Origin of the sequence: Cupriavidus necator, from assembly GCF_040578825.1 — a bacterium.
Classification (GTDB): Bacteria; Pseudomonadota; Gammaproteobacteria; order Burkholderiales; family Burkholderiaceae; genus Cupriavidus; species Cupriavidus necator_E.
Genome location: NZ_JBEFLI010000046.1, coordinates 1 through 56,099, shown reverse-complemented (window position 1 = coordinate 56,099; position 56,099 = coordinate 1). Strand labels below are relative to the sequence as shown.

General features: G+C 66.0%; 51 protein-coding genes and 1 pseudogene (1 of these 52 running past the window's edge). 23 read left to right on the top strand and 29 right to left on the bottom strand.

Going from position 1 to position 56,099, the window contains the following annotated elements; genetic code table 11:
- The 11 genes from AB1I47_RS21615 to AB1I47_RS21565 form a co-directional block, all read right to left on the bottom strand.
- Nucleotides 1–598, bottom strand: partial view of an LON peptidase substrate-binding domain-containing protein gene (locus tag AB1I47_RS21615; protein WP_354685768.1) — the 5' portion only. Its footprint begins 71 nt before the window's first position; only the first 598 of its 669 coding nucleotides appear in the window; the start codon lies at nt 596–598; its stop codon lies beyond the left edge, outside the window.
- 90 nt (nt 599–688) lie between these two features.
- Entirely contained in the window at nt 689–1,573 is an 885-nt protein-coding gene (gene rapZ / locus AB1I47_RS21610; protein ID WP_354685767.1) for an RNase adapter RapZ, read from the bottom strand.
- 119 nt (nt 1,574–1,692) lie between these two features.
- Entirely contained in the window at nt 1,693–2,019 is a 327-nt protein-coding gene (locus AB1I47_RS21605) for a PsiF family protein (protein WP_354685766.1), read from the bottom strand.
- 188 nt (nt 2,020–2,207) lie between these two features.
- Nucleotides 2,208–3,179, bottom strand: a complete 972-nt coding sequence (hprK, locus tag AB1I47_RS21600; protein WP_010814384.1) for an HPr(Ser) kinase/phosphatase — start codon at nt 3,177–3,179, stop codon at nt 2,208–2,210.
- Nucleotides 3,180–3,255: 76 nt separating this feature from the next.
- Nucleotides 3,256–3,711, bottom strand: coding sequence for a PTS IIA-like nitrogen regulatory protein PtsN (gene ptsN / locus AB1I47_RS21595; protein WP_354685765.1), 456 nt, complete (start codon nt 3,709–3,711; stop codon nt 3,256–3,258).
- 484 nt (nt 3,712–4,195) lie between these two features.
- Nucleotides 4,196–4,546 (bottom strand): ribosome hibernation-promoting factor, HPF/YfiA family, encoded by a 351-nt coding sequence (hpf, locus tag AB1I47_RS21590; protein ID WP_354685764.1) that lies wholly within the window; start codon nt 4,544–4,546, stop codon nt 4,196–4,198.
- Between the two features lie 49 nt (nt 4,547–4,595).
- The gene (locus AB1I47_RS21585) at nt 4,596–6,074 is read right to left on the bottom strand and encodes an RNA polymerase factor sigma-54 (protein WP_354685763.1); all 1,479 of its coding nucleotides are present in this window, start codon (nt 6,072–6,074) and stop codon (nt 4,596–4,598) included.
- A 160-nt stretch (nt 6,075–6,234) separates the two neighbouring features.
- Entirely contained in the window at nt 6,235–7,047 is an 813-nt protein-coding gene (gene lptB, locus AB1I47_RS21580; protein ID WP_354685762.1) for an LPS export ABC transporter ATP-binding protein, read from the bottom strand.
- A gap of 47 nt (nt 7,048–7,094) precedes the next feature.
- Nucleotides 7,095–7,742, bottom strand: coding sequence for a lipopolysaccharide transport periplasmic protein LptA (gene lptA, locus AB1I47_RS21575; protein WP_354685761.1), 648 nt, complete (start codon nt 7,740–7,742; stop codon nt 7,095–7,097).
- Between the two features lie 83 nt (nt 7,743–7,825).
- Nucleotides 7,826–8,443 carry an LPS export ABC transporter periplasmic protein LptC gene (gene lptC / locus AB1I47_RS21570; RefSeq protein ID WP_354685760.1) on the bottom strand — a complete coding sequence of 206 codons (618 nt, stop codon included), beginning with the start codon at nt 8,441–8,443 and terminating at the stop codon, nt 7,826–7,828.
- 46 nt (nt 8,444–8,489) lie between these two features.
- Nucleotides 8,490–9,473: a KpsF/GutQ family sugar-phosphate isomerase gene (locus AB1I47_RS21565; RefSeq protein WP_354685759.1), complete on the bottom strand. Its 984-nt coding sequence runs from the start codon at nt 9,471–9,473 to the stop codon at nt 8,490–8,492.
- Between the two features lie 204 nt (nt 9,474–9,677).
- Between AB1I47_RS21565 and AB1I47_RS21560 the strand changes: the two genes are divergently transcribed.
- Complete coding sequence (locus AB1I47_RS21560) at nt 9,678–11,657, top strand: monovalent cation:proton antiporter family protein (RefSeq protein ID WP_354685758.1); 1,980 nt, start codon at nt 9,678–9,680, stop codon at nt 11,655–11,657.
- A gap of 12 nt (nt 11,658–11,669) precedes the next feature.
- On the opposite strand, the gene AB1I47_RS21555 is transcribed toward AB1I47_RS21560, so the two are convergent.
- The gene (locus AB1I47_RS21555; RefSeq protein WP_354685757.1) at nt 11,670–12,044 is read right to left on the bottom strand and encodes a ribbon-helix-helix domain-containing protein; all 375 of its coding nucleotides are present in this window, start codon (nt 12,042–12,044) and stop codon (nt 11,670–11,672) included.
- A 102-nt stretch (nt 12,045–12,146) separates the two neighbouring features.
- A complete protein-coding gene (locus AB1I47_RS21550) occupies nt 12,147–12,725 on the bottom strand; it encodes a DJ-1/PfpI family protein (RefSeq protein ID WP_354685756.1) in 579 nt (192 codons plus the stop codon).
- 191 nt (nt 12,726–12,916) lie between these two features.
- On the opposite strand from AB1I47_RS21550, the gene AB1I47_RS21545 reads away from it, so the two are divergent.
- The 3 genes from AB1I47_RS21545 (at nt 12,917) to AB1I47_RS21535 (ending at nt 15,988) form a co-directional block, all read left to right on the top strand.
- Entirely contained in the window at nt 12,917–13,489 is a 573-nt protein-coding gene (locus tag AB1I47_RS21545) for an adenine phosphoribosyltransferase (RefSeq protein WP_354685755.1), read from the top strand.
- Nucleotides 13,490–13,548: 59 nt separating this feature from the next.
- Nucleotides 13,549–14,160, top strand: coding sequence for a LysE family translocator (locus AB1I47_RS21540; protein ID WP_354685754.1), 612 nt, complete (start codon nt 13,549–13,551; stop codon nt 14,158–14,160).
- A 148-nt stretch (nt 14,161–14,308) separates the two neighbouring features.
- Nucleotides 14,309–15,988, top strand: a complete 1,680-nt coding sequence (locus tag AB1I47_RS21535) for a Na/Pi cotransporter family protein (protein ID WP_354685753.1) — start codon at nt 14,309–14,311, stop codon at nt 15,986–15,988.
- Between the two features lie 9 nt (nt 15,989–15,997).
- Here the strand turns inward: AB1I47_RS21535 and AB1I47_RS21530 are convergent, their stop codons facing one another.
- The 3 genes from AB1I47_RS21530 to uvrA all read right to left on the bottom strand — a co-directional run bounded on the left by AB1I47_RS21530 (nt 15,998) and on the right by uvrA (nt 20,413).
- Complete coding sequence (locus tag AB1I47_RS21530) at nt 15,998–16,483, bottom strand: adenosine-specific kinase (RefSeq protein ID WP_354685752.1); 486 nt, start codon at nt 16,481–16,483, stop codon at nt 15,998–16,000.
- A 498-nt stretch (nt 16,484–16,981) separates the two neighbouring features.
- Nucleotides 16,982–17,362 (bottom strand): hypothetical protein, encoded by a 381-nt coding sequence (locus AB1I47_RS21525; protein WP_354685751.1) that lies wholly within the window; start codon nt 17,360–17,362, stop codon nt 16,982–16,984.
- A gap of 189 nt (nt 17,363–17,551) precedes the next feature.
- A complete protein-coding gene (uvrA, locus tag AB1I47_RS21520) occupies nt 17,552–20,413 on the bottom strand; it encodes an excinuclease ABC subunit UvrA (protein ID WP_354685750.1) in 2,862 nt (953 codons plus the stop codon).
- 293 nt (nt 20,414–20,706) lie between these two features.
- Between uvrA and AB1I47_RS21515 the strand changes: the two genes are divergently transcribed.
- Nucleotides 20,707–21,957 carry an MFS transporter gene (locus tag AB1I47_RS21515; RefSeq protein ID WP_354685749.1) on the top strand — a complete coding sequence of 417 codons (1,251 nt, stop codon included), beginning with the start codon at nt 20,707–20,709 and terminating at the stop codon, nt 21,955–21,957.
- Between the two features lie 291 nt (nt 21,958–22,248).
- Complete coding sequence (locus AB1I47_RS21510; RefSeq protein ID WP_354685748.1) at nt 22,249–22,791, top strand: single-stranded DNA-binding protein; 543 nt, start codon at nt 22,249–22,251, stop codon at nt 22,789–22,791.
- Nucleotides 22,792–22,969: 178 nt separating this feature from the next.
- Here the strand turns inward: AB1I47_RS21510 and AB1I47_RS21505 are convergent, their stop codons facing one another.
- Nucleotides 22,970–23,689, bottom strand: a complete 720-nt coding sequence (locus AB1I47_RS21505; protein WP_354685747.1) for a GntR family transcriptional regulator — start codon at nt 23,687–23,689, stop codon at nt 22,970–22,972.
- Between the two features lie 179 nt (nt 23,690–23,868).
- On the opposite strand from AB1I47_RS21505, the gene AB1I47_RS21500 reads away from it, so the two are divergent.
- From AB1I47_RS21500 to AB1I47_RS21475, 6 genes are all read left to right on the top strand, one after another.
- Nucleotides 23,869–25,089, top strand: coding sequence for a pyridoxal-phosphate-dependent aminotransferase family protein (locus AB1I47_RS21500; protein WP_354685746.1), 1,221 nt, complete (start codon nt 23,869–23,871; stop codon nt 25,087–25,089).
- A 160-nt stretch (nt 25,090–25,249) separates the two neighbouring features.
- A complete protein-coding gene (locus AB1I47_RS21495) occupies nt 25,250–26,554 on the top strand; it encodes an MFS transporter (protein WP_354685745.1) in 1,305 nt (434 codons plus the stop codon).
- Nucleotides 26,555–26,639: 85 nt separating this feature from the next.
- The gene (locus tag AB1I47_RS21490) at nt 26,640–28,241 is read left to right on the top strand and encodes an amidase family protein (protein WP_354685744.1); all 1,602 of its coding nucleotides are present in this window, start codon (nt 26,640–26,642) and stop codon (nt 28,239–28,241) included.
- A gap of 26 nt (nt 28,242–28,267) precedes the next feature.
- Complete coding sequence (locus tag AB1I47_RS21485; protein ID WP_354685743.1) at nt 28,268–29,713, top strand: MFS transporter; 1,446 nt, start codon at nt 28,268–28,270, stop codon at nt 29,711–29,713.
- Nucleotides 29,714–29,726: 13 nt separating this feature from the next.
- Nucleotides 29,727–30,440: an aspartate/glutamate racemase family protein gene (locus tag AB1I47_RS21480; protein ID WP_354685770.1), complete on the top strand. Its 714-nt coding sequence runs from the start codon at nt 29,727–29,729 to the stop codon at nt 30,438–30,440.
- Nucleotides 30,437–31,201 (top strand): fumarylacetoacetate hydrolase family protein, encoded by a 765-nt coding sequence (locus AB1I47_RS21475; RefSeq protein ID WP_354685742.1) that lies wholly within the window; start codon nt 30,437–30,439, stop codon nt 31,199–31,201. The genes AB1I47_RS21480 and AB1I47_RS21475 overlap by 4 nt, the downstream gene beginning before the upstream one ends.
- Nucleotides 31,202–31,280: 79 nt before the next feature.
- Here AB1I47_RS21475 and copD read toward each other — a convergent pair whose 3' ends face one another.
- From copD to AB1I47_RS21455, 4 genes are read right to left on the bottom strand one after another with little or no spacing between them, the layout of a single operon-like run.
- Complete coding sequence (gene copD, locus AB1I47_RS21470) at nt 31,281–32,198, bottom strand: copper homeostasis membrane protein CopD (RefSeq protein ID WP_354685741.1); 918 nt, start codon at nt 32,196–32,198, stop codon at nt 31,281–31,283.
- Nucleotides 32,199–32,205: 7 nt separating this feature from the next.
- Nucleotides 32,206–32,592: a copper homeostasis periplasmic binding protein CopC gene (copC, locus tag AB1I47_RS21465; RefSeq protein ID WP_354685740.1), complete on the bottom strand. Its 387-nt coding sequence runs from the start codon at nt 32,590–32,592 to the stop codon at nt 32,206–32,208.
- A gap of 35 nt (nt 32,593–32,627) precedes the next feature.
- On the bottom strand, nt 32,628–33,677 hold the full coding sequence (locus AB1I47_RS21460) for a copper resistance protein B (RefSeq protein ID WP_354685739.1): 1,050 nt from the start codon (nt 33,675–33,677) through the stop codon (nt 32,628–32,630).
- 24 nt (nt 33,678–33,701) lie between these two features.
- On the bottom strand, nt 33,702–35,630 hold the full coding sequence (locus AB1I47_RS21455) for a copper resistance system multicopper oxidase (RefSeq protein ID WP_354685738.1): 1,929 nt from the start codon (nt 35,628–35,630) through the stop codon (nt 33,702–33,704).
- A 198-nt stretch (nt 35,631–35,828) separates the two neighbouring features.
- Here AB1I47_RS21455 and AB1I47_RS21450 point away from each other — a divergent pair, with 198 nt between their 5' ends.
- Together AB1I47_RS21450 and AB1I47_RS21445 are read left to right on the top strand one after the other, a co-directional pair.
- A complete protein-coding gene (locus tag AB1I47_RS21450) occupies nt 35,829–36,515 on the top strand; it encodes a heavy metal response regulator transcription factor (protein WP_354685737.1) in 687 nt (228 codons plus the stop codon).
- Nucleotides 36,512–37,888: a heavy metal sensor histidine kinase gene (locus AB1I47_RS21445; RefSeq protein ID WP_354685736.1), complete on the top strand. Its 1,377-nt coding sequence runs from the start codon at nt 36,512–36,514 to the stop codon at nt 37,886–37,888. The genes AB1I47_RS21450 and AB1I47_RS21445 overlap by 4 nt, the downstream gene beginning before the upstream one ends.
- 108 nt (nt 37,889–37,996) lie before the next feature.
- Here AB1I47_RS21445 and AB1I47_RS21440 read toward each other — a convergent pair whose 3' ends face one another.
- Complete coding sequence (locus AB1I47_RS21440) at nt 37,997–40,135, bottom strand: TonB-dependent siderophore receptor (RefSeq protein WP_354685735.1); 2,139 nt, start codon at nt 40,133–40,135, stop codon at nt 37,997–37,999.
- A 584-nt stretch (nt 40,136–40,719) separates the two neighbouring features.
- Here AB1I47_RS21440 and AB1I47_RS21435 point away from each other — a divergent pair.
- Nucleotides 40,720–40,956 (top strand): annotated as a pseudogene (locus tag AB1I47_RS21435) (RcnB family protein); the annotation flags it as partial.
- Between the two features lie 99 nt (nt 40,957–41,055).
- Here AB1I47_RS21435 and AB1I47_RS21430 read toward each other — a convergent pair.
- The gene (locus tag AB1I47_RS21430; protein WP_354685734.1) at nt 41,056–41,307 is read right to left on the bottom strand and encodes a hypothetical protein; all 252 of its coding nucleotides are present in this window, start codon (nt 41,305–41,307) and stop codon (nt 41,056–41,058) included.
- 456 nt (nt 41,308–41,763) lie between these two features.
- Here AB1I47_RS21430 and AB1I47_RS21425 point away from each other — a divergent pair, with 456 nt between their 5' ends.
- Complete coding sequence (locus AB1I47_RS21425) at nt 41,764–42,321, top strand: two pore domain potassium channel family protein (protein WP_354685733.1); 558 nt, start codon at nt 41,764–41,766, stop codon at nt 42,319–42,321.
- Nucleotides 42,322–42,369: 48 nt separating this feature from the next.
- Nucleotides 42,370–42,720 carry a hypothetical protein gene (locus AB1I47_RS21420; RefSeq protein ID WP_354685732.1) on the top strand — a complete coding sequence of 117 codons (351 nt, stop codon included), beginning with the start codon at nt 42,370–42,372 and terminating at the stop codon, nt 42,718–42,720.
- Nucleotides 42,721–42,824: 104 nt separating this feature from the next.
- Here the strand turns inward: AB1I47_RS21420 and AB1I47_RS21415 are convergent, their stop codons facing one another.
- Entirely contained in the window at nt 42,825–43,742 is a 918-nt protein-coding gene (locus AB1I47_RS21415; RefSeq protein ID WP_354685731.1) for a MurR/RpiR family transcriptional regulator, read from the bottom strand.
- 271 nt (nt 43,743–44,013) lie between these two features.
- Here AB1I47_RS21415 and AB1I47_RS21410 point away from each other — a divergent pair, with 271 nt between their 5' ends.
- The 6 genes from AB1I47_RS21410 to AB1I47_RS21385 are packed head-to-tail and all read left to right on the top strand — an operon-like array spanning nt 44,014 to nt 50,610.
- A complete protein-coding gene (locus tag AB1I47_RS21410) occupies nt 44,014–44,562 on the top strand; it encodes a type IV pilin protein (RefSeq protein WP_354685730.1) in 549 nt (182 codons plus the stop codon).
- 20 nt (nt 44,563–44,582) lie between these two features.
- Nucleotides 44,583–45,056 carry a GspH/FimT family pseudopilin gene (locus tag AB1I47_RS21405; RefSeq protein ID WP_407935878.1) on the top strand — a complete coding sequence of 158 codons (474 nt, stop codon included), beginning with the start codon at nt 44,583–44,585 and terminating at the stop codon, nt 45,054–45,056.
- The gene (gene pilV / locus AB1I47_RS21400; RefSeq protein WP_354685728.1) at nt 45,053–45,673 is read left to right on the top strand and encodes a type IV pilus modification protein PilV; all 621 of its coding nucleotides are present in this window, start codon (nt 45,053–45,055) and stop codon (nt 45,671–45,673) included. The genes AB1I47_RS21405 and pilV overlap by 4 nt, the downstream gene beginning before the upstream one ends.
- Nucleotides 45,670–46,716 (top strand): PilW family protein, encoded by a 1,047-nt coding sequence (locus AB1I47_RS21395; protein ID WP_354685727.1) that lies wholly within the window; start codon nt 45,670–45,672, stop codon nt 46,714–46,716. The genes pilV and AB1I47_RS21395 overlap by 4 nt, the downstream gene beginning before the upstream one ends.
- Nucleotides 46,717–46,739: 23 nt before the next feature.
- Nucleotides 46,740–47,297: a pilus assembly PilX family protein gene (locus AB1I47_RS21390; protein WP_354685726.1), complete on the top strand. Its 558-nt coding sequence runs from the start codon at nt 46,740–46,742 to the stop codon at nt 47,295–47,297.
- 49 nt (nt 47,298–47,346) lie between these two features.
- A complete protein-coding gene (locus AB1I47_RS21385) occupies nt 47,347–50,610 on the top strand; it encodes a pilus assembly protein (protein ID WP_354685725.1) in 3,264 nt (1,087 codons plus the stop codon).
- 105 nt (nt 50,611–50,715) lie between these two features.
- Here the strand turns inward: AB1I47_RS21385 and AB1I47_RS21380 are convergent, their stop codons facing one another.
- From AB1I47_RS21380 to AB1I47_RS21360, 5 genes are all read right to left on the bottom strand, one after another.
- Nucleotides 50,716–52,287 (bottom strand): efflux transporter outer membrane subunit, encoded by a 1,572-nt coding sequence (locus tag AB1I47_RS21380; RefSeq protein WP_354685724.1) that lies wholly within the window; start codon nt 52,285–52,287, stop codon nt 50,716–50,718.
- An 11-nt stretch (nt 52,288–52,298) separates the two neighbouring features.
- On the bottom strand, nt 52,299–53,462 hold the full coding sequence (locus AB1I47_RS21375) for an ABC transporter permease (RefSeq protein ID WP_354685723.1): 1,164 nt from the start codon (nt 53,460–53,462) through the stop codon (nt 52,299–52,301).
- Nucleotides 53,459–54,439 carry an ABC transporter ATP-binding protein gene (locus AB1I47_RS21370; protein WP_354685722.1) on the bottom strand — a complete coding sequence of 327 codons (981 nt, stop codon included), beginning with the start codon at nt 54,437–54,439 and terminating at the stop codon, nt 53,459–53,461. Before AB1I47_RS21370 ends, AB1I47_RS21375 begins: the two co-directional genes overlap by 4 nt.
- Entirely contained in the window at nt 54,436–55,422 is a 987-nt protein-coding gene (locus AB1I47_RS21365) for an HlyD family secretion protein (RefSeq protein ID WP_354685721.1), read from the bottom strand. Before AB1I47_RS21365 ends, AB1I47_RS21370 begins: the two co-directional genes overlap by 4 nt.
- The coding region (locus AB1I47_RS21360; protein WP_354685720.1) for a TetR/AcrR family transcriptional regulator at nt 55,419–56,099 on the bottom strand (681 nt) is incomplete at its 5' end. The genes AB1I47_RS21365 and AB1I47_RS21360, both read right to left, overlap by 4 nt.

Genomic DNA, 56,099 nt, shown 5'->3' with positions numbered 1-56,099 from the left:
TCAGCATCTGCTTGGCCTTGAGCGGTACCGGCAGCAGCTCGCACAGCCGGTTGGCGACCCAGCTCGGGTCGTCCCAGAGATAGGGCTCGTCAAAGGGCAGGCGATCGGGCTGTTCGGCATGCAGCCGCGTGACGATGCGCCGCAGTGCGTCGAGGCACTCGCCCAGCAGTTCCAGCTTGCAGTCGATGATGTCGGGGGGCAGCACTTCGGCGCGGGCCACCAGCAGGCCGTCATCGCGCGTCTCGTGGCTGATGATGCGGAAGCGTTGGAGCCCGCGCGCGCGGATCAGCAGCACGCCCAGTTGCTCCATATTGCAGTCGACGATCTCGGCCAGGCAGCCGATCAGCTCGGGCACGGTGGGCTGGTCGGAGCGCGCCACTTCCTCGCCGCTCTCAATCAGGCAGACGCCGAAGGGCGTGCTGTCGCGCAGGCAGTTGCGCACCATGTCGACATAGCGCGCTTCGAATACGCGCAACGGCAGTCGGCCACCAGGGAACAGCACGGTGTTCAGCGGGAACAGCGGCAGATTTTCGAGCGTCTGCGGCGGTTCGTCGGACCCTGCGGACGCGGTATGACGGTACAGGTCGGTCGAGGACATGCGGTGCCAGCTTAGGGAAAGCTGTTCATGCAGCAGTGGCGCGCCGCCTGTCCAACGCCGCGCCGATGCCCGGGGGCACGCGCGCCTGCGTCAGCCCGCCGGCGCGAGCTCTCGGTGTCTCACCAGCACATTACCATGCGCCCGGAAATAGTTGGCGAGCCTTTCCGCAATATAGACCGAGCGATGCTGGCCGCCGGTGCAGCCGATGGCCACGGTCAGGTAGCTGCGGTTGTCGGCAATGAAACTCGGCAGCCACTTTTCGACGTAGGCGCGGATATCCTCTGCCATGGCCAGCACCATCGGCTGCCCCTGCAGGAAATCGATCACCGGCTTGTCGCGCCCGGTCAGCGGGCGCAGCGCCAGGTCGTAGTAGGGGTTGGGCAGCGAGCGCACGTCGAACACCATGTCGGCGTCGCTGGGCACGCCGTGCTTGAAGCCGAACGATTCGAACAGCAGCGTCAGGCGTTCGCTGTCGTCGCGGATCAGCTCCTTGATCCAGCTGCGCAGCGTATTGGTGCGCACATTGCTGGTGTCGATGCGGTGCGCGGCCTCGGCCAGCGGGCTCAGCAGCTCGCGCTCCATTTCGATCGCTTCCATCAACGCGGTGTCGTTGAGGGCCTGCTCTCCGCCAGGGCCGGGCACGCCTTCCGTGCGTACCGACAGCGGATGGCGGCGGCGCGTCTCGGAGTAGCGCTGCACCAGCGCGTCGGTGCTGGCGGTCAGGAACAGCACCTCGACCTGGTGCTCGGGCGCCAGCGCCCGCACCGTGTCGGGTAGCTGGTCAAGCGACTCGCGGCTGCGGATGTCAGTGGCGACGCCCAGGTGCGTATAGCCCTGGCTGGCGAGATATCGGGCAAGTTCCGGGATGAACTGGGCGGGCAGGTTGTCGACACAGTAATACCCTGCGTCTTCGAGGACGTTCAGTGCGACGGACTTGCCGGAACCGGAAATGCCGGTGATGAGAATAATGCGCATAGCAACTGAAGGATAGCATCACGTGATGGCCGCGTCATGACAGCCCGCGTAGCAAACAAAAATGGCGAACCTCGCGGTTCGCCATGCTTTGTCGGTCAGCTGGTGCGCTGCCTGGCCACTCAGGCCGGCTTCGCCAGGCATTCCTTCATATGCGCCTTGTATTCGTCGCCCTTCTTGCCCTTGCCTTCCTTGCTGCAGGCCGCCATCTTCTGTTGCTGGGTCTTCGGTGCGTCCGACTTGGCTGACAGGCATTCCTTCATAAACGCCTTGCGCTCATCGCCCTTCTTGTCCGCGGCCTGGGCGTTGCAGGATTTCATCTTTTCCTGCTGCGCGGTCGGGGCCTTGGGTTCCTTGGCGGCCGCGGCAGGCGCCGATGCCGTTTGGGCGAATGCCACGGACGCCATCATCGGGGCGACCAGCGCGCACATCGCGATCAGTTTTTTCATGCTTGCTCTCCTGGCTGTGGAAAACATCAGGGCCGCGGTGGAGGGGCTTTGGTGCCTCTGGGGTTTCGGAGCGGCCTCGGAATGGGCTCGATGCCCATTACAGCACAAAACGGAGGGCGTCCCAAGCACGTTGACCGCCTTGGGTGACGCCGTTGTAAGCAATTGAAAACGCGGCAGCGTGGCTTGGCTCAGAGCAGCCGGCCCTGGCCGCGCGACACCGCATCGGCCTGCATCGCGGCGCGCTGGCGGTCCATGAAGTCGCGCAGCGTGTCGATGCCGCGCAGGCGCAGGATGGTGTTGCGCACTGCGGCTTCGACCAGCACCGCAAGGTTGCGGCCCGCCGCCACCTGGATCTTGACCATATGGATCGGCAGGCCCAGTACGTCGAGGTATTGCGAATCGAGCGGCAGCCGCTCGAACTCGCCGTCGTTGCGCCGCACCAGTTGCACCACCAGCTTGATCTTCATCTTCCGCCGCACCGCGGTCTCGCCGAAGATGGTCTTGATATCGAGCAGGCCCAGGCCGCGCACTTCCAGCAGGTTCTGCAGCAGCGGCGGGCAGCGGCCCTCGATGAAATCCGGCCCAAGGCGCACGAAGTCCACCGCATCGTCGGCCACCAGTCCGTGGCCGCGCGAGATCAGTTCGAGGCCAAGCTCGCTCTTGCCCAGGCCCGATTCGCCCATGATCAGCACGCCCATGCCGAGGATGTCGAGAAACACCCCATGCATGGTCACGCGCGGCGCGGAAATGCGCGACAGGTACAGGCGCAGGTGGTCGATCACCGCGGCCGACGACACCGGCGTGGTGAACAGCGGCGTGGACGAGCGCGTGCAGCGCAGTTCCAGGTCGGGCGGCGGCTCCATGCCGTCGGCGATCACCAGGAACGGCGGCTCGAGCAGGATCAGCTCGCCCATCTGGCGCTTGCGGGTCTCGTCGTCCAGGCGCTGGTAGTAGGTGATCTCGGGTTTGCCGAGCACCTGGATGCGGTTCGGGTGGATCAGGTTCAAATGGCCCACCAGGTCCGCGGCGGAGGTGGCCTCGCGGGCGAATTCCACGTCGAAGGCGCGATCGGCCCCTTCCAGGCCGGCCACCCACGAGAGTTTGATGTCGGCTGCGTTGTCGTCGAAGATCGACTGGGAGGTGACGCCGGTGAGTTCCATTCGGGTATGACTTGTGGGGCGGCTTGGTCAGGCCTTGCGGCTTGGTCTGGTGCCGGACCGCTTGGGGATCAGGGGATCACGGATGCCATGCAATCAGCAACTGATGCACGGCATCGGGGGTGGGCAGGGTGGCAAGCCCTTCGCGCATGTCGCGGTCGGACAGCAGTTGCGCGATTTCAGACAGGATTTCCAGGTGTTGCTGCGTGGCCTGCTCGGGTACCAGCAGGAAGATCAGCAGCGACACCGGCTTGCCGTCGGGCGATTCGAACGGGATCGGCTCGGCCAGCCGCATAAAGGCCGCCAGCGGCTGCTTCAGGCCTTTGATGCGGCCATGCGGGATAGCCACTCCGGCGCCCAGGCCGGTCGAGCCCAGCGATTCGCGCGCGAACAGGTTGTCCGTCACGGTGGCGCGCGCCACGCCATGGTTGTTCTCGAAGAGGAGCCCGGCCTGCTCGAACACACGCTTCTTGCTGGTGACGCTGACGTCGAGGGTGATGTTGCCGGGTGGCAGCAATTTGGCCAAACGATTCATGGGCGATGCGCAGGATTTCAGTTAGCTGGCGGATCAGCCGGTCCGCCGGGCAGTGGGGTGGCTTCGGGATGGCTGCGAAGTACTCGGTCCTCCTGGCCGTCGGCCGCCCCGCGGACGTGCGGCCATTATAGAGTAGCGGCTACGCACGGATTGTGCAGCGCAACGCCGCAAACCGGTGCAGGCTGCAACGAACTGAAACATCGACGCCATCTTGCCGGGAGCCGTTGCACCGGATTGGATGCAAATTTGGCCCCGTCTGCCATGTATGGCGCAGCATACACCTTGCCGCTGCGGTTGCGAACACCCTGCCCCGAACGGGTGGCCCGGGTTTGCGCCGGCGCCACAGCCTGCGCGCTTTGCACGCAATGCCGGCGCGATTTCGCTTGATATGGTTCTGCAGGGCGCAAAAAAGCCGCGCTTCGTGGCGCGGCTTGCCTGTTCAGTCTCGGATGCGACGGCCCTCTGCGGGGCCGCCGGGCAGGAATCATTGCTGCATTTGCGCTGCGGCCATCTGGTATTTGACCGCCTCGCGGTCGTGGCTCTGCACGCGGTCCTTGTAGCGGATCACCTGACGGTCCAGCTTGTCGACGAGTGCGTCGATCGCTGCATACAGGTCTTCATGATGCGCCTCGACGAAGATGTCCTTGCCCCTGAGATGTAGATTGATTTCCGCGTACTGGCGCCGGTCCTTTTCCTTGTGATTGTCGACAGAGAGCAGCACGCTAACGCCAATGACCTGATCGAAATGCCTGACGATTCGCTCCAGCTTCGTTTCCACGTACTCACGCAACGGCGGCGTGATGTCAAGGTGGTGTCCACTGATCTTGAAGTTCATAGCGCTTCTCCTTCTGAAAGAGCCACACCAGGCAGGCGATGCGGCTCGGCTACAAAGACTTGCGGAGATTGACTGCGGGGATTTTCAAAGCTTCGCGGTACTTGGCAACGGTGCGACGTGCGACAACGAAGCCTTGCTCACCCAGCAGTTCGGCAATGCGACTGTCGGAAAGGGGATTCCTCGGGTCCTCGGCTCCTATCAGTTGCTTGATCAAGGCGCGGATGGCCGTTGATGAAGCCGCGCCACCGGTTTCGGTGGACACGTGGCTGCCGAAGAAGTACTTCAGTTCGAAAGTACCCATCGGCGTAGCCATATATTTATTGGTCGTCACCCGGGAGATGGTTGACTCGTGTAAACCCAGTGTATCGGCAATCTCCCTCAAAACCAAGGGGCGCATGGCGATTTCGCCGTGGGTGAAAAAGTTCTTTTGACGCTCGACAATGGCCTGCGAGACACGCAGGATCGTGTCGAAGCGCTGCTGGATGTTCTTGATGAGCCACCGCGCTTCCTGCAGCTTCTGCTGCAGGCCCGCCGTACCGGACTCGCCCTTTGCGCCGCGCAGGATCTGCGCATACATGTCATTGATGCGCAGCCGCGGCATCACATCGGGATTGAGCTGGGCGATCCAGCCGCCGCCGCTCTTGCGCACGAAGACATCGGGCACCACGAAATCGGCTTCGGGGCGGCTGTAGGCGTGACCGGGGTAGGGCGCCAGCGAGCGGATCAGTTCGTGCGCCGACTTCAGTGCGGCTTCGTCGACCTGCAGCGCCTTCTTCAGCCGCGTGTAGTCGCGCACGGCAAGCAATTCCAGATGGTTGGTGACGATCACCAGCGCCAGCTCGCGCTGCGGGTGCGTCAGGCGCCGCAATTGCAGTGCGAGGCACTCGGCGGCATTGCGCGCGCCCACGCCGGGCGGGTCGAAGCTCTGCAGCAGCGTCAGGATCGCGTGGACTTCATCGATCTCGAACTCGAGCTCTTCGGGCAGCTCGGTGCAGATTTCTTCCAGCGACGCGCTCAGGTAGCCGTCATCATCCAGCGATTCGATCAGGAAGATCGCCAGGCCCTTGTCGCGCGCCGAGATCTTCAGCGGCGTGAGCTGCTCCATCAGGTATTCGCGCAGCGTCGGCTCGGCATCGCGCAACTGCATCGGCGTCTTTTCGTCTTCGTCGCCTTGCGGGCGGCGCGCGAAGTCGTCGAGGCTCCAGTCGCCGCCGTAGTCGTCGCCGCTGTTGTTGTCGCTGTAGTTGTCATCATCCGCGCCGCTGTCGGCGCGCGCGTCGCCGTTGCCTTGCGGCTCGGACGGCGCCGGCGCTGGCGCGCTCTGCAGGTTGACCGAGCCATCGGCGGCCACGCGCAGCGGGCTTTCGATCCAGTCGTTTTCACGTTCGAGCAGGGGGTTTTCCGTCAGCGCCTGTTCGACTTCCTGCTGCAGTTCCAGCGTCGAAAGCTGCAATAGCCGGATCGACTGCTGCAGTTGCGGGGTCAGTGCCAGATGCTGGGAAAGGCGGAGCTGTAGCGACGGTTTCATGCGACCTATTTTATGCGCATCTTTCCGTTGTTGGAACGGAAATTGCTATCGCTGATGCGCTCTGATCGCCGCCGGCTGCGGGATTGCCCACAGGTTGCGCAATGAAGCCCGCCGTTTACGGTAGCGTCTTGCCAGAAAACGCTACAGGCGGGCCGCGGCATCACATCCGGAAATTCTCGCCCAGGTAGACGCGCCGCACCGATTCGTTGGCGATGATGTCTTCAGGCTGGCCGGCGGCCAGCACCGTGCCTTCGCTGATGATGTAGGCGTGGTCGCAGATGCCGAGCGTCTCGCGCACGTTATGGTCGGTGATCAGCACGCCGATATTGCGCGCCTTCAGGAAGCTGACGATGCGCTGGATCTCGCCCACCGCGATCGGGTCGACGCCGGCGAACGGCTCGTCCAGCAGGATGAAGCGCGGCGACGACGCCAGCGCGCGCGCGATTTCCACGCGGCGGCGCTCGCCACCCGACAGCGACAGCGCCGGGTTGTTGCGCAGGTGCGCGATCTGCAGGTCGTCCAGCAGCGCGTCCAGGCGCCGGTCGATCTCGGCCTTGCCGAGCGGCTTGCCGTTTTCCGCCTGCAGCTCCAGCACGGCGCGGATGTTCTCCTCGACGTTGAGCTTGCGGAACACCGACGCTTCCTGCGGCAGGTAGGACAGCCCCATGCGCGCGCGCTCGTGGATTGGCAGGCCGCTGATATGGTCGCCGTCGAGCACGATATCGCCTTCGTCCAGCGCCACCAGGCCCACGATCATGTAGAACGAGGTGGTCTTGCCGGCACCGTTGGGGCCGAGCAGCCCGACCACCTCGCCGCTCTTGACGTCCAGCGACACATCCTTGACCACCGTACGCGTGCCATAGCGTTTTCTCAGGTGGCGCACGACCAGCGTGCTGCCGCCGGCGACGGCGGTGGTAGCGGCTGCCGCCGTGGTGGCGGCGGGTGCGGGGGCGATCGTTGCGGTATCGGTCATGGGCTCAGGCATTCATTGCGGCGTCGGACAGCGGCGCGGCGTCGACGTCAGGGTTTGTTGGCCGGCGCAGGCGCGGGCTTCAGGTTCAGCGGCGAGCCGCCGCCGGACGCGGCCGGGGCGCCCTGGTCCTGGCGTGGCGACAGCACCGCGCGCACGCGGCCGGAAGGGTTGGCGGGCGAGCCTTCACCGCCGCCGCCGGCAGCGGTGTAGAACTCCTTGCGGCTGTCGTAGGTCAGCACCGCGCCGCGGATCTCGTCGACCATCTTGGCGCCTTGCAGGCGCGCCATGCGGGCATTGCCGATCAGCTTGGACAGCTCTTGCTTGCCGTCGTATTCGATGCGGTCGCCCCAGCCGTCGATGTACTCGTCGACACCCTCGCGCTTCTGCCGGATATAGGCCTGCCTGCCGCCCTTGGAGGTGGCCACGGCGAACTGGTAGCCCTGCGGGTCGGTGCGCAGCTCGGCCGCGTCCGACTTCAGGATCATGGTGCCCTTGGTCAGCACCACGTTGCCGGTGAGCGTATAGATCTGCTTGACGTCGTCGTAGCTGGCGTTGTCAGCCTCCAGCACCATCGGCTTGTCACGGTCCGCACGCTCGGCAAGGGCGGGCTGGGCCAGCAGCAGGCCGAACGCCATGGCCGAGGCCAGCAGGGCCGGGGCGGCGCGTCGACGGGACGATGTCAGGGAAGCAGTCATGTTGGCTGGGGTCGCTGGAGGGCGTCTTGGTACGTGTTGGTGGGGCTGGGCGCGGCCAGGCGCGCGGCCCCGTTCCGGGGGTGTTACCGGGCCGGGGACGGCCCGGTGATGATGGTGCCGCGTACATTGCCGAGCAATTGTACTTCGCGGGTGACGTTGTTGAAGATCAGCCCGTTGGCAGTCATCACCGAAGGCCCGCGCGTCAGCTTGACAGCCTTGTCGGTCTTGACGATATCGTCGTTGACCAGTAGCTGGAAATAGCTCGACGCCGCGGTCATCTGCGGATCCTTGGACGCGTCGGCGCCCTGCTGGCGCAGGATGTAGCCGTTGCCGTACAGGTCGATCACCGAGCCTTCGGCATTCATGCGGCCGATGTCGGCGCGCGCGGTCACCGGCGGGCGGCCGGGCTGGTAGGCACGCATCGCGGGACGGGTCACTTCGTAGGTCTGGTCGTCCTCGAAATGCACCATGCGGTCTCCGGTGAAGCGGATCTTGGTGCTGCCGTCGGGTGCCAGCTCGGTGGCCGAGAAGCGGTCGATGTAGTAATCCGGCTCGTGCTTCCTGGTGGCCTGCGCGGCCTGGTCTTCCTTGGGCGAGTTGATCTGGACCAGCCAGAACGTGCTGCCCGCCACGATGGCCATCAGCAGCAGCGGCAGCAGCCGCATCACGATGCCGCTCAGAGAGGCGAGTAGTGCCTGCATGGTGTCCTTCGCTTGGGTGTCTGGCTTCGGTGGCCTGGCGCCGGGCTCAGATGACCTTGGCGCGGGTCAGGTCGTGGATATGCAACGCGCCGGTCAGGCGGCCATCGTCGTCGACCACCAGCAACTGGTTGATGCGGTTGGCTTCCATCACCTGCACCGCTTCCACGGCGAGCTGGTTCTCGTTGACCACGTGCGGGTTGTGGTGCATGACCTCGCCGATCGGCACGGTCTTCCAGTCGCGCGGCGTTTCCAGCAGCCGGCGCAGGTCGCCGTCGGTGAACACGCCGATGGCGCGCCCGTCCGGGTCGACCACCGCGGTCATGGCCATGCCCTTGCGCGTGATTTCCATCAGCGCCTGGGCCAGCGGGGTGCTTTCGCGCACCTCAGGCACGGCATTGCCGGTGCGCATCACGTCGCGCACATGGGTCAGCAGCTTGCGCCCGAGCGCGCCGCCGGGATGCGAGCGGGCGAAGTCTTCCTCGCCGAAGCCGCGCGCGTCCAGGACCGCCACGGCCAGCGCGTCACCCAGCGCCAGCGCGGCGGTGGTGCTTGCCGTTGGCGCCAGGTTCAGCGGGCAGGCTTCCTTTTCCACCGCGGCGTCCAGGTGGACGTCGGCCAGCTTGGCCAGGTTGGATTCGGGATTGCCGGTGACCGAGATCAGCCGGGCGCCGATGCGCTTGACGATCGGGATGATCGACAGCAGCTCGCCGGTCTCGCCGGAATTGGAAAACGCGATCAGCACGTCGTCGCGCGTGACCATGCCCAGGTCGCCATGGCTGGCCTCGGCCGGATGAACGAAGAACGCCGGGGTGCCGGTGGAAGCCAGCGTGGCCGCCACCTTGCGCCCGATATGGCCGGACTTGCCGATGCCCGAGACCACCACACGGCCGGTACATAGCAGGATGAGCTGCACGGCGTCGGCAAAGTCGCTGGTCAGTCGGCCCGAAAGTGCGGAAACCGCATCGGCTTCGGTCTGGAGAGTGTCGCGGGCGAGCCTGAGTGCTCGATCCGCATCGAAATTGGCTATCATGGCGACGAAGTATACCAACGAATGCGGCGACGCCCCGGCCGTCCCTGGCTACGCCGGGACGCCCGCCGCGCTTGCCGCGCATGCCGTTTCTTGCCCGGCAGGATGCCGTGCCGGGGAGGACGCGTGCCTGGCTGGTCATTCCGGCTTGCCTCGCTTCGCTTTGCTTGCCGCCTGACCGCCCGATCTGCCTGACTCTCGCCCTGAATGCATTCACCGCTGGAACTGACCCTGGTGCTGCTGGCCGCTGCCGTATTTGGCGTGGTCGCTTTCCGCATGCTGCAGCTGCCGCCCATGCTCGGCTACCTGGCTGTCGGCATCCTGATCGGCCCGCATGCGCTGGGGCTCGCCAGCGATACCGCGCAGACCAAGTACCTGGCCGAATTCGGCGTGGTCTTCCTGATGTTCTCGATCGGGCTGGAGTTCAACCTGACCAAGCTGCGCGCGATGAAGCGCCTGGTGTTCGGGCTGGGCGGCTCGCAGGTGGTGCTGTCGATGCTGGCGGTGATCCCGGCGAGCTGGGCCTTCAGCTGGCTGTTCCCGCTGTCGTGGCAGGCGTCGGTGGCGCTGGGCGGGGCGCTGGCGATGTCGTCCACCGCGATCGTCTCCAAGATGCTGTCCGAGCGCATGGAGCTGGAGAGCGAGCACGGCCGCAACATCATCAGCATCCTGCTGTTCCAGGATCTGGCGGTGGTGCCGCTGCTGATCGTGATCCCGGCGCTGTCGCAGGATCCCGGCGATCTGATGAAGGCGCTGGGGCTGGCCACGGTCAAGATCGTGGTCGCGCTGGGCGTGATCTTCTTCCTCGGCCAGCGCCTGATGAGCCGGTGGTTCCATGTGGTGGCGGCGCGCCGCTCGCAGGAACTGTTCATGCTGAACCTGCTGCTGGTGACGCTGGGCATGGCGGCACTGACGGAGCGGCTCGGGCTGTCGATGGCGCTGGGCGCGTTCATGGCCGGCATGCTGATTTCCGAGACGCCGTACCGCCACCAGGTGGAAGAAGACATCAAGCCGTTCCGCGACGTGCTGCTGGGGCTGTTCTTCGTCACTATCGGCATGCTGCTCAATATCCGCGTGGTGCTTGACCACCTGTGGCTGGTGCTGGCACTGCTGGTGATACCGGTGCTGTTCAAGCTGGTGCTGATCACGGTGCTGGCGCGGCTCTTTGGCTCGCGCCAGGGCGTGGCGATCCGCACCGGACTGGGGCTCGCCCAGGCGGGCGAGTTCGGCTTCGTGCTGCTGAACCAGATCGATGGCCTGAACCTGGTGGACCCGGTGCTGACACAGGTGATCCTGGCTTCGATGCTGCTGTCGATGCTGGCCGCGCCCTTCCTGATCCAGTACAGCGACGCCATCGTGCTGCGCTTTGCCGCCAACGAATGGCTGATGCAGTCGCTGAACATGACCCGCATCGCGGCGCAGAGCCTGCAGACCGAGAAGCACGCGATCATCTGCGGCTTTGGCCGCAGCGGGCAGAACCTGGCGCATATGCTGGAGCGCGAGGGCATCAACTATGTCGCGCTCGACCTCGATCCCGACCGCGTGCGTGAGGCCGCCGCCGCCGGCGATACCGTGGTCTACGGCGACGCCGGCCGGCGCGAGGCGCTGATCGCCGCCGGCATACACCGCGCGGCCGCGCTGATCGTCACCTACGCCAATACGCCGTCGGCGGTCAAGGTGCTGCACCACGTGCAGGAACTGGCGCCGGCGCTGCCGGTGATCGTGCGCACCGTCGACGATTCCGAACTCGATACGCTGCAGAAGGCCGGCGCCACCGAGGTGGTGCCCGAGATCATCGAAGGCAGCCTGATGCTGGCCTCGCACGCGCTGGTGCTGCTGGGCGTGCCGATGCGCCGCGTGGTGCGCGGCGTGCAGGAGGCGCGCGACGCGCGCTACAGCCTGCTGCGCGGCTACTTCCACGGCCGCGACGATGACGAGGACATGGTGGAGCGCGATTCGGTGCGGCTGCATTCGGTGTCGCTGGGGCCGCAGTCCACCGCCGTGGGCCGGCGCCTGGGCGTGCTCGGGCTGGACCGGATCGGCGTGGAAGTGACCGCGGTGCGCCGGCGCGGCATCCGCGCCTTCGACCCGGAGCCGGAGACCGTGCTCGAGCCGGGCGATATCGTCGTGCTGCGCGGGCAGCCCGAGGCGCTGGAGGCGGCCGAGATGCGTATCTTGAACGGCTGAGCGCCGCCCCGCTCAGTGCGGGCGCCTCTCTACCCAGGAGTCCGGCAGGCTGTCGAGCACCGCGCGCGCGTCCAGCGAGCGGATCGGCACTGTGGGATCGGCCGGAATGCGCCCCTCGGACTGCAACATCAGGTAGCGCAGGCAGCACACCCGCAGGAAAGACGAGAAATTCCCCGCCACCGCCTCGCTGCCGCGATGGGCGCTCAGTTCGTCATGCAGGCGGGTGATGAGCTGGTTGACGGTCATGCCGTCCCGGCGCGCCAGCTCTTCCAGAACTTCCCAGAACAGGCTTTCCAGCCGGATGCTGGTAGCCACGCCATGCAGGCGCAGCGAGCGCGCCTGGCTCTGGTACGAAGCCGGATTGGCGCGGATAAAGATCTCACACATGGAAGCTCCCGTGGAGGCGGCGCGTCCGGCATCGGGTGCACGGCCCGCCGCATGGGCGTGCCACTGACCTGATGTGCCAGGCGGCGCCGCGTTCGGAAGGCTCTAATGTACGATCCGCGTGCCCAGCACCGCAAGGAACTGCGCCAGCCATGCCGGATGCGCGGGCCAGGCTGGTGCGGTGACAAGGTTGCCGTCGGTATGGGCCTGGTCGACCGGGATCTCGGCATAGGTGCCGCCCGCCAGCTTCACTTCCGGCGCGCAGGCGGGATAGGCCGAGCAGGTCTTCCCTTCCAGCACGCCGGCTGCGGCCAGCAGCTGGGCGCCGTGGCAGACCGCGGCGATCGGCTTGTCCGCCTGGGCGAAGTGGCGCACGATGTCCAGCACCCGCGCGTTCAGCCGCAGGTATTCCGGCGCGCGGCCGCCGGGGATCACCAGCGCGTCGTACGCGGCCGGGTCGATCTCGGCGAAGGTCGCGTTCAGCGTGAAGTTGTGGCCCCGCTTCTCGCTGTAGGTCTGGTCGCCCTCGAAGTCGTGGATGGCGGTGGCGCAGGCGTCGCCCGCCTTCTTGTCGGGGCACACGGCATCGACGGTATGGCCGACCATCTGCAGCGCCTGGAACGGCACCATGGTTTCATAGTCTTCGGCGTAGTCGCCGACCAGCATCAGAATCTTCTTTGCCATCGCGGTCTCCTGTATGGTTACGGTTGTCCGGCGGGTGCCGGACGCGGCAGCCCGGCCAGGCGGCCGGCAGGGCCATTGTGCTGGCCGCCCCGGCGGCGCGGGTGGTATCCCGTTACCGCATCGGCCGCCGCGACAGGATTGCCATCGGCGCGCATGGCGCGCTTTCGTTTTGCCTACCCCCTCGTTTGCCCATGCCAGATTCCCTGATCCAGTCCCCCGACCTCGGCGACGCCACCGGCTATCTGCGCGACCGCATCCGGACCGTACCGGACTGGCCCGCGCCGGGCGTGATGTTCCGCGACATCACGCCGCTGCTGCAGAACCCCAGGACGCTGCGCGTGCTGATCGATGTCTTTGTGCACCGCTACATGGATGCGCAGCTCGACCTGGTCGCCGGCATTGACGCGCGCGGCTTTATCCTGGGCGCGATCGTCGCGTATGAGCTGAACCTGGGCTTCGTGCCGATCCGCAAGAAGGGCAAGCTGCCGTTCCAGACCGTGGCCGAGGAGTACGAGCTGGAATACGGCAGCGCCACCGTCGAAATCCACGCCGATGCCTGCAAGGCCGGCGACCGCGTGCTGCTGATCGACGACCTGATTGCCACCGGCGGCACCATGATGGCCGGGCGCAAGCTGCTGGAGCGCCTCGGCGCGACGGTGGTGGAGGGCGCCGCTATCGTCGACCTGCCAGAGCTGGGCGGCTCCAGGCTGCTGCAGGCTGGCGGGCTGCCGCTGTTCACGGTGTGCCGCTTCGAAGGCCATTGAATTTCGCGTATTTCGGACACGTATTCACCGACACCAGGATTTCCGCCGAAGGAGACCCCATGCCTGACCTGCTGCTGTTCCTGCTGACTTCCATCGCCGTGACCGTGGCCCCCGGCCCCGACAACCTGCAGGTGCTGGCGCGCGGCATGGCGCAGGGGCGGCGCGCCGGACTGGTGGCGGCGCTGGGCTTCTCCGTCGGCTGCCTGTTCCATACCGTGATCGCCGCGGTGGGGCTGGCGGCGGTGCTGCGCTCGTCGCCGCTGGCCTTCCAGCTCATCAAGTACGCGGGCGCCGCTTACCTGATCTGGATCGGCATCCAGGCGCTGCGCGCCAAAGGAGGGCTGGCGCAGGGCGGCGATGTTGATGCGGTGCCGCTGGGCCGCGTGTTCCGCCAGAGCGTGCTCGGCAACATGATGAACCCCAAGGTGACGCTGTTCTTCCTGGTGTTCCTGCCGCAGTTCGTGCGCGCCGATGCGGCGCACCCTGGCCTGCAGTTCCTGCTGCTGGGCGTGGTCTTCATGCTGCAGACCGCCGTGGTGTTCTCGCTGTTCGGGCTGTGCGCGGGCTGGCTCGGTGGCTGGCTGCGCCGGCGTCCGGCCACGGGTCGCTGGCTGGATCGCGCGGCGGGGGCGATCTTCGTCGGACTCGGCATCAAGGTCGCGCTGCCCTGAGCAGAGCCTGTGTTGCCTGCGGCCCCCAGGGCCGCGCCACGTCGTTGCCGCTGCCCGGTGGCGGGCGCATAATGAGCCCTTGACAACGACACGATGACTGGGCGGAGCCTCCGGCGGTATTTCGGCACCGGTCACACAAAGGCGCACCATGGGCGTACTCCTTCACCTGTTATCAGGCGTGGCCCTCCTTGTCTGGGGCACGAACATCGTCAAGGTCGGCATCCTGCGCGTCTACGGCGCCAACCTGCGCCACGTGTTGTCGACCAGCGTCTCCAACCGCTTCACCGCCTTCCTCGCCGGGCTCGGCGTCACCGGGCTGGTCCAGAGCAGCAACGCCACCGCGGTCATCGTCAGTTCCTTCGTCGGCCAGGGCCTGATCGCCGTGGCGCCGGCGCTGGCCATCATGCTCGGCGCCAACGTCGGCACCGCGCTGATGGTGCAGGTGTTCTCGCTGGACCTGTCGTGGCTGTCGCCGCTGCTGATCTTCGTCGGCGTGATCTGCCATCTGTCATGGAAGGGCAGCAAGGCGGGCCACGTCGGGCGCGTGCTGATCGGGCTGGGCCTCATCACACTGGCGCTCGAACTGATTTCCATCGCCACGCGGCCGGTGGTGCAGGCCGCTGGCGTCAAGGTGCTGTTCGCCTCGCTGACCGGCGACTCGGGGCTCGACATGCTGGTCGGCGCCTTCCTGACCATCCTGTGCTATTCCAGCCTGGCCGTGGTGCTGTTCTGCGGCGCGCTGGCCTCGGCCGGCGTGGTGTCGATCCACGTGGCGCTGGCGCTGGTGCTGGGCGCCAACCTGGGCTCGGGCATCTCGGCGCTGCTGACCACCTCGGGCAACAATCAGCCGGGCAAGCGCGTGACGCTGGGCAACCTGCTGTCGCGGCTGCTGGGCTGCCTGGTCGCGCTGCCGCTGCTGGCGCAGGCCGAGGAGCTGCTGGCGCTGGTCGACCATGAGCCGCAACGGCTGATCGTCAATTTCCACTTGCTGTTCAACGTCGCGCTGGCGGTACTGCTGCTGGGCGCGACCGCGCCGCTGGCCCGGCTGTGCGAGAAAGTGCTGCCCGGTCGCAATACCGGCGACAGCCAGGTCACGCCGCGCCACCTCGACCCGGCCGCGCTGTCCACGCCCACGCTGGCGCTCTCCAACGCCGCGCGCGAGGTGCTGCGCATCGGCGACCGTGTCGAACAGATGCTCGACAACATGCTGCGCGTGATGCGCACCAATGACGCCAAGCTGGCCACCGCCACTTGCCGCATCGACAACGAGGTCGACGACCTCTACACCGCGATCAAGCTATACCTGACCCGCATCAGCCTCGAAGCATTGGACGAGCGCGATGGCCGGCGCTGGACCGAGATCATCTCGCTGACCATCAACCTGGAGCATGCCGGCGACATCATCGAGCGCATCCTGCTCGATACCAAGGACAAGAAGATCGCGCACAACCTGATGTTCTCCGAAGCGGGCATGGAGGAGATCGCCGAAATGCATGCGCGCCTGGTGGCCAACCTGCGGCTGGGCTTGTCGGTGTTCCTCAACGGCGACCTGAAGAGCGCGCAGGCGCTGATGGCGGAGAAGGCCAACTTCCGCGAGCTGGAGCGCAAGTACGCGCGCACCCACCTGCAGCGCGTGGCGGTGCAGACCGCGGAAAGCGTCGAGACCAGTTCGCTGCATCTCGATGTGATCAGCGAGCTGAAGCGGCTGAATTCGCTGTTCTGCGCGACCGCCTATCCGGTGCTGGAGCAGGCCGGCGTGCTGAACCGCAGCCGCATGAAGGAAGACGATGTGCCGCCGGTCACGCGCGTACAGGCGGCGCAGCACTGAGCGGCACGGCTACAGCTTGTAGCCGAACTTGCGCAACAGCGCTTTGCGCTCCGCCACATCCGCCTCGGTCTCGATTCCCAGCGGCGAGGCGCCGTCGATCACGCCCACCACGCCGCGGCCGGCATCGGTCTGCGCGACGATCACCTGCGTCGGGTTCGCGGTCGCGCAGTAGATCCGGCACACCTCGGGCACCGCGCGCACCGCGCCCAGCACGTTCACCGGAAAGAACCCGTCTCCCAGGAAGATCAGGAAGCTGTGCCCCGCGCCGATGGCGCGCGCGTTTTCGCAGGCCATGTCGATCAAGTGCTCGTCGGTGCCTGACCAGCGCACCAGCCGCTTGCCCGAGGCCTCGCAGAACGCCAGCCCGAAGCGGATGCCGGGCACCGTGCCCACCAGCGCCTCGTGCAGGTCTTCCACGGTCTTGATGAAGTGCGACTGGCCGAAGATGAAGTTGGTGGCTTCCGGCTTGGTGACCGGTACCGACAGGAGTTCCATGGCAGGCCTCCAGGTGTTGGCGGCGACGGCTATTGTGGCCGTCCTTGCCGTTCATGGTAGGACTTGCCGTATTGAATGCAAGGTGGTGTCGCTAGCAAAATTGTGGCGCATCGTTACCGAGGCATTGAAGGCTGTAAAACGGCTGAGCTAATCAACAACGAATGACCCTTCCCCGCGCGCGCATATGATTCCCACGCACGCCTCAATGTTGGTACCAACCACTGTCTGGAACGAGGGCGCGATGCAGCCGATAAAGTGCCAGACTTTATGTGAGCCCTCTTGGACCACGCCTTCCCATCTCCACGTGCATTCAAGTAAGGGTATGCTCGATACGACGCGCCCTCTGGGACCGCCTGTGAAGTTATGGAAGATGGCGTAGGAAGCGGGATAGAACATAGCGTCTCTCTTTACGGTGTAGTCGTTATTCGGGTAGACGCTTATGGTGGGAATTACCGCAGACGAATATGGAACCAGCGAGCTTTCCGGCTCAAGCGACTTTCATGGGAATTTCGGAGTGATGGAGGGAGCCTTCTCCATCTCGGCGTCGGGAGAGATGATGCGCAGGCTCTGATCCTTTGGTATGTACGCGCCAGAGAAGCCAGGCGTGGAAGGATCGAGAGATTGACAGACGATCCCGTCGAATGTCTTTGGGCCGAGCGTCACATCGCCTTCGTTTGTAATGTCCACCGCACCATGCATCTGGCACCACCGCGCGTGCCGCTCATTGGCCTCAGGCAGTTGTTGCGACCGCAGGATGGTGCGGGAGCCATCGGCATTGGGTATCGCATTGTCAGGCGCATTCTGCGCAAGGGCGGATGTCATGCTTGCCACAGCCCCGAGCGCGGTGATCTTGAGCGCAAGCTGGATTCGACTTCGCATTGGCGTCTCCTAGTTGCCCAGTAAAGAACGGACGTGATGGGACATGTCCATGTCTTCACGTTAGGAGATGGAGCGGGCGCCTAAGCCATCAATGTCACCACATCTTGATGCAAGGCAACTAACACAACCGCCGATGCGAGCAAGTCCCGAGGATTCTTGCCCCGCGCATCACCGAAAATTCCGAGGGCCCTATCGCGCCAACAACGGCTTCAGGTACTTCCCCGTAAAGCTCGCCTTGCTCCTGGCCACATCCTCCGGCGTGCCGCGCGCGATCACCTGACCGCCACCGGCGCCGCCTTCCGGCCCCATGTCGATCAGCCAGTCGGCGGTCTTGATGACATCGAGGTTGTGTTCGATGATCACCACCGTATTGCCCTGGTCGCGCAGCTTGTGGATGACCTTGAGCAGCAGCTCGATATCGTGGAAATGCAGGCCGGTGGTCGGCTCGTCCAGGATATAGAGCGTACGTCCGGTATCGCGCTTGGACAGCTCCAGCGACAGCTTGACGCGCTGCGCCTCGCCGCCCGACAGCGTGGTCGCCGACTGCCCCAGCCGGATATAGCCCAAGCCCACGTCCAGCAGCGTCTGCAGCTTGCGCCGCACCACCGGCACCGCGCTGAAGAACTCGTGCGCCTGCTCCACGGTCAGGTCGAGCACCTCGGAGATGTTCTTGCCCTTGTAGAGGACTTCCAGCGTCTCGCGGTTGTAGCGCTTGCCGTGGCAGACATCGCACGGCACGTACACGTCCGGCAGGAAATGCATCTCGACCTTGAGCACGCCGTCGCCCTGGCACGATTCGCAGCGCCCGCCCTTGACGTTGAACGAGAAGCGGCCCGGGTCGTAGCCTCGCTCCTTGGCCGACGGCACGCCGGCGAACAGCTCGCGGATCGGCGTGAACAGGCCGGTGTAGGTGGCGGGATTCGAGCGCGGCGTGCGGCCGATCGGGCTCTGGTCGACGTTGATGACCTTGTCGAAATGCTCCAGCCCCTCGATGCGGTCGTGCGCTGCCGGTTCCGGCGTGGAGCCGTACAGGTGGCGCGCCACCGCGTGGTAGAGGGTGTCGTTGATCAGCGTCGACTTGCCCGAGCCCGACACGCCGGTGATGCAGGTCAGCAGGCCAACCGGCACCTCGGCGGTGACGTTGCGCAGGTTGTTGCCGCTGGCATTGACGATGCGCAGCAGACGTTCATCGTCTGGCGCGGCGCGTTTCTTCGGCACCTCGATGCGGCGCTGGCCGGACAGGTACTGTCCCGTCAGCGACGAGGGCGAGTCCTCGATCTGCCGCGGCGTGCCCTCGGCCACGATCATGCCGCCGTGCACGCCGGCGCCCGGGCCGATATCGACCACGTAGTCGCAGGCGCGGATCATGTCCTCGTCATGCTCGACCACCAGCACCGAGTTGCCGATATCGCGCAGGTGCTTGAGCGTGCCGATCAGCCGGTCGTTGTCGCGCTGGTGCAGGCCGATGGACGGCTCGTCCAGCACGTACATCACGCCGGTCAGGCCGGAGCCGATCTGCGAGGCCAGCCGGATGCGCTGCGCCTCGCCGCCCGACAGCGTATCGGCGCTGCGCTCCAGCGACAGGTAATCCAGCCCGACGTTGTTCAGGAAGTTCAGCCGCGCAGTGATCTCCTTGACGATCTTGTCGGCGATCTCGCGCTTGGCGCCGTGCATCTCCAGCATCAGGAAATACGTCAGCGCGTCGCGCAGCGGCCAGCCGTTGATCTCGAAGATCGCGCGCGCCTGCTCGCCCTCGCCGATCTTCACGTGACGCGCCTCGGTCCGTAGGCGCGTGCCATGGCAGACAGGGCAGGGCTGGTTGTTCTGGTACTTGGCCAGTTCCTCGCGCACCGCGGCCGAATCAGTCTCGCGGTAGCGGCGCTCCAGGTTGGGAATGATCCCTTCGAACACGTGCTCGCGCACGGTGGTGCGGCCGCGTTCGTTGATATAGGTGAACGGGATTTCCTGCTCGCCCGAGCCGTGCAGCACCACCTGCTGCACGTTCTCGGGCAGCTCCTCGAACGCGGTCTCGGTGTCGAAGTCGTAGTACGCCGCAAGGCTTTGCAGCATCTGGAAGTAGAACTGGTTGCGGCGGTCCCAGCCCTTGATCGCGCCCGAGGCCAGCGACAGGTTGGGGAAGGCCACCACGCGCTTCGGATCGAAGAACGTGATCTGGCCCAGCCCGTCGCAGCTCGGGCAGGCGCCCATCGGGTTGTTGAACGAGAACAGCCGCGGCTCCAGCTCCTGCAAGGAGTACGAGCAGATCGGGCAGGCGAAGCGCGAACTGAAGGTGTGCTCCTTGCCGGTATCCATTTCCAGCACCAGCGCGCGGCCGTCGGCCAGGCGCAGCGCGGTTTCAAACGACTCCGCCAGGCGCTGCTTGATGTCGGCGCGCACCTTCACCCGATCGACCACTACGTCGATGCTGTGCTTCTCGGTCTTCTTCAGCTTGGGCAGCGCATCGACCTCGTAGACTCGCGCCTCGGCCTCGTGGGCGGTGCCGCCGCCCGAGCGGATGCGAAAGCGCACGAAGCCCTGCGCCTGCATGCTGTCGAACAGATCAGAATGCTCGCCCTTGCGGTCGGCTACCACCGGCGCCAGGATCATCAGCTTGGTGTCCTCGGGCAGCGCCAGCGCCGCATCCACCATCTGCGACACGCTCTGCGCCTGCAGCGGCAGGTTGTGGTCGGGGCAGTAGGGCGTGCCGGCGCGGGCGTACAGCAGGCGCAGGTAGTCGTGGATCTCGGTGACGGTGCCGACCGTCGAGCGCGGGTTGTGGCTGGTGGCCTTCTGCTCGATCGAGATCGCCGGCGACAGGCCTTCGATCAGGTCCACGTCCGGCTTCTCCATCAGTTGCAGGAACTGGCGGGCATAGGCGGACAGCGACTCCACGTAGCGGCGCTGGCCCTCGGCATAGAGCGTGTCGAAGGCGAGCGAGGACTTGCCCGAGCCCGACAGGCCGGTGATCACGATCAGCCGGTTGCGCGGCAGGTCGAGATTGATGTTCTTCAGGTTGTGGGTACGCGCCCCACGGATCTTGATTTCTTCCATATGCCGAAAAGTCGTCGCCAGACAGGCCGCCCCGCCGGGCTGGCAAGGCTGTCTGAAGGAATCGCAAAACCCAGAAACAAGTACCGTATTTGGCACTTCCGACCGCTGGCGACGGCCGGAATGCGCGCCCGGGCACACGCCCGGGGGCCACTGGCATGGCCAGGTGACCCGGGAAGCGCGAAGGAGCAAACCTGTTAATATACCCAACTTCGGTTTCCGGGGTTGTCAGGACCCATGGCCATACGACCACAGCCGACCGCCCAGACCGATTTCCCACCGATCCCACGATCGCAATGCCGTCGATCCAGACTTCTTCCCAGGATGCGGATGCCGCTGAGGCATCCCGGGCCCCCACCCGCGAGCGCATGACCCGCACCGAGCTGCGCGCCAGCGTGTCGCTGGCCAGCATCTTCGCGCTGCGCATGCTGGGCCTGTTCCTGATCCTGCCGGTCTTCGCCGAATACGCGCGCACGCTGCCCGATGGGCAGGACGCCCAGCGCGTGGGCCTGGCCATGGGCATCTACGGCCTGATGCAGGCCTTCCTGCACATCCCGCTGGGCTGGTTGTCCGACCGTGTCGGGCGCAAGCCGGTGATGGTGGCGGGGCTGCTGCTGTTTATCGCCGGCGGGCTTGTTGCGGCGTTTTCCGACACGCTGGGCGGCATCATCGCCGGGCGCGCGCTGCAGGGCATGGGCGCCATTTCCGCGGCGATCACCGCCTGCATCGCCGACCTGACCAGCGAGCGCCATCGCACCAAGGCGATGGCGATGGTGGGCGGCAGCATCGGCCTGACCTTCGCGCTGTCGCTGGTGATTGCCTCGCCGCTGATGCACAGCATCGGCATGGCCGGCATCTTCGGGCTGATGTCGGTGCTGGGCGTGATCGCCATCGCCGTCACGTTGTTCCTGGTGCCGAGCCCGCCGCCGCCGCACCCGGTGCGGCTGCCGTTCCGCCACGTGCTGCTCAATGCCGACCTGGCGCGGCTCAACGTCGGCGTGCTGGCGCTGCATGCCTCGCAGGTGGCCATGTTCATGGTGGTGCCGACGATGCTGAGCGATGCCGGCATGCCGCTGGACCAGCACTGGAAGGTGTACCTGCCGGTGGTGCTGGTGTCGTTCGTGCTGATGCTTGGCCCAATGATGGCGGCCGAGCGCTACGGCCGCGTGCGTCCGGTGCTGCTGGGCGCGGTCGCGCTGATGACCGCGGTGCAGCTTCTGTTTGCGGCCGTGCATGGCCTGTGGGCGATCGTTGCCGTGCTGGTGCTTTTCTTCGTGGCGTTCAACGTGCTGGAAGCGATGCAGCCATCGCTGGTGTCGCGCTACGCGGCATCCGCGCGCGGCGCGGCGCTGGGCGTGTACAACACCACGCAGGCGCTCGGGCTGTTCCTGGGCGGCGCCGTCGGCGGCTGGCTGCTCAAGCACGAGGGCCGCAGCGCGGTATTTGTCGGGTGCGCGGTGGTGCTGCTGCTGTGGCTTATAATCGCCTGGAGCATGAAAGCGCCGCCGGCCCGCGGACAGGAAAGCGCGCCGGCAGCGGCGGCCTGACACCGCACCCCACGCTGCGCCCAGCCGCATCAATCCGTAAAGCTTCCGGCCTGAATCCGGCCTAGTATGATCGCGCCACCCGACATCCGGCCGGGGGCGCGATGTTCGTTTACGCTGACTGCCGCGGTGACGGACAATGCAGCCGGATGAGGTAATGGGTAACGCGGGGCCGCCGGCTAGCCGCCGGCGCAGTATCGGATCACACTAACAGTCGGCTTTACAGTCAAAGCTTTACCGTCATCGTATTGCCACGCTTTTCAACACAGCGCGTGGCTTTTGGAGAACATTCACATGGCATCGGTCAACAAAGTCATTCTCGTCGGCAACCTCGGCGCGGACCCCGAAACGCGCTATATGCCCAGCGGCGACGCCGTCACCAATATCCGGCTGGCGACCACCGACCGCTACAAGGACAAGGCATCAGGCGAGATGAAGGAAGCCACTGAGTGGCACCGCATCGCCTTCTTCGGCAAGCTCGCCGAGATCGCCGGCCAGTATCTGCGCAAGGGTTCGTCGGTCTATATCGAAGGCCGCATCCGCACCCGCAAGTGGCAGGACCAGTCCGGCCAGGACAAGTACTCGACTGAAATCGTCGCCGACCAGATGCAGATGCTGGGTTCGCGCCAGGGTGGCGGCGGCGGCGGTGACGAAGGCGGCTACGGCGGTGGTGGTGGCGGTGGCGGCGGCTACAGCCGCGAATCGTCGGGCGGCGGCGGTGGTGGCTACGGCGGCGGCCGTGGTGCCCAGGGCGGTGGCCAGGCCGGCGGCGCACGCCGTCCGCAGCAGTCGCCGTCGAACGGCTTCGAGGACATGGACGACGATATTCCGTTCTGAGCCGGCTCGTAGCGTAGCCGTTGCACGCAGTCAGGGGTCCCCAGCCGACCTGAAATATCAAAGAGCTGGTGCAAGTCGCAAGGCGCCCTCCAACGTCAAGTTGGAGGGCGTTTTTTCTTGGGAAACCGAGTTTGCAGGTGCGGCGTTACAGCGGAGCCGATGCCCGGGCCCCGCTGCGCTATGTTTCGGTCGTGTCGCCAGCCTCGGTCGACTGGAGAAGCAGAACGGCGTCGCGCTTGTCCAGCAGATGCTGGCGCAGGATCGCGGCAAGCCGCTTGCCATCGCGGGCTTCGAGCGCTGCCAGCATTTCCTCATGGTCATGGACGGCGCTGTCCCATTTCGGCTTCTGATAGTTCGAGCGGAAGCGCAACGCCTGCAGCCTGCGGTTCACCGAAAGATAGGTCTGACGCAGCGCGGTATTGCGGGCCGCTTCGTTGATGCGGTCATGGATCTGGTGGTTGAAACTGTAATAGCCGGGCAAGTCATCGTTTGCCCGGCATGCCAGCATCGCGTAGTGCAGCGCTTTGATCTGCGCCAGTTCGACGGCGGTGATGCGCTCGCAGGCCAGTTCGCCGGAAAACGCTTCCAGGCCGCTCATCAGCTCGAACGTGTCCTGGATCTCCGTTGGCGACAGGCGCGCTACGGTAGCGCCCCGATTGAGCGAGATCTCGATCAGCCCCTCCGCCGCCAGCACCTTCATGGCTTCGCGCAGCGGTGTGCGGGAGATGCCCAGCTTCTCGCACAGCTCGCGCTCGTTGAGCTTCATGCCCGCCTCCAGGACACCCTCGACGATAAAAGTCCGCAGGTGGCCAACCACCGTGTCATGCAAGCGTTGGCGTTCGATCTTGGGCAGCACAGATACGGGCGAATCCATGCCCGGATAGCCTGAATTTTGCATTCAATTTAAAGATTGCTTGATTGAGTTCAATTTTAGCAGACGTTGAACCCGACCTTCAAAACTGGATGAATCGCTGAATGTGCCGGGTAAACGCTAGGAAATTCGAGCGCCATCGGCCCTGTTTTAGTGCCTCGCTTCTGCTAAAGTATTTTGCATTCAAAACTCAACAGGAGGAGTCCATGCTGAAAGTCAACTTCCACCCCGCAGGCCGCCACTTCCTTCAGATCCCCGGACCGAGCCCGGTTCCCGATCGCATCCTGCGAGCCATCAGCTATCCGACCATCGACCATCGCGGCCCCGAATTCGGGGCGCTGGGCTTGAAGGTGTTGGCCGGCATCAAGAAGGTTTTCAAGACGGAGCAACCGGTGGTGATCTATCCGGCTTCCGGTACTGGCGCGTGGGAAGCCGCGTTGTCGAACACGCTGAGCCCTGGCGACACCGTACTGATGTTCGAGACCGGCCACTTCGCCACGCTCTGGAAGAAGATGGCAGAGAGCCTTGGCATCCGGCCCGAGTTTCTCGGCTTGCCGGGCATCGAGGGCTGGCGCCGCGGGGTGCGGGCCGACATGATCGAAGCCCGCCTGCGCGCCGATGCCGCCCATGCCATCAAGGCGGTATGCGTGGTCCACAACGAAACCTCGACCGGCGTGACATCTGACATCGCTGCCGTGCGCAAGGCCATCGATGCGGCGGGGCACCCGGCGCTGCTGCTGGTCGACACCATCTCGGGGCTGGCGTCCGCCGATTACCGGCACGACGAATGGGGCGTGGACGTGACCGTTTCCGGGTCGCAGAAGGGACTCATGCTGCCGCCCGGCATCAGCTTCAACGCGGTGTCGCCCAAGGCTATTGAAGCGTCGCGCAGCGCCCGGCTGCCGCGCAGCTTCTGGGGCTGGGACGAAATCATCGAAATGAACCGGACCGGCTACTGGCCCTATACGCCCAACACGAATCTGCTCTACGGCCTGTCCGAAGCCCTCGACATGATTCTCGAAGAAGGACTGGACAACGTCTTCGCGCGCCACCAGCGGCTGGCCGAGGCATGCCGCCGCGCGGTCAATGCCTGGGGCCTGGAAATCCAGTGTGCGGACCCTGCCGTCTACAGCCCGGTGCTCACCGGCGTGATGATGCCCGAAGGGATCGACGCGGACGTGGTGCGCAGGAACATCTATGAGCGCTTCAACATGTCGCTCGGCGCGGGACTGGGCAAGGTGAAGGGCCGCATGTTCCGCATCGGCCATCTGGGCGACTGCAACGACCTGACGCTGATGGCGACCATCGCCGGCTGCGAAATGGGACTGAAGATCTCGGGCGTACCGGTCGCTGCAAGCGGGACCGTTGCCGCCATGGACTATCTCGCCGCACACGCCACGCCACTGTCACTCAGGGCTGCAGCCTGACGCAGCCATTTCCATCCGGGACGGGAAAGGGCGCCTGGCACGCACCGCGCGCCGCGTGCCAGGCGGAGCCGCGGCCTGGCGCCCGCAAATTCCCGCCGGACTGATCGCGACCAGATCAACGCAGCACTGCCGTACCTGACAAAAAAACAGAGGAGACGCTGTGGATACAACCCTGCAGGCGGGAGCAAAGATCAGGACGTTCGAGGACGCGACATACCGCAAGGTTAGCTGGCGGCTCGTTCCATTCCTGATGGTCTGTTTCCTGATCGCTTATCTCGATCGTGTCAACGTTGGTTTTGCGAAGCTCCAGATGTCCCAGCAACTGGGCTTCAGCGAAACCGTGTATGGGCTGGGCGCCGGCATTTTCTTTATCGGCTACTTCCTGTTCGAGGTGCCGAGCAACCTGGCGCTGCATCGGTTTGGCGCCAAGGTATGGATCGGCCGGATCATGATCACGTGGGGGATTCTCTCCGCGTGCTTCGCGTTCGTGGAGACGCCAACCGCGTTCTACACGCTGCGCTTTCTGCTAGGGCTGGCAGAAGCGGGCTTTACGCCTGGCATCGTGTACTACCTGTCCTGCTGGTATCCGTCGCACCGGCGCGCCAAGATCATGGCCATCTATTGCATGGGTTCTCCGCTGTCCGGCATCATCGGCAACCCGCTGTCGGGATACCTGATGGGCAGCATGGCCGGCGTGGCCGGCTGGGGTGGCTGGCAATGGATGTTCATCATCGAGGCGGTTCCGGCCGTGCTGCTGGGTTGCTTCTGCTTCTACTACCTGGACAACTCCATTGCCAAGGCCAAGTGGCTCAGCAGCGAGGAGAAGCGCGTCCTCGAGCAGGCCAAGGCGGAGGACGTCAAGGCGGCGGACCCGCAGGCGCGTGTCGGCAAGGTATTCACCGACCCGCGCGTCTGGCTGATCAGCCTGATCTGCTTCTGCTATGTCACGGGCCAGTACGGCATCACGCTCTGGTTGCCCACGTTTATCAAGTCGACGGGCGTCAGCGACCCCGTCAACATTGGCTTGCTGAGCGCGATTCCCTATATCGCAGCGATTGTCGCGATGTACTTCTTCGGGCGCAGCGCCGACAAGCATCGCGAGCGGCGCTGGCACCTGATCATCCCGTGCATGATGGGCGCGATCGGTTTCCTGGCATTGCCGTGGGTCATGCACAACACCGCGCTGTCACTGGTGTTCCTGTCGATCGCAGCGGCGGGCATCCTGACCTGCACGCCGTTGTTCTGGTCGCTGCCGACGGCCTTCCTGAGCGGCGCGGCGGCGGCCACGGCCATCGCCATGAGCAACTCGATCGGGAACCTGGCCGGCTTTACCAGCGGCTACATGATCGGCTACCTCCGTGACGTGACCCAGAGCGGCAACAGCGCCTACTACATGATCGCCGGGATGCTGGTGCTTGGCGCCTTCGCCATCTGGACCCTGCCGGCCAGGCTGGTCAACCGGTAGCAGACGCCCGCGGGGCAGCGCGCCGCTGCCCCGCGGGCCCAACATCCCGCGCGCCGCTTGCCGGCGCATCAACGACTGCCATCCCATGACGAACACATTGCAACCGAAGCCGGACGGACCCGGCAATCACGCCCCATTCAGCGTGGTGGAGGCCACCGTTGCCAGCGCGCATGCCGCGATGCGCGACGGCAGGCTGACTGCGCGGCAACTGGTCCGCGGCTACCTGGAGCGCATCTCGGCCTATGATCAAAGCGGCCCCGCGCTGCGCAGCATCCTCCGGCTCAATTCGCAGGCGCTGGCCGACGCCGGCCGCATCGATGACATGGCCGGGCGCGATCCAGCGCGGGCGCTAAGGCCCCTGCATGGCATTCCGGTGCTGATCAAGGACAACCTCGAGTGCGGCGGCATCGAGACCACTGCCGGTGCGTCATGCCTGAGCGGCAATATGTCCGCGGACGACGCCTTCATCGTCCGTCGGCTGCGCGAGGCAGGCGCGATCGTCCTGGCCAAGACCAACCTGCACGAGCTTGCCTCCGGCGGCGAGACGGTCAGCACCTTGTCCGGTCAGACGCTGAACCCCTATGACCTGACGCGCACGCCCGGCGGTTCCAGCGGGGGGACTGGCGCCGCCATCGCAGCCAGTTTCGGTTTGCTGGGGATCGGCACCGACGGTGTCAACTCGATCCGCTCACCAGCCTCCGCCAACAACCTCGTCGGCCTGCGGCCGACCATGGGCCTCGTCAGCCGGGCCGGCCTGATGCCGTGCGGGCTGACACAGGACACGATCGGCCCCATCACCCGGACCGTTGCGGATACGGCGGTACTGCTGGATGTCATCGCCGGTTACGACCCGGCCGATCCGGTCACCAGCCAGGGCGAGCCCCACATTCCGGCGAGCTATACCGGCTGTCTCGACCCCGACGGGCTCAAGGGTGCGCGCATTGGCGTCTTGCGCCATTTCTTTGGCAACGGGGATGCGCACCGTCCCGTCAATGCCGTCATGCAAGCGGCGCTGGCCATCGTCGCAGCACAAGGCGCCGAACTGATCGCCATTGACGACGCCATCAACCCGGAGGAACTCCTGGCGTCCACGCTCGTGCACCACTACGAGATGGAGCGCGATCTCGACGCCTATCTGGCCCGGCTCGCATCCGGCGTGCGGGTGCGGTCGACGAAGGACATCATCGCGGCGGGAACGGTGCATCCAAGCGTGGCGGGAACGCTGACCACCGCCGTGGCGCTGAGCGGCCGCGCAGAGGAATATCGCGAGCGCCTGCAGCGCCAGCAGGCATTGCGCATGCGGCTGCAGGACCTGATGGCGCGGCACCGGCTCGACGCACTGGCATTTCCCCACCAGCGGCGCCTGGTGGTTCCGGTGGGCGAGACGCAGGCCGAACGCAATGGCGTGCTCGCGTCCGCCACCGGCTTTCCGGCCATTGTGATCCCCGCGGGCTTTTCCGCGCCGGACCGCAACGCACCCCGGGGCGTGCCGGTCGGTCTGGAACTCTTCGGCCGTCCTTTCTCGGAAACCGTGCTGATACGGCTGGCGTATGCGGCTGAACAAGCCTTGCGCGCCCGCCGGCCACCGTACTCGACGCCTGCGCTGGAATTGGGCGGAACGATCTTTCATTGCTGCTCTACAACGCCAGCCGGCCACGGCGGCGACAAGTTTGCGGAGACACCGTGACGACCTCGAACGAGGAGGAGACAAAGATGGGCGCAGAAACAGTAGTGCAATCGCCGAATTCCCCACAGCAGCACGAGCTTGACCGGGCCATGGATGGCATCGGCGTGACGGCGTCGCACAAGAAGATCATCTTCATGATCATGCTGGGTGTGATGTTCGATGTGTTCGAGCAGAATGCGGTCGGCCTGGTAGGCCCCCTGTTGCGGGAGCAATGGGGCATTTCGGTGGCGGAGATCGGCTTTCTCAACACGCTGACCTTCAGTGCCGCCGCGTTGGGGCGCATCGGCTCAGGGTATATCGCGGACCGCTATGGCAGGCGCGCGATGCTGAGCGCCAACCTGCTGCTGTTCACGCTGGGTGCCATCATCTGCGCGCTGGCGCCGAACTATGGCGTGCTGGCGGCCGGCCGCTTTATCGTCGGCATTGGCCTGGGCGGGGAGATCTCCATTGCCGTGACGATGCTGGCCGAGTTGTGCTCGACCCGCTTCCGCGGCACGGCGGTGGGCATGGTCAGCGTGGGCAGCGGCGGTCTCGGCAATATGCTGGCGCCTGCCTTCGGCCTTGCCGTGTTCGCCATGTTCCCGGGCCCGGATAGCTGGCGCTGGTTGTTTGCCTGCCTGGTGCTCCCGGCGTTCTTCGTCGTGTTCTACCGGCGTTTTATTCCGGAGACGCCGCGCTTTCTACTCTCCAAGGGACGGGTCGACGAGGCCAACCGGGTGCTGTCGATCCTGGCGTCAGGCCGGTTGGGCAAGCTCGCCGGCGAGCCCACGCCTTACATCAAGGCATCGATGCAGGAGGAGGCACCGCGCACCAGGGTGCGGCTGAGCGACATATTCAAGGGCCGCCTGGGACGACGCACGATCGCACTTGGCGTTGCGGTTTCCATGACCTACGGGGCGCAGATCTCGGTACTGACGCTGATGCCCACCATCCTGATGTCACAGGGCTACACCATTACCAAGAGCTTTCTCTTCACCATGGTGATGCAAAGCGGCAGCCTGTTCGGCGCGCTCGCCGCTTCGTACTGCGGTTATCACTTTCGGCGCAAGCGCGTGCTGACGATCGGTGCCGGCCTGGCCTGCGCGGCAGGCCTCTGCTTCGGGTTCCTGACGTACAACGTTGCGCTGGTCATGCTGTTCGGCGCAGCCTTTACGTTCTGCGTCGTGCTGCTGAACACGTCGATCTGGATCTTCGCGCCGGAGCAGTATCCCACCCACGTTCGTGCGTTCGGCACCTCCCTGATCCTGGCGCTCGGCACGCTGGCCGGGGCGCTGACACCGCTGATCAGCGGCCGCGTGTTTGAAGTCTACGGCGTGGGCGGCATGTTCAGCATGCTGGCGGCGATGTACGCTGTGTTCGCACTGAGCGTTCAGTTCGCGCCCGAAACCTTTGGCCGCCCGATGGGCGAAACCGCCGACGACGATGCCGATCCGGGAGTCGCTGGCAGTACGGCCCCCGCAAGCGGCTCCTGATCTGTGCATGGCGATGAACCATATCTTGCTGATCAATCCGAATACGTCGTCGGCGACCACGCAGATGATGGTTGATATCGCGCGTGCCGCGCTTGCCTGCGACCTGGACGTTCGCGGCCTGACCATGGCGCGAGGGGTGCCGATGATTGTCGACGAGGCCAATCTGCGCGCTGCCGCCGAGGCGGTCGGCGCGATCGAGCTGCCCGGCGCCGGCCCGGAGCGCTCCGGGCTTCGCGGTGTCATCGTTGCCGCTTTCGGCGATCCCGGTGCCGACACGCTGCGGTGCAGGCTGGCCGTGCCGGTGGTGGGGATCGGCGAAGCCGCGATGCGGGAAGCGGCTCAGCACGGGCGTCGATTCGGTATCGCCACGACGACGCCCTCGCTGGCGTCGTCGATCGCAGCCAATGCGCGGCGCCACGGGCTCGAGGCCAGCTTCACCGGCGTGCGTTTCACCCGGGGCGACCCGCGCTTGCTTGGCCTTGACCCGGCGGCACTGGAAGCCGCGCTGGCGGAAGCGGTCCAGGCCTGTGTGGAAGCCGACGGAGCACAAGCCGTGGTGATAGGCGGCGGCCCGCTGGGCCAGGCTGCCGAGGCCTTGAGCATGCGCTTTGCCATTCCCGTTATCGGTCCGGTGCCGGCGGCGTGCCGCAGCCTGCTGCGTGCGCTTGCCGGAAGCGGGGCACCGAGTGACCTTAATCCTCCATTCCAGGAATTACCCGAAACATGACATCCACCAATATCGACAGGGTCGCGCAGGCCCTGCTAGACGCACGGCGCGAGCGCCGTTGCGCGGACGCGGAACGCTTCGCCACGGCGCTTGACAGTCCGGAGCAGGCTTACGCCGTGCAGGCGCTGGTCGCCCTGTCGCTTGGCTGGCAAGCGACAGGCGCCGGATACTGGAAATCCGGAGGACCTTCACGCCAGGCGCAACTGACACACGCCGAACTCCCGTCCGCCGGGGTGTGGGCCAGCCCGGCACACGCCGGCGACTGGCCCTTCACGTGGCGCGGCATCGAGGCCGAGATCGCGCTACGGCTAGGACAGGAGGTGGACGCCGCGCAGGCGGCCGCCCTCGATACTGCGGGCGCAGCTGCGCTGATCGATGCGATGGCGGTCTCGATCGAGGTCGTCGACTCGCGCTGGCAGCAGTACGTCGCCGCACCCGCGCTGCTGAAGCTGGCCGACCTGCAGGCCCACGGGGCGCTTGTGCTTGGCGAGTGGCGTGACTATGAAGCGCGAGACTGGGCAGCACAGCGTTGCCGGGTGCAGATCGGAGCGGAGTCGATCGAGCGCCGTGGCACCCATGCCCTCGGCGATCCGGCCTATGGCCTGGTGGCCTGGCTGCGCCACGCCACACGGTCGGGCCAAAGCGTGAAAGCCGGCACGGTCGTCACCACCGGCACCTGGGTCGGCATTCTGACTGCGTCGGCTGGCGACCTTGTGACAGCGGAATTCGAAGGCATTGGCCGGGCCTCGATCCAGTTATGAGGACGGTGCGGACTTCATGCCCGTTCTGATGCGCGTCAGCAGCCGGTTGGTGAGGGGGACCCTTGCGATATACCGGCCGTTACATCCCCGTGGGCGAAAGGACGCCCAGCGATGCCACCAGCGCCAATATCAGCGTAGCGGCGCTGGTCTCGAACATCAGGCTGCGGCGCAACGTACGTACGGCCCCATCGTGATCGCCGGTCTTTACCGCCTGCGCGAGTTGCGGGGCAAGCCTGAAGCGGTTCGCTGCGGCAAGTGCCAGCATGATGCCAAATAGTGTGAGCTTGGCAACCAGCAGGCCGCCATACGATGTCAGAGAGAGATCGACTGGCAGCGTCGGGCCGACGATCATCCAGTAGTTCATCGCCCCCGTGACCGTCAATGTTGCGACCACGATCGTGCCCACCTGCGCAAATCCGTTGGACGTACGGCTGAGCAAGACGGCCGTTGCGAGCGATGACGGCCTGGACAACATCACGAACGCAACCAGCGCGCCGACCCAGGCACCTGCGGCGAGCAAATGGCTGATATCGGTGGCGAGGCGGAGATACCGCAACCCGCCGTCATCCATGGCGCCATGCCCGGCCCATGCGAGCGTCGACAGGGCTATGCCGGCAGTGGCGGCGAGAGCGCCGAACAGAAAGGATGGCCACCGGCGGGCAAACAACGCAAGCAGCACGCTCAGGAGCAGGGCTAGCAGGCGTACCGTCCAGGCGGCGCCGAAATCGGTGCCCATGACAATCATTTCGATGACGTGGCTTTGCAGCTCCGAGTACTCAGAAGCGCCGGTCATGCCCTTCGCCATGACCGCCATATTCGCGAGCGACAGGAGGATGCCGAGCGCTGCGATCACCGCAGTGGCCGTCACATAGCGCGAGCCGATGCGCGACGACAATTCTTCGCGGCGAAGCGCGTAGAGTCCGAACAGCGGAAGCCCGAACAGCGTCGTCAGGTCGAAATAGAGTGCGAAGCGCACAGAAACGGCTAGCCAGTCCATCTACGGATTACTTGACCGTGAAGGCGATATTCCCGTTGATCGGATGGGTGTCGGACGACACGGCGCGCCAGTCCACGCGATAGGTGCCCGGTACCAGCGGCTGTGCCGGGGTGATGACCATGGTCTTCGGATCATCGCTGCCGGAAACCTTGGCGGCCACTTTCATCGGCGCATGGTCGGCCATGCCCGGCATGCCGGTCATGACGAGGTTTGCACCGGAGAACTTGGTCATCAGGTTTTCCGAGAACTTCAGTTCGATCTTCTGCGGCGCAGAAACCTCGGCCTTGTCGGCCGGCGTAGACGAAACCAGCTTCGGATGAGCCAAAGCCACGGAACTGGCCAGAGCGGCGGCGACTGCCAGTGTGGCTTGCAGGAGGGCGCGGGGCGCTTGCATGATGAACTCCGGATAACTAAGGGTTAAATACGCTGTCAAAACCACATGCGAACACCCGCAACAAAGCGAGTCTCGCCACTACGTCCGCCGGACGCACGAATCATGTCGGCGGTATTGCCAAAGGTCTGGTAGCGCTCGATACCGATATACGGTGCGAACTGACGGTTTATTTCATATCGCAGGCGCAGGCCTGCGGCGCCATTCGCAAGGCCACTGCCGATACCCACGGCGGGGTCGTTCTTGCCGTAGAAATTGGCCTCGATCCTGGGCTGCAGGATCAGTCGCTGCGTAATCAGCAACTCGTACTCGGCCGACAGGCGCAGTGCGGTCCGACCCTCGGTACCCAGGTAGCCGGTTGCGTCCACTTCAAACCAGTATGGCGCCAGACCCTGGACACCGAAGGCCAGCCAGTTGCGAGCAGGACGCCCGTAGCCTGCGTCGTTTCGAATACCAAGTTGCGTATCCCAATAGCTCGCGATTGCGTGGCCCCACAGCAGTTCCGTGCGGGCTTCGTGGACCTTGCCTTTCTCGACCTCGCCTTCGGCCTTGATGACAAACTTGTTGTAGCTGCTGCCGAACCAGGCCTGGGCTTCATAAGCAGCAGCATTGCTGTCGCTGCCTTTGACCCATTCCAGTCGGTCCACCAGGACGGAAGCGAATAAATGTTCGTCCGCCATATGCAGCGATCGGGTAGGTCCAAGTGCGTACTTGCCAACGCCAAGTTGGTAGCCGCCCGAATACGCGTGCGGATCACGCGCATCAGGCGGAGCACTTCCGCCTTGCATGTTCATGTCGCCATGGTCCATGCCCTGCATCGCACCTTGGTCCATGGTTTGCATCGCACCCTGATCCATGGTTTGCATCGAACTGTGGTCCATGCCTTGCATCGAGCCGTGGTCCATGCCTTGCATGCTGCCGGACTGGCTCGGGGACTTCGGTTGCGAGACGGACGGGGTCTTTGCCGTCGTACCAGAGGACATTGAACCTGCCTGGCCGTCTGGCGTGTGGGTGTGCTGCGCCCATGCGACGCTGATGCCCGCGGAAGCGAGCACGGCGGCGACGATTGTACTTGTGTGCTTGTGCATGGCGTATGCGTCATCAGTTAGAGGTCAGGCCACCAACACTTCGCGGAACATCCCCGCATCCATGTGCATCATCAGGTGGCAATGCCACGCCCAGCGGCCCAGGGCGTCCGCGGTGACCAGGAAACTGATGCGCTGTGCCGGCTGTACCGGGATCGTGTGCCGACGTGCCTGAAACGTACCGTCCGGAGCCTCCAGTTCACTCCACATCCCGTGCATATGCATGGGATGGGTCATCATCGTGTCGTTGTGAAGGATGACGCGCAGCCGCTCGCCATGCTTGAAATAGACCGGCGTCGATTTGCCGAACTCAACGCCGTCGAACGACCACGTGAAGCGCTCCATATTGCCGGTAAGGTGCAGCTCCACCTCACGTCCGGGGCCACGCGCATCGAGGGGACCGCCGATGGTGTGCTGGTCCGCCAGCGTCAGAGCCTTTCGGCCGTTGTTGCGCAGGCCGATGCCGGGATCATCCAGGTTGGTGCGGGCCATGTCCACCCGCATATCCGTGCTGGCGCCGTACTCGGTCTTCGCATGTCGCGCCCTGGTGCTTGGAACCTTGAGCGGATTGTCCGCTGCCATGCCGGCCATGGTGTGCTGGCTGTGGTCCATCGGCATCGTCCCGTGGTTCATGCCGGACATGGCCATGCCCTGGTGGCTCATCCCGCCATGGTCCATCCCGTGCATGTTCATGCCACCGGAATCCATACCCTGCATGGCCATGCCTCCATGGTTCATGCCACCGTGATGCATGCCCCCATGGTTCATGTTTCCATGATTCATGCCCCCCATATCGCCCATCATGTCCGCCATGGTCAGCCACTCGACCTTGTCCATCGCCGGCACAGGCGCGCTCAGGCCTTCGCGGACGGCCAGCGTGCCACGGGCGTAGCCCGTCCGGTCCATGGCCTGGGAGAAGATGGTGTAGGCATCGTCGCGGGGTTCCACGACCACGTCGCAGGTTTCGCCTGGGCCGAAGCGGAATTCGTCTACCGTGACGGGCTCGAGATCCTGTCCGTCGACCTGCACCACCTTCAGCTTCAGGCCCGGAATGCGCACGTCGTAGAAGGTGTTGCCGGCACCGTTGATAAAGCGCAGCCACACTTTCTCGCCGGGCTTGAACAGGCCTGTCCAGTTGCCGGCGGGCGTGACGCCATTGGTCAGGTACGTCAGTGTTGCAGCCGAGAGATCCGCGATGTCGGTCGGGTTCATGCGCATTTGGTTCCACATCTTCCGCTTGGCGAGGGCGCCCTTCATACCCTCGCTGGAGACGTCGCGGAAGAAGTCGATGACCGTCGGCTGGTTGTAGTTGTAGTAGTCGCTCTGGACTTTCAGCTTCGTCAGAACCCGCATCGGATCCTCGTCGGTCCAGTCGGACAGCAATACCGTGTAGTCGCGATCGGCCTGGATCGGGTCCTTGCCTGAAGCAGGGTCGATAATGATGCCGCCGTATGCGCCGGTCATCTCCTGGAAACCGGAGTGCGAGTGATACCAATAGCTTCCGGTCTGGCTGACCTTGAAGCGATAGGTGAAGGTCTGCCCCGGGGCGATGCCCGCGAAGCTGATGCCCGGCACGCCATCCATCTGGAACGGCAGGAGAATGCCGTGCCAGTGGATCGAAGTGGGTTCACGCAGGCGATTCGTGACCCGAATGGTCACGGTGTCGCCTTCGCGCCAGCGCAGCGTGGGGCCGGGCAGCATGCCATTGATGGTGGTTGCTACACCAGGCCTGCCGGTGAAGTTGACCGCCGATTCGGCGATCACCAGGTCGAAGTCCGTACCGCGCAGGACTGGCGCTGTGCCGTATCCGGCGCGCCGCTGGGCGTCTGCCTGCGCCCAGGCGCTGGCGCCAAGGCCGGCCAGTCCCGCCATCACGCCGCCTGCCGCCAGGCCTTGCACGAAACGACGGCGCGCAAGGTTGGGCAGAACAATGCCAGACAGTCGATCGGGTCGCATGAAATTAGTCCTTGTTTGCTGGAGTGGCCGCGTCGTAAGGCGGCATGCTGAGAGTAACGAGAGGGAGGCTACCGCCAACTTACCCCAACATTACATTCTGGTAAGGTCCCGGTCACTTACGCGGCGTCTGGTTAGACTAGCCGCAGGAAGAGCACGGCTGGCACGCTTGCTCGCAGTGCAAATATCGGGAGGCTCGCAATGAAACTGCTGGTGGTAGAGGACGAATCGAAGACCGGCGAGTACCTTCGCCAGGGCTTGAGCGAGGCGGGCTTCGTCGTCGATCTGGCTACCAACGGGATCGACGGCCAGCACCTGGCAATGAATGAGTCCTACGACCTCATCATCCTTGACGTGATGCTGCCGGATGTCGACGGCTGGCGCATCCTGCAGACCATCCGGGCCGCTGAAAACGCCGTCCCGGTTTTGTTCCTGACTGCACGCGACAGCGTGGCGGACCGGGTCAAGGGCCTTGAACTGGGCGCCGATGATTATCTGGTCAAGCCCTTTGCATTCTCAGAGTTGCTGGCCCGGGTACGAACCTTGTTGCGTCGCGGTACCGTACAACTGGCAATGGACCGCATCCAGGTCGCAGACCTGGTGCTCGACCTGGCGCGCCGGCGGGCTTCCCGCGCCGGTCGCCGGATTTCCCTGACGAGCAAGGAATTTGCGTTGCTCGAACTGCTGGCCCGCCGCCGCGGCGAGGTCCTGCCGCGGTCGTTGATTGCCTCGCAGGTCTGGGACATGAATTTCGACAGCGACAGCAACGTCATCGATGTCGCCATTCGCCGCCTGCGGGCGAAGATCGATGACGATTTCGAGCCCAAGCTCATCCAGACTGTCCGCGGCATGGGATACGTACTGGAAATGCCAGAGGGCGAGGAATGAAGCAGCGTCTGTCGCTGACACTGCGGTTGACGATCCTGTTCTCACTGTCATCCGCAGTCGTGCTGCTGGGTCTCGGGCTATTGATCTGGCTGGCGATGGACCACCATTTTGCCGACGAGGACTATGTGGTTCTGGGCGACAACATTGGCCTGATCCAGAAGCTTGCCGGGGAACAACCGGTTGAAGGCCTTTCGATCCGATTGAGAGAAATGGTGGAGCACCATCCGGGATTTGTGGCGCATGTACAGACCGCTCAGGGCCAGCTCGTGTATGCGACCGCCGGCTTTGATTTCGGTACGGCGTTGGAGGCGCTCGCCCGGCTGGGGCCAGGCGAAAACTCCTTTATCTGGGAGCAGAAAGGCCAGGAGTACCGCGGGATGCGCGCACTGGCCAGTGTTGCGGAGGGGAAAGGCGGCCCATTGACCATCATGGTCGGCATGGACACGGAGATCCATGCCCATTTCATGCACGCCTTTCGCCGGTCCCTTGCGTTCTATATCGCGCTGGCCGCGATCGCGAGCGGCCTGTTCGGATGGTGGGCAGCCCGGCGTGGACTGGCGCCGTTGCGGATGATGGCCGCGCGCGCCAGCGGCGTCAATGCGCACCGGCTGGATGCCCGCATGCCCGTCGATGCCGTGCCGGTTGAAATGGCGGACCTCGCCGTAACGCTGAACGCCATGCTCGAGCGCCTGCAGGATGATTTTCGTCGACTCTCTGAGTTTTCCTCCGATCTCGCGCATGAGCTACGTACGCCGATTACGAACTTGATGACGCAGACGCACGTTGTACTGTCCCAGCCCCGCGACGCCGCAAAATACCGCGACGTACTCGCGTCCAATGCCGAAGAGCTGCAGCGCCTTGGCAGGATGATTTCCGACATGCTCTATCTGGCAAAAATGGAGCACGGCATCACGTTGCCCAGCGAAGAGGCCATTGATGTTGCCGACGAGGTCCGCGCGCTGTTCGAATTCTATGACGCGCTTGCCGAAGATAAGGGCGTGCATTTGCGCCTTCAGGGCCAGGCGCGAATCGTCGGCGACCGGCTGATGTTGCGCCGCGCACTCAGCAATCTGCTATCGAACGCATTGCGCTACACGCCAACAGGCAAGGGGATTCTGGTCGCGGCCAGAGAGGAGTCTGGCAACGCCATCATCATCGTGGAAAACGAGGGCGAGACGATCAGTCCGGCGCTGCTGCCGTCCATCTTTGACCGTTTCTTTCGCACCGACAAGTCAAGGACCCGAGTGGAGTCCGAGAGCGTCGGCCTGGGCCTGTCTATCACGCAGGCGATCATGGCCGCGCACGGCGGCAAGATAGCGGCCGAGTCTTCGGCAGGCAAGACCTGTTTTATCCTGACCTTTCCAGCCAAATGAGCTCATCAGGCCAGAGCCGGGCACCGGCTCGACCTGATGGCAGCTGCGGAGCGCGGCCGCTTGTGCTGGCGGCGGCGCGCTGGGGAACGAAGGCTTGCTACCGCGCGCTCAGTAGCTCAACACCACGTTCAGCATCGCCGTACGCGGATTCCCCACGGCCACCACGTTGTTGCTGAGCCCGCCCGCGTAGTACGCCTTGTCGAACACGTTCTTGATATTGAGCGCCGCGCGCCAGTGCGCGGCGGCATAGCCCACCGCCACGTCAGCCACCGCATACCCCGGCACGCTGTAGTTGAAGCTGTAGCCCTGCTTGCGGCTCTCGGCGCGCACGCCGGCGCCGGCGTACCAACCCGCCAGCGCCCCGCGGAAGCGCTTGGTGCCCCACAGCGAGACGCTGTGCCGCGGCACGTTGTTGAGTGCCTTGCCGACGTTGCCCGATACCGAGTCCTCGGTCACTTCGCTGGCGATATACGCGTAGGCGCCGGCAATGCTCCAGCCGCCGCCCAGGTCCTGCGTCAGCTCCGCCTCAAAGCCGCGCGAGCGCTGTTCGCCCACGGCGATGCTGTAGCCGGTGTTGATCGGGTCCGAGCTGAGCACGTTGCGGCGGGTCAGGTCGAAGGCGGCCAGCGTCAGCAGGCCGGTCTTGCCTGGCATGTCGAACTTGATGCCGAGCTCGAGCTGGCGGCCGGTTTCAGGCTTGAAGGTGGCGCCGGTGACGTCGGTGCCGAGGTTGGGCAGGAACGAGGTGGCGTAGCTGACGTAGGGGCGGGCCCAGCTGGTGAGGTCGAACATCAGCCCGGCGCTGCCGGTGACGGCATGCGAAGTGTCGTCGGTGCGCCTGGACTGCAGCCGGTCGGTGGTGCTGGTGCGGGCGGTATCGTGGCGCAGGCCGGCGCTCAGCAGCCAGCGCTCGCCGATGCGCACCTGGTCGCGCGCGTAGAAGCCGAGCGTGCCAAAGGTGTCGGTCTGGTCGAGGTTGTACGCCGACGGGCAGTTGATGCTGGCGCCATAAACCGGGTTGTAGACGTTGAGCGCGGCCACGCGGCAGGTGCGCTGCAGCCGGTCTTCGCTGCTGCGGCGGTAATCCACGCCGAGCATGACATCGTGCTGCATGCCGGCGAAGGTGAAACGGCGCTGCAGGTTGGTATCGACGCCGAAGGTGTTGCCGGAAAAGTCCTGCTGCGTGCCGCTGCGGTTCAGCGTCTGGCTGTTGGCCGCCATGGTGCCGGCCGAGACCAGCGTGCCGGTCAGCGACAGCGTTTGCCAGCGCAGGTTCTGGTTCAGCGTCCAGCCGGAATCGAAGCGGTGCGTGAGCGCGTAGCCGATGCGGTCCTGCGTGCCGTCGTAGGGTTGCGCGCCGGGTTCGCCGATAAAGCGGCTGGCCGGCAGCGTGCCGTTGCGGTTGGCATTGATGGTGCCGTTGACGGGCAAGCCTTGCTGGCGCACGTACTGGCGTTCGTTGTGGCTGGCCAGGATGGTGAAGTCGGTGCGCGCGCCCAGGTCGAGCGACAGCGACGGCGCGATCCAGCGGTTGCGGAACCAGACGTAGTCGGTGGGATCGTCGCTGTTGGTCGCCAGCGCGTTGATGCGCACCGCGGCCTTGCCGTTTTCCGACAGCGGCGTGCCCACGTCCGCGGTGACCTGGCGCAGGCCATGGCTGCCCACGGTCAGCCCGAGCTCGCCGAACAGCTCGGGCCGCGGCCGCTTGCTGACGATATTGACCACGCCGCCCGGTTGCACGCCGCCATACAGGATCGACGCCGGCCCCTTCAGCACCTCGACGCGCTCGGCGCCGAACAGCTCCTGCGCGATCCGGTTATTGGCCTCCACCAGCAGCCCGTCGACAAACACCGAATCGGCGGCGCGCTGGCCGCGGATGATGAAGTCGTCCCAGCCGCGCCGGCCAAAGACGTTGGTGACCACGCCGGCGGAGTTGGCGAGCGCGTCATTCAGGCTCTGTGCCTGCTGGCTGTCCATCAGGTCGCGCGTGACCACGGTGACCGACTGCGCCGATTCTGCCGCCGGCGCGCCGGACTTGGTGACGCTGGCCGGGCGGCGCGTGGCAAAGCCGGTGTCGTGGCGGGAATCGTCCGTGGCGCTGACGGTCACTGGCGGCAGCGTCGCGACGCGATCCGATGAGGTGGCGGCGATTTCAGTGCTTTTGGCGACTTCGGCGTAAGCGGGCGCCAGCGAAGCGCAAAACAGGCAACCTGCGGTGGCGGGAACGGCAAGACGGCGGACGGGCATGAATGCGTAGGAAATTTCGCATTCTAAATGAGAGTAATTCGCGTTTGCAATGGTTCGCCGTGGCTGGGCAGGGCCTCTCTATCATCCCCGGCGCGGCCCGTCGCATTTGCTACTAACCTTTAGGTGCTGACCGGATGCTCCGGCAGTTCGGTTTTCCCGTACGCAAGGAGATCACGATGAATACCAAGAAAGCGATGCCGGCACTGTTGCTGGCTGCGAGCGTATTGGCCGCGCCGCTGGCCCTGGCGCAACTGCAGGGCGGCGCCGGCACGACCGGCACCACAGGAGGCACCACCGGCACCACGGGCACCACGGGCACCACGGGCACCACGGGCACCACGGGCACCACGGGCACCACGGGCGCCACAGGAACGACAGACACCACAAGCACCATGGGTGCGCCAGGTACGCCAACTATGCCGGGCACGCCGGGAACTCCCGGTACTCCCGACACCACGGCCACGCCAGGCACCCCGGGAACCCCGGGTACTCCCGGCACTGCAGGCCCCAGGACAGGGGCCACGGGCACCACGGCAACCCCAGGCACAAGGGCCACGCCAGGGACACGAGGCACCACCCGGGCGGCGGATCCCATGACTGCCACGCCCGCGGCGCAAAGCTCGCCCTATATGCAGGTGCAGCAATGGAAAAAGGGCGACAGGCTCCCGACCGAGTTCAGGGATCGCCAGTATGTGATCGACGACTACAAGCAATACAACCTGCCCGCGCCGCGCAAGGGCACGCGCTGGGTCGGCATTGGCGCCGAGTATTACCTGGTGGCCCCCAATGGGGTGATCCAGCAGGTCGGTTCGGGTTCCTGACCGGCCGGTGCGCCCGCCCCGAAGTGAGCAGTCAGGCGGGCAGCAAGACAAAGCCGCCACGCATTGCTGCGTGGCGGCTCTTTTTATGGGCAACCGGGATCAGATGCCCAGGATCTTCTTGGCTTCAAGCAACGATTTCATCGCTTCGTCGTGCTTGCCGGCCTTGTGGAAAGCCTCGCCGTCGGCGCGCAGCTTGTTGACCTTGGCCGAGTCCTCCGGCGACAGCGCCGGCTTGCCCGACGACAGCTTCGCGTCGATGGCCTTCATCTCATTGGGGCAATTGTGGGCGAGCGCCACGCCGGAGGCGCCGCACAGCAGCAGTGCCGCGAGGATCGATATGGATTTGCGCACGTTGGCCTCCGCCGGAACAGTTGGGAATTCCAGCATAGTGCATCGCCGGCACGCGGCAAGCGCGGACAGCGCCGCAATCGGCGAGACGCCGGGCTGCCCCCCACGCATGGGCGCGCTTCCTTACTGAAACAACCCGTGCATATGCACGATTTGCAGGACGCCCCGCAGGACGTAAATTGGACTTGTCGGGCACGTATCCGGGTCAGCAGAAGACCAGCTCAGGCTCTGGTCCGACAACACGACCCTCAGCCAGGTCAGGCCGTATAACAAGGAGCTGCGACGAGCCAGCGCGCCGCTACGAAGCCGCAACGAGCAGTAACAAGTCATGCGCCTGATCTGGTTTTCCCGTACGCCCTCCGGTGTTATTTTGGAGGGCGTTATTTTTTGGGCGGTGCGCCGAGTCGCCGCCCACCCGGCCACGCCGACCCCACCGCCCCGACCGCCGACTCCTCGCGCATGGAAACCTCCGCCGAACACTATTCCCTGGCCCTGCTGTGCGCCGCCGTGCTGACCGTGGCCGTGGTCGCCATCCACTACGAGGCCCTGCGGCTGCTGTCGGCCATGCATCCCCGGCGCTGGAGCGGGCGCGTGAATATCGGCGTGCTGATCGTCTGCATCATCCTGGTCCACTGCGTGGAAGCGATGGTATTCGCGTTCGGCTTCTGGTTTGCCGACCAGATGCTGGGCCTGGGCGGCATGGCCGGCACCATCATGCCTGGCGCCGCTGGCATCCAGGCCCAGCCGGCACCGCTGGTCTATGCCTACTTTGCGCTGGAGACCTTCACCACGCAAAGCCTGGGCGATATCTATCCGGTGGGCGCCACGCGGCTGATCGCCAGTATCGAGCCGTTGGTCGGACTGATCCTGATCGGATGGTCGGCCTCGTTCACTTACGTGATGATGCGCCGCGACTGGCAGCTCGAAGAGGAGGACGAGCGCCGCGCCGTAGCCGGCGCCCCAAGTGCCGGAACGGCCACGGATGCCGGCCGTGCCAGAGCGGCCGCAAGGGACTAAGCTGGCAACAGTGCATCGACCATCGCGTCACCGACGAGAGGAGCCATCATGCCGAGCCGCCAGCGAACCCTGATCCGCGTTGCCGCCATCGCCGCCCTGGCCGTCGCCGGCAGCGCCCACGCGCAGAATCCGCAAGGGCGGGGTGCCGCCGCCGCAATCAGCGAAGCGGTGCAGCAAGGCACCACGCCCTACCGTCCCGACCCGGACGCGACCGCGGCCAGCATCCAGTCGGAAGAGTGCCGCGAACTGGCCGACCAGGTCGCCGTCGCACCCAGGCGCCAATACCGCGAGTCGGCGCAGGGCATCGAAAATGCGCAGGGCCGGCCCGTGCCGCAGATCGAGCGCAACCGGCCGCGCAGGACGCTGCAGCAGGCGTACCGGGAGAAGTGCCTCAACTAAGCCGTAAGTCCTGAGCCGTATGCGCGGGCGGCAGCGCACGGCCGTCCGCGGCCTGATTCCACCAGTCCGAAGACGAGGCATTCGAGCAAGCGCGCCGCACGGGCTCAGTTCCGGCTGGCCGGCACATAGGCGCCGGTGCGGTGCAGTTCGCCCTCGGTCTGCTCCAGCGCCCGGATCGCGCTCTTGCCCTTGCGCGCCAGCAACTGTTCGACCAGCGCCTCGACCACGGCGATGCCGGCCGTGATCGACGGGAAGAACGACGGGCTTTCGACCGAGAACAGCAGCGTGCAGTCGGCCGACAGCGCGATCGGCGCCACGGTGCTGTCGGTCAGCGCGATCACCTTGCAGCCGCATTCGCGCGCTGCCGCGGCCACGCGGATGCTCTCGTGCGAGTAGGGCGCGAAGCTGACCACCACCACCGCGTCCCTGGGCGCCAGGCCGCGCAGCTCCATCTCCAGCGTGCCGGCATCGGCGCGGATCAGATGCACCGCGCTGCGGAACAGCCGGTAGACGTAGTGGAACGTGAACGCAATCGGGAAGCACGAGCGAAAGCCCGCCACATGCACGCATGCCGCATGCGACAGCAGTTCAGCGGCCTGCTGCAGCGTCTTGTCGTTGTTGGCGGCGATCATGTCGAGGTTGTGGTGCTGGGCGTCCAGCATCTCGCCCAGCATGCGGCTGGCGCTGCTTTCGCGCACCACCTTGCGCGCTCGGCGCGCATACGGCTGGGTGCCGCCGCGCAGCGCATCGACGAACAGCTCGCGCAGCCCCTGCCAGCCCTCGAAGCCCAGATGCTGCGACAGCCGCACCAGCGTGGCCGGCTGCACGCCGGCACTGGCAGCGATCTTGCGCATCGACAGCACCGGCACGTCCTGCGGATGGTCGAGCAGGTAGCGCGCGCCGCTCTGGAACTGCGTGCTGAGCGTGGGGAAGCTGCCGCGCAGCAGCGCGAGGAGCGCGTCCAGGTCCCGCGGCGGCTCTGGCGGCGGCGCCGGTTGCGGCTTGATGTGGTCGGACGGCATGGGCACTCCGGATTCGGTCTTGTAACGATTGTTGCACAGCTGCGCCGGGGTGCGCTGGCCGGTCGGTAGCCGGTTATCGCCCGGTTATCGTCCGCTATGTAGCAAAGCTGTACCCCCGACGATACATGGAAGGACATGGTTGTCGGATTGCCGCAACGACACCGCTGCAGCTTCAGAAATTTCTTCACCCGTTTGAAAGCCGTGACATACACTGCGCGCCATAACCTCCGGAGCTATGGTGTCCGGAACATAATGGTTTTGGAGCGCGAGCATGGGACATAGAAGCCCGGCGGTGCGACACGGCGGGATAGTCAACCTGCCGTTTCGGGTCAAGCATCAAACTGCGTCTGGGGGCGCAAGCCGGATCGGGTTCCGTACCGACCGGGCCAAGGGTGCCGGCGGCAAGCCATGCCGCGGCAGGCCCGCGCGCGGCTTCACGCTGATCGAGGTCATGATCACCGTGGTGATCATCGCCATCCTGGCCGCCATCGCCATCCCCAACTACAGCCGCCATGTCGTGCGCTCGAACCGGGCCGCGATCGAGTCCTTCATGCTTGAGGTCTCGAGCGCCCAGGAGCGCTACCTGGTCGACAACCGCGCCTACGCCGCCAACCTCGGCGCACTTGGCATGACGGTGCCCGCGGGACTCGCTACGCGCTACGACGTCACCGTTACACCCAACGCCGCGCCGCCGCCCGGCTACAGCATCGTGGCGACGCCACGGGGCAGCCAGGTGGCGGACACCGATTGCGGCACGCTGACGCTGACCAGCGCCGGAGCCAAGACCGCGTCCGGCGCCAGTACCACCTGCTGGAACTGACCATGCGGCGCCCCGGTTCTATGCTTACGCCCCGCCCTGCGAGCCCGCGCGGCTTCACGCTGGTCGAGTTGCTGTGCGCGCTGTCGGTGCTGGCGATCCTCGCGGTCGCGGCGGCGCCGTCGTTCTCCTCGCTGGTGGCGGGCCAGCGCGTGCGCGGCGCGTCGCTGGACCTGGCGTCAGCGCTGGTGCTGGCGCGCAGCGAGGCGGTCAAGCGCAACGCTACCGTCAGCCTGGGCGCAACCGGCGCCGCCTGGACCGCCGGCTGGGCCGTCACCGCCGGCGCCGAGACGATCCGTACCTTCGGGCCCTACAGCGGCCTCACAATCACACCCAGCGCCGCCGGTGGACTGGCGCTCGGCAACGACGGCCGGCTGACCGGCGCGGCCATGACTTTCGAGTTCGCGCCCAGCGGGGATACCTCGGCCAGCTCGCGTGTCTGCGTGCAGGTCAGCGAGACCGGCCGCGTCGCCTCTGCCACGGGAGCCTGCACATGAGACGCATCAGATCGCGTTTGCGGCGCACGCCACGACAACACCATCAGCGCGGTTTCCTGCTGATCGAAGTGCTGGTGGCGGTGGTGATCCTGCTGGTCGCGCTGCTCGGCACCGCCGGGCTGGTGACGCGTTCCGGCCAGACCGAGATGGAGTCCTACCAGCGCGTGCAGGCGCTGGCGCTGTTGCAGGACATGGCCGCGCGCATCAATGCGAACCGACAGGTAGCCGGCTGCTACGCCAACGGTGTCAATGGCATGCAGCTGGGCACCGCGGCCGCGGCCCCGGCGGCCTGCACGCAGGGGACCCCCGCGCAGCAGGCCACGGCCAACGGCGATCTGGCGGCGTGGAACACAGCGCTGCTGGGCAGTGCCGAGATGCGCCCAGGTGCCAGCTCCGTCGATCCGGCGCAGGCCGTGGGCGCCATGATCGGCGCGCGCGGCTGCATCGAGACCGTCGATGCCGTCAACCAGGTCTACCGCATCACCGTCGCCTGGCAGGGCCTGGCCACCACCGGCGCACCGGCGCTCGGCTGCGGCAAGGACCAGTACGGCAACGATGCCTACCGACGCGCGGTCAGCACGCAGATCCGCATCGGCACACTGGGGATCGTGTCATGAAGCCCCTGCGCCTGTCCGTGCATCTGCGCCGGCGCCACCAGCGCGGCGTTTCGCTGATCGAGCTGATGATCGGCATCACCATCGGCCTGCTGCTGCTGACCGCGCTGGCCAGCTTGTACTATGCCAACAGCCTGTCGCGTACGGAGTTCGTCAAGTCGGCCGAGCAGGTGGAGAACGGGCGTTATGCGCTGGAGCAGATCCGGCGGGAGGTGGAGCTGGCGGGATTCTTCGGCGCCGGCAGCATCGCGCGCGGCGCCACCGTCGCGCAGCCTGCACTGTGCGCAACCGACCCGGCGACATTGGGCTTCTCTGCGGCGGGTCTGACAGTGCCGCTGGCGCTGACGGGGTATGCGCCCGGCGTCGCGGCACCGTGCCTGCCGGACCTCGCGGCCACCTCCGAAGTGCTGGTGGTGCGGCGCGTGTCGACCACGGCAGTGGCAGCGCCCGCGCCCGGCGTGCCCTACCTGCAGGTCTCGGCGTGCCCGCAGGACATTAATAGTTATGTCTTCGACGCCAGCGCCGCGGCCGCCTTCGGCCTGCGCACCAAGGCGTGCGATCCGGCGCTGCCGGCCGAACTGCGCGAGGCCGTGGTGCGCGTGTTCTACCTGGCCGGCTGCGACCGCTGCACCAACGGCGGCGACGGCATCCCCACGCTGAAGATGGCCGAGCTGGTCGGCGGCGCGTTCCAGTCGCGCTCGGTCGCGCAGGGCGTGCAGGACATGCATGTGCAGTACGGCCTTGATCTCGATACCAACGGCTCGGCCGATTGCTACGTGGATGACCCCGGTGTTAACAACGCCGCGGCCTGCGCCACCGTGCCGGGCTACGACTGGACCAATGCGCTCGCCAACTGGGCCAACGTCACCACGGTGCGCGTAAGCGTGCTGGCGCGCACGCTGAAGCCCTCCGGCGGCCAGTCCGACAACCGCAGCTACGACCTCGGCCGCGCTGTCGCCAGCGGCCCGTTCAACGATGGCTTCAAGCGCCACGTCTACGCGCAGGTGGCACGGCTGGTCAACGTGGCGGGGCTGCGCGAGCAATGAGCCAATACCGCAGAGAACAAGCAATGACGAAGCAATCAGGCAGGCAACTGCGCCGCAGGCAGACCGGGGTCACGCTGGTGGTGACGCTGGTGTTCATGGTCCTGTTCTTGCTGATCGCCGTGGCCATGGTCAATTCCGGGCTGGTCAACGTGAAGGTGGCCGCCAACCAGCAGCACACCGCCGAGGCGCGCGATGTGGCGCAGCAGGCGGTCGAGCAGGTGATCAGCAACGATTTCACCAAGGCGCCGGCGGCGGTGGCGGTGCCGGTGCCGGTGGACGTCAGTGGCGACGGCAAGGCCGATTACGTGGCGCAGGTGGCGCAGCCGGATTGCCTGGCGAGCAAGCCGATGAAGAACGTCGAGCTCGACCTGAACGATGCCGACGACGTGTCGTGCCTGATCGGCAGCGGCGTGCAGAACACCGGCATCGTCACCGCGACCAACAACGCGGGCAATTCTTTGTGCAATGCCACGCAATGGGATGTCGCCGCCACCGTCAACGACGCAGCGAATACCGGCACGGTCGCCACCGTGCACCAGGGCGTTTCGGTGCGCATGCCGACCGGCTCCGTCTGTCCGTGAACGTGCCACACGCCACGACCTCTTCATTATCGATTGGACGGGAGCCAGCATGACGACCCACGCCTGCCGGTATCGACGCCTTGCGGCATTCGCCATCACCCTGCTGACCGTGGCCGGGATGCACGGCGCGCGCGCCGAGGACATCGACCTGTTCACCGGGCTGCAGACCAATTCCGGCACCAAGCCCAACGTGCTGCTGCTGCTGGACAACGCGTCCACCTGGAACGCCAGCACCACGATCAAGGGCTGCGACATCCCCGATGTGGTTAGTGCCAACAATGCCGGCAGCGATGTCGGTGCGATCCAGTGCGCGCTGTACCGCGCGGTCAGCACGCTGATAACCAACCCCCAGCTCGTCGGCAACATCAACATGGGGTTGATGATGTTCGGCACCGGTACCAACCCTGGCGGAAAGTTCCGTTATCCGTCGGCGGCGCCCTACACGTTGCCGACGATGGATGCCACCAACGGCAACGCGTTCCTGCAGTACATCAAGAGCATTGACCGGCAAGCCGACAACTCGAACAACTCGCAGGTGGGCGGCGGCATGCAGGAGGCGTGGGCCTACTTCGCCGGCAAGAAGGGCGTGTCGGGCACCCAATACACGTCCCCGATCACCAACCCGTGCCAGAAGAACTTCGTCATCTACATCGCCAACGCGGTCAACAACGGCAAGCCGCAGGACACCGGCAGCGTGGCGCAGGACGCGCTGGCGGCGGCTGGCGCCAACTCGACGCAACTCACGCAGCTCAAGCTTGATCCGGCCGCCAACAAGTACGAGAGCAACTGGGGTGATGAATGGGCGCGGTTCATGTACCAGACGGACGTGAACGGCAACCTCGATAACAACCAGAACATCATCACCTACACCATCGCCGTCACCGACGACAAAAATCCTGACTATGTCGAGTCGACCCGCAGCATGGCCGACAACGCCGGCGGCAAGCGCTACGTGGTAAAGCTGGGCGACGTGCAGTCGCTGGTCGATGCGCTGCTGCAGATCTTCAACGAGATGCAGGCGGTCAACAACGTGTTCTCGTCGGTCAGCCTGCCGGTCAGCGTGAACGGGCAGGGCTCGTACCTGAACCAGATCTATATCGGCATGTTCCGCCCTGACGCCACCGCGGCGCCACGCTGGATGGGCAACCTGAAGCAGTACAAGCTGGGCTACGACATCAAGGGCCAGATCGTCGTGCTGGACGCCAACCCCAGCGGGCCCAACCAGCAGAGCGCGATCAGCAATGCGGGCACGGGCTTTATCTCGCCCAATGCCAAGAGTTTCTGGACCGCGGAGCCACCTCTGGCGTTCAGCGGCAGCAGTTTTTCGGGCAACGCGGTCACCGGCTGGCCGACCAGGGGCTTCTGGGTCAACAGCCCGTCTGGCGCGGCCGGAGCGCTGGACTCGGCGGACGGCGTGGCAGGCGTGATCGGCGGCGACGGTGAAATCGTGGAGAAGGGCGGCGCCGGCGAGATGCTGCGCGCACAGATCGTGACCAGCCAGGCTGCGCGCAAGCTCTACACCTGTGCGTCCGGGGCTTGCAGTGCCGCTTCGCCCACGCTGGCATCATTCGATACCGCCAACAGCTGGCTGACCGGCACCAATGGCCAGGCCGCACTGAACAGCAGCGCCACGGACGTCGCCAACCTGATCAACTGGGTGCGCGGCCGCGACGTGCAGGCGCTGGGGGAAAGCGCCGTGGCCGGCAAGGAGCAGCAGAAGGGCCCGGGCGGCGGTGTCACCGTGCGCGGCTCGGTGCATGGCGATGTGCTGCATTCGCGTCCGGTGGTGATCAACTATGGCGGCACCACCGGCGTGGTGGTCTTCTACGGCGCCAATGACGGCGTGTTCCACGCGGTCAACGGCAACCAGAGCACCGGCATCAATGGCGTGCGCCCCGGCGGCGAGTTGTGGGGCTTCGTGCCGCCGGAGTTCTACGGCAAGCTCGGCCGCATCTACGCCAACACGCCCGAAGTGCAGCTCAGCGGCTCGCCCACAGGCTCCGGCGCCAAGCCACGCGACTATTTCTTCGACGGCACCACCACGGTGTTCCAGGACCTGCGCGACCCGGCCAACCCCCGCGTGGTGATCTACCTGAGCGCGCGCCGCGGCGGGCGGCTGGTCTATGCGCTGGACGTGACCGATCCCGTCACGCCCAAATTCCTGTGGAAGTCCGACAGCAGCCAGATCGCCGAACTGGGCCAGACCTGGTCGCAGCCGCGCGTGATTCGGGTCAAGGGCTATACCGTCAACGGCTCTCCCAGCCCGCTGGTGGTGATGGGCGCCGGCTACGACAGCGCAGAAGACGCCGAGCCTTCGCAGGGCGGCGGCAGCACGGGGCAGGGGCGGGGCGTGATCGTGTTCGACGCGCTGACGGGCGCGGTGGTGCGCGCCTGGCTGGCCGATTGCACCGGCCTTGCCGCGACCGTCTGCACCGTTCCCACCGGCATGAACCGCGCGATCCCGTCGGACGTCGCGGTGGTGGACCGCAACGGCGACGGGCTGATCGACAAGGGCTATGTCGGCGACGTGGGCGGCAATGTCTGGCGGCTGGATTTCGAGACCGCGGCCGGCAGCGGCTCAGCGGCCTGGACGCTGGGCAAGTTCGCGTCGTTGGGCGGCGCGCAGACCAGCAACGATGCGCGCAAGTTCATGTATCCGCCCGACGTCATCACCACCGGCCCCTACGACGCGGTGATGATCGGCAGCGGCGACCGCGAGCATCCGCTGTACACCACCAGCACCACGCCGGGCATTGCCTACAACGTCAGAAACCGCTTCTACATGCTGAAGGACACCGCGCTCACGGGCGGCTTGCCAGCCACGTGGACGCCGCTGACGGAGACCGACCTGTTCGACGCCACGTCCACCGCGTATGCCGACACGACTACCGGCAAAGGCTTCTACCTGACGCTGGGCACCGGCGAGAAGGTGGTCAACGCGCCGCTGACGGTGGCCGGCTACACCTATTTCGGCACCAATACGCCCAGCGTACCCAAAGCCGGTGCGTGCTATCCGGACCTGGGCATCGCCAAGGGCTACGCAGTGTCATTCCTGACCGGCAAGGGGCTCAACAATAACCGCTACGTCCTGTTCAACAACGGCGGCCTGCCGCCGTCGCCGGTGTTCGGCGTGGTCGAGGTGACCGATGACAAGGGCAACAGCAGCAATGTCGCGGTACTGATTGGCGGCGGCAACCAGACCGGGCCGGGTGGGGGCGACAATACCTCCTCGCTCGGCGCGCAGAAGATTACGCCGCCGGGGATCGGCAAGCGCAAGCGCACTTACTGGTACACGCAGACCGACAAAAAGTAAGGGGTCGCAGTGACGGCGGGCGCCACGCTCGGCATGCCGCGGTTTGCTCCCCTCTCCCGCCTGCGGGAGAGGGGGTGAGGGCCGGCGCTGGCATACCGACGCGCTCTACTTCGTTGAAGCTCCGGCCCTCACCCCCAACCCTTTCCCACTGCGCGGGAGAGGGGAGCCATCGCCAGGGACCTCGGCTTCGGCGCGGGGCGCAGGCGAACGAGCGTTTTCCCCCTCCCACCACCCACCCCCCAACGCCTGCAGCAGCGCCGCCGAATCCGCCAGCCGGTCGGCGCGCGCCTGCGCCAGTTCCAGCGAAGCCTGACGCGCCTGCCGTTCCGCGTCGAGCACCGCGAACTGGCTGACACCGCCCAGGCGGTACTGCTCGGACACCACCGCCAGCGTATCCCGCGCCTGCCGCGCACTGTCGGCGCGTTCGCGCAGCACCGCGGCATCCGCTTCCAGCGCGCGCAGGGAATCGGCCACGTCCTGCAGGCCCTGCAACACGGCCTGGCGGTAGGCGGCCAGCGACTGTTCGTAAGCGGCCTCCGCCGCCCGCTTGCGTGCCTGCAGTTCACCGCCGCGGAACACCGGCTGCACCAGGCCCGCGGCAAGGCTCCAGACATTGAGACTGCTGAATAGGTCGCGCGCGGCGGTGGCCTGGGTGCCCGCGCTGGCGCTCAGCGTGATCCGGGGATAGAGGTTGGCCGTGGCCACGCCGATGTTGGCCGAGGCCTGATGCAGCAGTGCTTGCGCCGCGCGGATATCCGGGCGGCGGCGCGCCAGCGTGGCGGGCAGGCTGACGGGCAGCGTGTCGGGCAGGTGCAGGTCGTCGAGGCGGAATTCCGGCAGCGTGGCCGCTGCCGGGGTCTGGCCGGTGTAGACCGCGAGCTGGTGGCGCGTGGTTTCGATCTGTCGCTGCAACGATGGCACCAGTGCCTGCGTCTGCGCGAGTTCAGCGCGCTGGCGTTGCACGTCGACGCGCGCCACGCCGCCGGCGCGCAGCCGTTCCTCGGCGATGCCTAACTGGCGCTGCTGGGCCTCGGCCACGGCGACGGTGTCGGCAAGCTGTGCGCGCAATCCCGCTTGGCGGATCGCCGCGGTGGCGACGTTGGCGGCCAGCGCCAGGCGCGCGGCTTCCAGTTCGTAGCGCTGGTAGTCCACCGCCGCGCGCAGTCCTTCCAGCTCGCGCCGCTGGCCGCCGAACAGGTCGAGCACATAGGACACCTGCACGTTGGCGCCGTACAGCGTGAACGGGCCGGGGTTGGGAACGCCGGAAATGCCCATCGATTGCAGGTCTACCTGCTGGCGCGTGGTATTGAGGCGAGCGTCGACCGCGGGCCAGCGCGTGGCGCCGGTGCGCGCGGCCAGGTTCTCCTGTGCCTCGCGCAGCCGGGCGCGCGCCTGCGCCAGCGTGGGGCTGGCGTCAAGCGCGGTGCGTATGGTGGCGTCGAGCGCGGGGCTGCGGAACAGCGTCCACCACTGCGCCGGCACATCGGCGCCGGCGGCCAGTGTCTGCGCATGCGCCTGGCCAGGCGCATCGGCGGTATCCGCGGCAACCGTCGCCACCGGCTGCGGGCCCGGCACATAGCCGGCGTCATCCGGGGCGGCTGGCGCATGGAAATCCGGCCCGGCAGCGCAGCCGCACAACAGCGCAGCGGCGACGAACGCAGGCGTCAGTCGAGGCATGGCGAACTCCTTCAGTCCAGCGTGCGGCGGTAGAAACGCACCGCGATCGCCATCACCACCACGATGAACAGCAGCATCGGCCAGGCGTTGGGCCACAGCTCGACCCAGCCGTTGCCCTTGAGCAGGATGCCGCGCACCATGCGGTGGAAATACGTCATCGGGAGGATGTTGCCGATGCCCTGCGCCCACCCGGGCATGCCGGCGAACGGGAACATAAAGCCCGACAGCAGGATATTGGGCAGGAAGTAGAAGAAGGTGAGCTGCATCGCCTGCAACTGGTTCTGCGCCAGCGACGACAGCGTGATGCCCACCGTCAGGTTGGCCGCGATAAACAGCAGCGCCGCCAGGTACACCGCCAGCACCGAGCCCACGAACGGCACGCCGAAGACCCAGCGCGCGGCCAGCAGCACGATGGTCGACTGGATCAGCCCGATAAAGATGTAGGGCACGATCTTGCCGGTCATCACCTCGAGCGGCCGCACCGGCGTGGCCAGCAGGTTCTCCATGGTGCCGCGCTCGCGTTCGCGCGTCATCGCCAGCCCGGTCATCATCACCATCGTCATCGTCAGGATCACACCCATCAGGCCGGGGATGATGTTGTATTGCGTGATGCCTTCCGGGTTGTACAGCCGCTGCACCTGTACGTCGAACGGCGGCTTGCCGCCCGCCAGCGGCGCCAGCGCTCCCTTCAGGTCCTGGCTGGCCACCCGGTAGGGTAATTGCGACAGCGCGGCAATGGCCTGGCCGGTGGCGGAAGGGTCGGTGGCATCGGCCTCCACCAGCAGCGCCGGTCGCTCGCCCCGCAGCAGCCGGCGCGTGAAATCGGGCGGGATGCTGACGACGAACTGCACGTTGCCCTTCATCAGCGCCTCGCGCCCGGCCTGTTCGTCGGGCAGCGTGGCGACCAGCCTGAAGTAGGTCGAGTTCTCCATGCTGGCGATGAACGAGCGCGTGAATTCGCTCTGGTCCGCGGCGATCACGGCGGTCGGCAGGTGGCGCGGGTCGGTGTTGATGGCAAAGCCGAACAGCAGTAGCTGCATGACCGGCAGTCCGATGATCATGCCGAAGGTGACGCGGTCGCGGCGCAACTGCAGGAATTCCTTCAGCACGATGCTCCACCAGCGCTGCAGCGAAAAGCGGGTGTTTGTGGCGGGTTGGCGGGAGGCGGCTTTCATTTCGGCTCCTTCGCCTTTTTCGTGGCGGTGCCCACGTTGTCCTCGGCGCGGCGCATCATGTGGATGAAGACGTCTTCCAGGCTAGTCTGGGTCTGCGCGACGCGCCGCCCGGGGCCGGCGAGGCGCGACAGCGTATCGCCCAGCGCCTGCGCATCGCGCCCGGTCACATGCAGCGCGGTGCCGAAGGCCACGGTCTGCTCCACGCCCGGCGCGCCCTGCAACTGCTCCGACAGCGCGGCGAGGTCGTCGCCTTCCACGCTCCAGGTCGACAGCTGCTGGCTGGCTACCACTTCATCGGCGGTGCCCTGCGCCAGCAGCGTGCCGTAGGCGATATAGGCCAGCTTGTGGCAGCGCTCGGCCTCGTCCATGTAGTGCGTGCTGACCAGCACCGAGATCCCGCGCGCAGCCAGTTGGTGCAACTGCTCCCAGAAGTCGCGCCGCGCCTTGGGGTCGACGCCCGCGGTGGGTTCGTCGAGCAGCAGCAGTTCTGGCTCATGCAGCAGGCATGCGGCCAGCGCCAGCCGCTGCTTCCAGCCGCCCGACAGCGCTCCTGCAAGCTGCGTCGAGCGCGTGGCCAGGCCCAGGTCTTCGAGCGCGCGGTTGACAGCCTCGCGCCGGTTCGGCATGCCATACATGCGCGCGACAAAGTCCAGGTTCTCGCGGATCGACAGGTCGTCCCAGTACGAGAACTTCTGCGTCATATAGCCGACCCGGCGCTTGATCTCGTCGGACTCGGTGCGGATGTCGTAGCCCAGGCAGGTGCCTTCGCCGGAGTCGGGCGTCAGCAGCCCGCACATCATCCGGATCGAGGTGGTCTTGCCGCTGCCGTTGGGGCCGAGAAAGCCGAAGATCTCGCCGCGCGCGACCTGCATGCTGAGGTCGTTGACCACGTGCTTGTCGCCGAAGTGCTTGTTCAGGCCGCGCACGTCGATGGCGAGTTCGGCCGGGCGCCCGTTGGTGTCAGCAGGGGAGTTCATGGCCGCACCACTTCAACGGGCTGCCCCGGACGCAGCTTGGGCGCATCGGCGGCCGAGGGGCGCGCTTCCACCAGGAACACCAGCTTGCGGCGGGTCTCGTTGCTGTAGATCACCGGCGGCGTGTATTCGGCCTCGTTGGCGACATAGCTGATGTTCGCGCCCACCGGCGTGGCGCAGCCGTCGCAGCGGACCTGCACCGCCTGCCCGTTGCGCAGCGCGCCGACCACGGTTTCGGGCACGTAGAAGCGCACCTTGACGTTGCCCGGCGGCAGCATGCGCACCACCGGGCTGCCGGCCGGGACCCATTCGCCGAGGCGGTAGGGCGTGTCGTAGACCAGTCCGGCCTGCGTCGCGGCGACGGTCTTGCGCGACAGCTTCCATTCCGCCTGCGCCAGCGCCGCGCGCGCGGCCGCCACCTGCGCGGCCTGCGCCGCCTGCTGCGCGTCGCGGCCGGGCAGGCGCGCCACGTCGATATCGCGCTGCAGCTCGCGCACGCGCGCGGCATCGCTGCGGGCCTGCGCGCGCGATTCGTCGAGCTGCGCCTGCGCGATGCCGCCGATCTCGAACTGGCGCTCGTCGCGCCGCAGCGCCGCGGCACTGCGCTGCGCCGCGGCCTGCGCCTGCGCAAGCTGGGCGCGGCTCACTTCTACTTCGACCGGCCGTTTGCCGGTCTTCAGGTCGGCGAGCTGGGCTTCGGCGGCGCGGAGCTGGTCCTCGGCCTGCTGCCGCGCGGCGCGTTCGTCGTCGGACTCCAGCGCGAACAGCGGCGTGCCTTGCGCCACCTGCTGCCCGCGCTGCACCGACAGCGTGTCGAGGCGGCCGGCAAAGGGCGAGGCCACGCTGACGAACTCCCCTTCGACATAGCCCTGCCAGGTATCGATGCGCTGGTCGTTGCAGCCGGCAACAAGTAGCGCTACGGGCAGCGCGACGGCGAAGGATGCAGCCAGCCGCGACGGCAGGCGCTTGAGGTTGGCGTGGTTCATGCTGACTCCGGGGATTCCTTGCGCTTGCCGGCCTTCGGCGCTGCCGGCGACAGCCCGTGCGTGAGCAGCGCGCAGACGTGGCGCACCAGCGTGTCGGTGTCGACGGTCTCGGCACCCGGCAGGCGCCGCCAGATATGCGTGGTCGCCAGCGGCAGCAGCGTCAGGCCGATCAGCGACGGCATCACCAGTGCCGGCTCCAGTTGCGCATTGAGCTTGCCGCCGGCAATCGCGGCCGCCAGCGGCCCCCTCAGCGCGCCGGCGCGCTGCAGCGCAAAGCGGTCCAGCACGCGTTCGCGCAGCGCGCCGTCGCCGCTGGCGACTTCGCGGATCCAGAGCCCGGGGAACCAGGGCGTAGCGGAGGCGGTACGGATCAGCCGGCCGGCGATGCCGATCAGCATCGCCATCGGGTCCGCCTCGCCGGCATCGGCGGCGAACACGCCAGCCACCAGCGGCTGCAGCTTCTCGTCGGCCACGGCGTCGAGCATCAGCTCGCGGTCGCTGAAGTAGTAGTGGACCAGTGCCGGCGTCACGCCGGCCTGCGCGGCGATCGACTTCACCGGCGTGCCGGCGACGCCCTGGCGCGAAAACAGCTCGGTGGCCGCGTCGAGGATGCGTTCGCGCTGGCCGGGCTGGCCGGCGGCGGGGCGACCGGGGCTGCGGCGGGCCGGTTTGGGGTG

Bases quoted from the DNA above. Each gene is read 5' to 3' on its own strand.
- rapZ (WP_354685767.1), bottom strand. From the start codon at position 1,573: ATGCGCATTATTCTCATCACCGGCATTTCCGGTTCCGGCAAGTCCGTC.
- AB1I47_RS21605 (WP_354685766.1), bottom strand. From the start codon at position 2,019: ATGAAAAAACTGATCGCGATGTGCGCGCTGGTCGCCCCGATGATGGCG.
- hprK (WP_010814384.1), bottom strand. From the start codon at position 3,179: ATGGAACTCACCGGCGTCACCTCCCAGTCGATCTTCGACGACAACGCA.
- ptsN (WP_354685765.1), bottom strand. From the start codon at position 3,711: ATGAATCGTTTGGCCAAATTGCTGCCACCCGGCAACATCACCCTCGAC.
- hpf (WP_354685764.1), bottom strand. From the start codon at position 4,546: ATGAACTTCAAGATCAGTGGACACCACCTTGACATCACGCCGCCGTTG.
- AB1I47_RS21585 (WP_354685763.1), bottom strand. From the start codon at position 6,074: ATGAAACCGTCGCTACAGCTCCGCCTTTCCCAGCATCTGGCACTGACC.
- lptB (WP_354685762.1), bottom strand. From the start codon at position 7,047: ATGACCGATACCGCAACGATCGCCCCCGCACCCGCCGCCACCACGGCG.
- lptA (WP_354685761.1), bottom strand. From the start codon at position 7,742: ATGACTGCTTCCCTGACATCGTCCCGTCGACGCGCCGCCCCGGCCCTG.
- lptC (WP_354685760.1), bottom strand. From the start codon at position 8,443: ATGCAGGCACTACTCGCCTCTCTGAGCGGCATCGTGATGCGGCTGCTG.
- AB1I47_RS21565 (WP_354685759.1), bottom strand. From the start codon at position 9,473: ATGATAGCCAATTTCGATGCGGATCGAGCACTCAGGCTCGCCCGCGAC.
- AB1I47_RS21560 (WP_354685758.1), top strand. From the start codon at position 9,678: ATGCATTCACCGCTGGAACTGACCCTGGTGCTGCTGGCCGCTGCCGTA.
- AB1I47_RS21555 (WP_354685757.1), bottom strand. From the start codon at position 12,044: ATGTGTGAGATCTTTATCCGCGCCAATCCGGCTTCGTACCAGAGCCAG.
- AB1I47_RS21550 (WP_354685756.1), bottom strand. From the start codon at position 12,725: ATGGCAAAGAAGATTCTGATGCTGGTCGGCGACTACGCCGAAGACTAT.
- AB1I47_RS21545 (WP_354685755.1), top strand. From the start codon at position 12,917: ATGCCAGATTCCCTGATCCAGTCCCCCGACCTCGGCGACGCCACCGGC.
- AB1I47_RS21540 (WP_354685754.1), top strand. From the start codon at position 13,549: ATGCCTGACCTGCTGCTGTTCCTGCTGACTTCCATCGCCGTGACCGTG.
- AB1I47_RS21535 (WP_354685753.1), top strand. From the start codon at position 14,309: ATGGGCGTACTCCTTCACCTGTTATCAGGCGTGGCCCTCCTTGTCTGG.
- AB1I47_RS21530 (WP_354685752.1), bottom strand. From the start codon at position 16,483: ATGGAACTCCTGTCGGTACCGGTCACCAAGCCGGAAGCCACCAACTTC.
- AB1I47_RS21525 (WP_354685751.1), bottom strand. From the start codon at position 17,362: ATGCGAAGTCGAATCCAGCTTGCGCTCAAGATCACCGCGCTCGGGGCT.
- uvrA (WP_354685750.1), bottom strand. From the start codon at position 20,413: ATGGAAGAAATCAAGATCCGTGGGGCGCGTACCCACAACCTGAAGAAC.
- AB1I47_RS21515 (WP_354685749.1), top strand. From the start codon at position 20,707: ATGCCGTCGATCCAGACTTCTTCCCAGGATGCGGATGCCGCTGAGGCA.
- AB1I47_RS21510 (WP_354685748.1), top strand. From the start codon at position 22,249: ATGGCATCGGTCAACAAAGTCATTCTCGTCGGCAACCTCGGCGCGGAC.
- AB1I47_RS21505 (WP_354685747.1), bottom strand. From the start codon at position 23,689: ATGCAAAATTCAGGCTATCCGGGCATGGATTCGCCCGTATCTGTGCTG.
- AB1I47_RS21500 (WP_354685746.1), top strand. From the start codon at position 23,869: ATGCTGAAAGTCAACTTCCACCCCGCAGGCCGCCACTTCCTTCAGATC.
- AB1I47_RS21490 (WP_354685744.1), top strand. From the start codon at position 26,640: ATGACGAACACATTGCAACCGAAGCCGGACGGACCCGGCAATCACGCC.
- AB1I47_RS21485 (WP_354685743.1), top strand. From the start codon at position 28,268: ATGGGCGCAGAAACAGTAGTGCAATCGCCGAATTCCCCACAGCAGCAC.
- AB1I47_RS21480 (WP_354685770.1), top strand. From the start codon at position 29,727: ATGAACCATATCTTGCTGATCAATCCGAATACGTCGTCGGCGACCACG.
- AB1I47_RS21475 (WP_354685742.1), top strand. From the start codon at position 30,437: ATGACATCCACCAATATCGACAGGGTCGCGCAGGCCCTGCTAGACGCA.
- copD (WP_354685741.1), bottom strand. From the start codon at position 32,198: ATGGACTGGCTAGCCGTTTCTGTGCGCTTCGCACTCTATTTCGACCTG.
- copC (WP_354685740.1), bottom strand. From the start codon at position 32,592: ATGCAAGCGCCCCGCGCCCTCCTGCAAGCCACACTGGCAGTCGCCGCC.
- AB1I47_RS21460 (WP_354685739.1), bottom strand. From the start codon at position 33,677: ATGCACAAGCACACAAGTACAATCGTCGCCGCCGTGCTCGCTTCCGCG.
- AB1I47_RS21455 (WP_354685738.1), bottom strand. From the start codon at position 35,630: ATGCGACCCGATCGACTGTCTGGCATTGTTCTGCCCAACCTTGCGCGC.
- AB1I47_RS21450 (WP_354685737.1), top strand. From the start codon at position 35,829: ATGAAACTGCTGGTGGTAGAGGACGAATCGAAGACCGGCGAGTACCTT.
- AB1I47_RS21445 (WP_354685736.1), top strand. From the start codon at position 36,512: ATGAAGCAGCGTCTGTCGCTGACACTGCGGTTGACGATCCTGTTCTCA.
- AB1I47_RS21440 (WP_354685735.1), bottom strand. From the start codon at position 40,135: ATGCCCGTCCGCCGTCTTGCCGTTCCCGCCACCGCAGGTTGCCTGTTT.
- AB1I47_RS21425 (WP_354685733.1), top strand. From the start codon at position 41,764: ATGGAAACCTCCGCCGAACACTATTCCCTGGCCCTGCTGTGCGCCGCC.
- AB1I47_RS21420 (WP_354685732.1), top strand. From the start codon at position 42,370: ATGCCGAGCCGCCAGCGAACCCTGATCCGCGTTGCCGCCATCGCCGCC.
- AB1I47_RS21415 (WP_354685731.1), bottom strand. From the start codon at position 43,742: ATGCCGTCCGACCACATCAAGCCGCAACCGGCGCCGCCGCCAGAGCCG.
- AB1I47_RS21410 (WP_354685730.1), top strand. From the start codon at position 44,014: ATGGGACATAGAAGCCCGGCGGTGCGACACGGCGGGATAGTCAACCTG.
- AB1I47_RS21405 (WP_407935878.1), top strand. From the start codon at position 44,583: ATGCTTACGCCCCGCCCTGCGAGCCCGCGCGGCTTCACGCTGGTCGAG.
- pilV (WP_354685728.1), top strand. From the start codon at position 45,053: ATGAGACGCATCAGATCGCGTTTGCGGCGCACGCCACGACAACACCAT.
- AB1I47_RS21395 (WP_354685727.1), top strand. From the start codon at position 45,670: ATGAAGCCCCTGCGCCTGTCCGTGCATCTGCGCCGGCGCCACCAGCGC.
- AB1I47_RS21390 (WP_354685726.1), top strand. From the start codon at position 46,740: ATGACGAAGCAATCAGGCAGGCAACTGCGCCGCAGGCAGACCGGGGTC.
- AB1I47_RS21385 (WP_354685725.1), top strand. From the start codon at position 47,347: ATGACGACCCACGCCTGCCGGTATCGACGCCTTGCGGCATTCGCCATC.
- AB1I47_RS21380 (WP_354685724.1), bottom strand. From the start codon at position 52,287: ATGCCTCGACTGACGCCTGCGTTCGTCGCCGCTGCGCTGTTGTGCGGC.
- AB1I47_RS21375 (WP_354685723.1), bottom strand. From the start codon at position 53,462: ATGAAAGCCGCCTCCCGCCAACCCGCCACAAACACCCGCTTTTCGCTG.
- AB1I47_RS21370 (WP_354685722.1), bottom strand. From the start codon at position 54,439: ATGAACTCCCCTGCTGACACCAACGGGCGCCCGGCCGAACTCGCCATC.
- AB1I47_RS21365 (WP_354685721.1), bottom strand. From the start codon at position 55,422: ATGAACCACGCCAACCTCAAGCGCCTGCCGTCGCGGCTGGCTGCATCC.